General features: G+C 73.1%; 51 protein-coding genes and 3 tRNA genes (1 of these 54 cut by a window edge). 24 read left to right on the forward strand and 30 right to left on the reverse strand.

What is annotated here, in order from left to right:
• Positions 1 to 104: 104 nt before the first annotated feature.
• The 4 genes from KUM39_RS21185 (at position 105) to KUM39_RS21200 (ending at position 5,083) form a co-directional block, all read left to right on the forward strand.
• Positions 105 to 1,391 carry an alkaline phosphatase gene (locus tag KUM39_RS21185; RefSeq protein WP_308288193.1) on the forward strand — a complete coding sequence of 429 codons (1,287 nt, stop codon included), beginning with the start codon at positions 105 to 107 and terminating at the stop codon, positions 1,389 to 1,391.
• 609 nt (positions 1,392 to 2,000) lie between these two features.
• On the forward strand, positions 2,001 to 2,312 hold the full coding sequence (locus KUM39_RS21190) for a hypothetical protein (protein WP_217787318.1): 312 nt from the start codon (positions 2,001 to 2,003) through the stop codon (positions 2,310 to 2,312).
• A 349-nt stretch (positions 2,313 to 2,661) separates the two neighbouring features.
• Positions 2,662 to 3,279: a SigE family RNA polymerase sigma factor gene (locus KUM39_RS21195; protein ID WP_217787319.1), complete on the forward strand. Its 618-nt coding sequence runs from the start codon at positions 2,662 to 2,664 to the stop codon at positions 3,277 to 3,279.
• 148 nt (positions 3,280 to 3,427) lie between these two features.
• The gene (locus KUM39_RS21200; RefSeq protein ID WP_217787320.1) at positions 3,428 to 5,083 is read left to right on the forward strand and encodes a long-chain fatty acid--CoA ligase; all 1,656 of its coding nucleotides are present in this window, start codon (positions 3,428 to 3,430) and stop codon (positions 5,081 to 5,083) included.
• A 167-nt stretch (positions 5,084 to 5,250) separates the two neighbouring features.
• On the opposite strand, the gene KUM39_RS21205 is transcribed toward KUM39_RS21200, so the two are convergent.
• Together KUM39_RS21205 and KUM39_RS21210 are read right to left on the reverse strand one after the other, a co-directional pair.
• A complete protein-coding gene (locus KUM39_RS21205) occupies positions 5,251 to 9,933 on the reverse strand; it encodes a hybrid sensor histidine kinase/response regulator (RefSeq protein WP_217787321.1) in 4,683 nt (1,560 codons plus the stop codon).
• A 428-nt stretch (positions 9,934 to 10,361) separates the two neighbouring features.
• Positions 10,362 to 10,787 carry an SSI family serine proteinase inhibitor gene (locus KUM39_RS21210; protein ID WP_246620513.1) on the reverse strand — a complete coding sequence of 142 codons (426 nt, stop codon included), beginning with the start codon at positions 10,785 to 10,787 and terminating at the stop codon, positions 10,362 to 10,364.
• A gap of 533 nt (positions 10,788 to 11,320) precedes the next feature.
• Between KUM39_RS21210 and KUM39_RS21215 the strand changes: the two genes are divergently transcribed.
• Both KUM39_RS21215 and KUM39_RS21220 read left to right on the forward strand, forming a co-directional pair.
• Positions 11,321 to 11,411: transfer RNA gene (locus KUM39_RS21215), tRNA-Ser, on the forward strand.
• Between the two features lie 190 nt (positions 11,412 to 11,601).
• A tRNA-Arg gene (locus KUM39_RS21220) sits at positions 11,602 to 11,674 on the forward strand.
• 93 nt (positions 11,675 to 11,767) lie between these two features.
• Here KUM39_RS21220 and KUM39_RS21225 read toward each other — a convergent pair.
• From KUM39_RS21225 to KUM39_RS21235, 3 genes are read right to left on the reverse strand one after another with little or no spacing between them, the layout of a single operon-like run.
• Positions 11,768 to 12,052, reverse strand: coding sequence for a hypothetical protein (locus tag KUM39_RS21225; protein WP_217787323.1), 285 nt, complete (start codon positions 12,050 to 12,052; stop codon positions 11,768 to 11,770).
• Positions 12,053 to 12,076: 24 nt separating this feature from the next.
• A complete protein-coding gene (locus tag KUM39_RS21230; protein WP_246620507.1) occupies positions 12,077 to 12,607 on the reverse strand; it encodes a hypothetical protein in 531 nt (176 codons plus the stop codon).
• 41 nt (positions 12,608 to 12,648) lie between these two features.
• On the reverse strand, positions 12,649 to 13,140 hold the full coding sequence (locus KUM39_RS21235; protein ID WP_217787324.1) for a MarR family winged helix-turn-helix transcriptional regulator: 492 nt from the start codon (positions 13,138 to 13,140) through the stop codon (positions 12,649 to 12,651).
• Between the two features lie 123 nt (positions 13,141 to 13,263).
• On the opposite strand from KUM39_RS21235, the gene KUM39_RS21240 reads away from it, so the two are divergent.
• The 7 genes from KUM39_RS21240 (at position 13,264) to KUM39_RS21270 (ending at position 22,093) form a co-directional block, all read left to right on the forward strand.
• A complete protein-coding gene (locus KUM39_RS21240) occupies positions 13,264 to 13,587 on the forward strand; it encodes an HGxxPAAW family protein (protein WP_217787325.1) in 324 nt (107 codons plus the stop codon).
• A gap of 81 nt (positions 13,588 to 13,668) precedes the next feature.
• A complete protein-coding gene (locus KUM39_RS21245) occupies positions 13,669 to 14,568 on the forward strand; it encodes a DUF2797 domain-containing protein (protein ID WP_217787326.1) in 900 nt (299 codons plus the stop codon).
• 236 nt (positions 14,569 to 14,804) lie between these two features.
• The gene (locus tag KUM39_RS21250) at positions 14,805 to 15,542 is read left to right on the forward strand and encodes a response regulator transcription factor (RefSeq protein ID WP_217787327.1); all 738 of its coding nucleotides are present in this window, start codon (positions 14,805 to 14,807) and stop codon (positions 15,540 to 15,542) included.
• A 266-nt stretch (positions 15,543 to 15,808) separates the two neighbouring features.
• The gene (locus tag KUM39_RS21255) at positions 15,809 to 17,341 is read left to right on the forward strand and encodes a sensor histidine kinase (RefSeq protein WP_217787361.1); all 1,533 of its coding nucleotides are present in this window, start codon (positions 15,809 to 15,811) and stop codon (positions 17,339 to 17,341) included.
• A gap of 82 nt (positions 17,342 to 17,423) precedes the next feature.
• Entirely contained in the window at positions 17,424 to 18,893 is a 1,470-nt protein-coding gene (locus tag KUM39_RS21260; protein WP_217787328.1) for a bifunctional glycosyltransferase family 2/GtrA family protein, read from the forward strand.
• Positions 18,890 to 21,112, forward strand: coding sequence for an ArnT family glycosyltransferase (locus KUM39_RS21265; protein ID WP_217787329.1), 2,223 nt, complete (start codon positions 18,890 to 18,892; stop codon positions 21,110 to 21,112). The genes KUM39_RS21260 and KUM39_RS21265 overlap by 4 nt, the downstream gene beginning before the upstream one ends.
• Before the next feature lie 225 nt (positions 21,113 to 21,337).
• Positions 21,338 to 22,093, forward strand: a complete 756-nt coding sequence (locus KUM39_RS21270; protein ID WP_217787330.1) for a TetR/AcrR family transcriptional regulator C-terminal domain-containing protein — start codon at positions 21,338 to 21,340, stop codon at positions 22,091 to 22,093.
• A 67-nt stretch (positions 22,094 to 22,160) separates the two neighbouring features.
• On the opposite strand, the gene KUM39_RS21275 is transcribed toward KUM39_RS21270, so the two are convergent.
• Positions 22,161 to 22,631 (reverse strand): PPOX class F420-dependent oxidoreductase, encoded by a 471-nt coding sequence (locus KUM39_RS21275; RefSeq protein ID WP_217787331.1) that lies wholly within the window; start codon positions 22,629 to 22,631, stop codon positions 22,161 to 22,163.
• Between the two features lie 55 nt (positions 22,632 to 22,686).
• Positions 22,687 to 23,034: an STAS domain-containing protein gene (locus KUM39_RS21280; protein WP_217787332.1), complete on the reverse strand. Its 348-nt coding sequence runs from the start codon at positions 23,032 to 23,034 to the stop codon at positions 22,687 to 22,689.
• 360 nt (positions 23,035 to 23,394) lie between these two features.
• Between KUM39_RS21280 and KUM39_RS21285 the strand changes: the two genes are divergently transcribed.
• Positions 23,395 to 24,057 carry a GAF and ANTAR domain-containing protein gene (locus KUM39_RS21285; protein WP_308288194.1) on the forward strand — a complete coding sequence of 221 codons (663 nt, stop codon included), beginning with the start codon at positions 23,395 to 23,397 and terminating at the stop codon, positions 24,055 to 24,057.
• A gap of 144 nt (positions 24,058 to 24,201) precedes the next feature.
• Positions 24,202 to 24,984, forward strand: a complete 783-nt coding sequence (locus tag KUM39_RS21290; protein ID WP_217787333.1) for a GAF and ANTAR domain-containing protein — start codon at positions 24,202 to 24,204, stop codon at positions 24,982 to 24,984.
• Here the strand turns inward: KUM39_RS21290 and KUM39_RS21295 are convergent.
• From KUM39_RS21295 to KUM39_RS21305, 3 genes are all read right to left on the reverse strand, one after another.
• The gene (locus tag KUM39_RS21295) at positions 24,967 to 25,788 is read right to left on the reverse strand and encodes a YceI family protein (RefSeq protein WP_217787334.1); all 822 of its coding nucleotides are present in this window, start codon (positions 25,786 to 25,788) and stop codon (positions 24,967 to 24,969) included. The two genes, KUM39_RS21290 and KUM39_RS21295, sit on opposite strands and share 18 nt — an antisense overlap.
• Before the next feature lie 124 nt (positions 25,789 to 25,912).
• Positions 25,913 to 28,420 (reverse strand): MFS transporter, encoded by a 2,508-nt coding sequence (locus tag KUM39_RS21300; protein ID WP_504740070.1) that lies wholly within the window; start codon positions 28,418 to 28,420, stop codon positions 25,913 to 25,915.
• An 85-nt stretch (positions 28,421 to 28,505) separates the two neighbouring features.
• A complete protein-coding gene (locus KUM39_RS21305) occupies positions 28,506 to 28,997 on the reverse strand; it encodes a MarR family winged helix-turn-helix transcriptional regulator (RefSeq protein WP_217787336.1) in 492 nt (163 codons plus the stop codon).
• Between the two features lie 224 nt (positions 28,998 to 29,221).
• Here KUM39_RS21305 and KUM39_RS21310 point away from each other — a divergent pair, with 224 nt between their 5' ends.
• Entirely contained in the window at positions 29,222 to 29,422 is a 201-nt protein-coding gene (locus tag KUM39_RS21310) for a hypothetical protein (protein WP_217787337.1), read from the forward strand.
• A 174-nt stretch (positions 29,423 to 29,596) separates the two neighbouring features.
• Here KUM39_RS21310 and KUM39_RS21315 read toward each other — a convergent pair whose 3' ends face one another.
• The 8 genes from KUM39_RS21315 to KUM39_RS21350 all read right to left on the reverse strand — a co-directional run bounded on the left by KUM39_RS21315 (position 29,597) and on the right by KUM39_RS21350 (position 34,287).
• Complete coding sequence (locus tag KUM39_RS21315; protein ID WP_217787338.1) at positions 29,597 to 30,523, reverse strand: RNA polymerase sigma factor SigF; 927 nt, start codon at positions 30,521 to 30,523, stop codon at positions 29,597 to 29,599.
• Positions 30,524 to 30,834: 311 nt separating this feature from the next.
• The gene (locus KUM39_RS21320; protein WP_217787363.1) at positions 30,835 to 31,707 is read right to left on the reverse strand and encodes an RNA polymerase sigma factor SigF; all 873 of its coding nucleotides are present in this window, start codon (positions 31,705 to 31,707) and stop codon (positions 30,835 to 30,837) included.
• A gap of 215 nt (positions 31,708 to 31,922) precedes the next feature.
• A complete protein-coding gene (locus KUM39_RS21325) occupies positions 31,923 to 32,216 on the reverse strand; it encodes a Dabb family protein (protein ID WP_217787339.1) in 294 nt (97 codons plus the stop codon).
• Positions 32,217 to 32,261: 45 nt separating this feature from the next.
• A complete protein-coding gene (locus KUM39_RS21330) occupies positions 32,262 to 32,438 on the reverse strand; it encodes a hypothetical protein (RefSeq protein WP_217787340.1) in 177 nt (58 codons plus the stop codon).
• Positions 32,439 to 32,615: 177 nt separating this feature from the next.
• A tRNA-Ser gene (locus KUM39_RS21335) sits at positions 32,616 to 32,700 on the reverse strand.
• A 56-nt stretch (positions 32,701 to 32,756) separates the two neighbouring features.
• On the reverse strand, positions 32,757 to 33,185 hold the full coding sequence (gene tadA, locus KUM39_RS21340) for a tRNA adenosine(34) deaminase TadA (protein WP_217787341.1): 429 nt from the start codon (positions 33,183 to 33,185) through the stop codon (positions 32,757 to 32,759).
• Positions 33,186 to 33,268: 83 nt separating this feature from the next.
• A complete protein-coding gene (locus KUM39_RS21345; RefSeq protein WP_217787364.1) occupies positions 33,269 to 33,814 on the reverse strand; it encodes a tRNA adenosine deaminase-associated protein in 546 nt (181 codons plus the stop codon).
• 287 nt (positions 33,815 to 34,101) lie between these two features.
• Positions 34,102 to 34,287, reverse strand: a complete 186-nt coding sequence (locus KUM39_RS21350) for a hypothetical protein (RefSeq protein WP_217787365.1) — start codon at positions 34,285 to 34,287, stop codon at positions 34,102 to 34,104.
• 526 nt (positions 34,288 to 34,813) lie between these two features.
• Between KUM39_RS21350 and upp the strand changes: the two genes are divergently transcribed.
• On the forward strand, positions 34,814 to 35,449 hold the full coding sequence (upp, locus tag KUM39_RS21355; RefSeq protein ID WP_217787342.1) for a uracil phosphoribosyltransferase: 636 nt from the start codon (positions 34,814 to 34,816) through the stop codon (positions 35,447 to 35,449).
• A gap of 152 nt (positions 35,450 to 35,601) precedes the next feature.
• Here the strand turns inward: upp and KUM39_RS21360 are convergent, their stop codons facing one another.
• Both KUM39_RS21360 and KUM39_RS21365 read right to left on the reverse strand, forming a co-directional pair.
• A complete protein-coding gene (locus tag KUM39_RS21360) occupies positions 35,602 to 36,237 on the reverse strand; it encodes a LytR C-terminal domain-containing protein (RefSeq protein ID WP_246620509.1) in 636 nt (211 codons plus the stop codon).
• 271 nt (positions 36,238 to 36,508) lie between these two features.
• Positions 36,509 to 36,805, reverse strand: coding sequence for a type II toxin-antitoxin system VapB family antitoxin (locus KUM39_RS21365; protein WP_004943146.1), 297 nt, complete (start codon positions 36,803 to 36,805; stop codon positions 36,509 to 36,511).
• A 115-nt stretch (positions 36,806 to 36,920) separates the two neighbouring features.
• On the opposite strand from KUM39_RS21365, the gene KUM39_RS21370 reads away from it, so the two are divergent.
• A complete protein-coding gene (locus tag KUM39_RS21370; RefSeq protein WP_217787343.1) occupies positions 36,921 to 38,480 on the forward strand; it encodes a helicase HerA-like domain-containing protein in 1,560 nt (519 codons plus the stop codon).
• A 117-nt stretch (positions 38,481 to 38,597) separates the two neighbouring features.
• On the opposite strand, the gene KUM39_RS21375 is transcribed toward KUM39_RS21370, so the two are convergent.
• The 6 genes from KUM39_RS21375 to KUM39_RS21400 all read right to left on the reverse strand — a co-directional run bounded on the left by KUM39_RS21375 (position 38,598) and on the right by KUM39_RS21400 (position 41,823).
• On the reverse strand, positions 38,598 to 38,735 hold the full coding sequence (locus tag KUM39_RS21375) for a hypothetical protein (protein WP_217787344.1): 138 nt from the start codon (positions 38,733 to 38,735) through the stop codon (positions 38,598 to 38,600).
• 56 nt (positions 38,736 to 38,791) lie between these two features.
• Positions 38,792 to 39,115, reverse strand: coding sequence for a hypothetical protein (locus KUM39_RS21380; RefSeq protein WP_217787345.1), 324 nt, complete (start codon positions 39,113 to 39,115; stop codon positions 38,792 to 38,794).
• A 126-nt stretch (positions 39,116 to 39,241) separates the two neighbouring features.
• Positions 39,242 to 40,039, reverse strand: coding sequence for an HdeD family acid-resistance protein (locus KUM39_RS21385; protein ID WP_246620510.1), 798 nt, complete (start codon positions 40,037 to 40,039; stop codon positions 39,242 to 39,244).
• 160 nt (positions 40,040 to 40,199) lie between these two features.
• On the reverse strand, positions 40,200 to 40,793 hold the full coding sequence (locus tag KUM39_RS21390) for an HhH-GPD-type base excision DNA repair protein (protein ID WP_217787346.1): 594 nt from the start codon (positions 40,791 to 40,793) through the stop codon (positions 40,200 to 40,202).
• Positions 40,794 to 40,852: 59 nt separating this feature from the next.
• Positions 40,853 to 41,509 (reverse strand): ATP-binding protein, encoded by a 657-nt coding sequence (locus KUM39_RS21395; protein ID WP_217787347.1) that lies wholly within the window; start codon positions 41,507 to 41,509, stop codon positions 40,853 to 40,855.
• Complete coding sequence (locus KUM39_RS21400; RefSeq protein ID WP_217787348.1) at positions 41,506 to 41,823, reverse strand: recombinase family protein; 318 nt, start codon at positions 41,821 to 41,823, stop codon at positions 41,506 to 41,508. The genes KUM39_RS21395 and KUM39_RS21400 overlap by 4 nt, the downstream gene beginning before the upstream one ends.
• 266 nt (positions 41,824 to 42,089) lie before the next feature.
• On the opposite strand from KUM39_RS21400, the gene KUM39_RS21405 reads away from it, so the two are divergent.
• Genes KUM39_RS21405 through KUM39_RS21415 form a run of 3 tightly spaced genes read left to right on the forward strand, consistent with a single transcriptional unit; the run spans position 42,090 to position 43,898 of the window.
• A complete protein-coding gene (locus tag KUM39_RS21405) occupies positions 42,090 to 42,935 on the forward strand; it encodes a helix-turn-helix domain-containing protein (RefSeq protein ID WP_217787349.1) in 846 nt (281 codons plus the stop codon).
• Between the two features lie 29 nt (positions 42,936 to 42,964).
• On the forward strand, positions 42,965 to 43,177 hold the full coding sequence (locus KUM39_RS21410) for a DUF397 domain-containing protein (RefSeq protein WP_217787350.1): 213 nt from the start codon (positions 42,965 to 42,967) through the stop codon (positions 43,175 to 43,177).
• Positions 43,178 to 43,220: 43 nt separating this feature from the next.
• Positions 43,221 to 43,898: a class I SAM-dependent methyltransferase gene (locus KUM39_RS21415; protein ID WP_217787351.1), complete on the forward strand. Its 678-nt coding sequence runs from the start codon at positions 43,221 to 43,223 to the stop codon at positions 43,896 to 43,898.
• On the opposite strand, the gene KUM39_RS21420 is transcribed toward KUM39_RS21415, so the two are convergent.
• Complete coding sequence (locus KUM39_RS21420; protein WP_217787352.1) at positions 43,880 to 44,602, reverse strand: siderophore-interacting protein; 723 nt, start codon at positions 44,600 to 44,602, stop codon at positions 43,880 to 43,882. The genes KUM39_RS21415 and KUM39_RS21420 overlap by 19 nt on opposite strands.
• Positions 44,603 to 44,678: 76 nt before the next feature.
• On the opposite strand from KUM39_RS21420, the gene KUM39_RS21425 reads away from it, so the two are divergent.
• The 3 genes from KUM39_RS21425 (at position 44,679) to KUM39_RS21435 (ending at position 50,162) form a co-directional block, all read left to right on the forward strand.
• A complete protein-coding gene (locus KUM39_RS21425) occupies positions 44,679 to 47,414 on the forward strand; it encodes a GNAT family N-acetyltransferase (RefSeq protein WP_217787353.1) in 2,736 nt (911 codons plus the stop codon).
• Between the two features lie 98 nt (positions 47,415 to 47,512).
• Positions 47,513 to 49,267 carry a copper resistance CopC/CopD family protein gene (locus KUM39_RS21430; protein WP_217787354.1) on the forward strand — a complete coding sequence of 585 codons (1,755 nt, stop codon included), beginning with the start codon at positions 47,513 to 47,515 and terminating at the stop codon, positions 49,265 to 49,267.
• A 304-nt stretch (positions 49,268 to 49,571) separates the two neighbouring features.
• Positions 49,572 to 50,162, forward strand: coding sequence for a poly-gamma-glutamate hydrolase family protein (locus KUM39_RS21435; protein ID WP_217787355.1), 591 nt, complete (start codon positions 49,572 to 49,574; stop codon positions 50,160 to 50,162).
• Positions 50,163 to 50,249: 87 nt separating this feature from the next.
• Here the strand turns inward: KUM39_RS21435 and KUM39_RS21440 are convergent, their stop codons facing one another.
• The 3 genes from KUM39_RS21440 to KUM39_RS21450 form a co-directional block, all read right to left on the reverse strand.
• Positions 50,250 to 51,230 carry an RICIN domain-containing protein gene (locus KUM39_RS21440; RefSeq protein ID WP_217787356.1) on the reverse strand — a complete coding sequence of 327 codons (981 nt, stop codon included), beginning with the start codon at positions 51,228 to 51,230 and terminating at the stop codon, positions 50,250 to 50,252.
• 34 nt (positions 51,231 to 51,264) lie between these two features.
• Positions 51,265 to 53,991, reverse strand: coding sequence for a right-handed parallel beta-helix repeat-containing protein (locus KUM39_RS21445; RefSeq protein WP_217787357.1), 2,727 nt, complete (start codon positions 53,989 to 53,991; stop codon positions 51,265 to 51,267).
• A 301-nt stretch (positions 53,992 to 54,292) separates the two neighbouring features.
• On the reverse strand, positions 54,293 to 56,302 hold the final stretch of the coding sequence (locus KUM39_RS21450; RefSeq protein WP_217787358.1) for a hypothetical protein. Its footprint extends 4,956 nt past the window's final position; 2,010 of the gene's 6,966 nt are visible here — the last part of the coding sequence; its start codon lies off the right edge, out of view; the stop codon is at positions 54,293 to 54,295.

Here is a 56,302-nt window from a genome sequence, read left to right on the forward strand (position 1 = left end):
CCGAGCGCACTGTTCTCCCATCCGTCATCTCCGGTTCGGCTTGGCCGGATCTTTCCTCTCTAGATTGCAAAGCGCTTGTTTTTGCAGGTTCAAGGGAGGGTTTTGTGAACAGGAACGTGCGGACCGGGCGCTGGGGGGCGGCGGGGGTCGCCGCGGCGGCGGCGGTCGTGGCGACGATGGTGCTGAACCCGACGCTCGGTGCGTCCGCGAGTGCGCCGAAGGCGCCCGCGCAGGCGTCCGCGAAGAACGTCATCTTCATCAACGGCGACGGCATGGGCGCGGCGACGCGTGAGGCGGCGCGGCTTCATCTCGCGGGGCTCCAGGGACAGTTGGGCATGGACCGGCTGCCCGTGTCCGGCCAGCTCACCACCACCCCGGACGACCCGAAGGCCGTCGTCACCGACTCCGCCGCCGCGGCGACCGCGTGGGCCACGGGCGAGAAGACGTACAACGGCGCGATCAGCGTGGACCCGGACGGCAACCCGCTGCCGACGCTCGGCGCGCAGGCCAAGGCCGCCGGGAAGGCGACCGGTCTGGTGACGACCGCGCAGGTCACGGACGCCTCCCCGGCCGCGTTCTTCTCCAACACCGCCGACCGCGGCAAGCAGGACGAGATCGCCCGCCAGTACCTGGACGTCACCAAGCCCGACGTGATTCTGGGCGGCGGCGAGGACTGGTGGCTGCCCGCGGGCACCCCCGGTGCCTTCCCGGACAAGCCCGCCGAGGACCCCAGCGAGGCCAGCAAGGGCACCAAGGGCAACCTGGTCAACAAGGCCAAGCGGGCTGGCTACACCTACGTCACCAGCGCCAAGGCCCTCGACAAGGCCAGGGGCGGCAAGCTGCTCGGTCTCTTCGGCAACGAGGAGATGTTCCAGCAGCGTCCCGAGGGCCAGGGCGACGTCTACAACCCCGTCGTGGACCTCGCCACCATGACCGACAAGGCGCTCAAGACGCTCGACAAGAACAAGAAGGGCTTCTTCCTCATGGTCGAGGAAGAGGGCGTGGACGAGTTCGCGCACCAGAACAACGCCACCCGCGTCCTGCAGTCGATGCAGCAGCTGGAGAAGGCCGTCGCCGTGGCCCGCGCCTACCAGGCCACCCACCCCGACACCCTCCTCGTCATCACCGGCGACCACGAGACCGGCGGCCTCACGGTCGAGGAGAACGACGCGAACGACGAGTCCGGCACCGGTGTCTCCGCCGAGGACGGCCCCTTCACCATCCGCGGCAGCGACCGTACGTTCACCATCGACTGGACGACCTCCGGGCACACCAGCGTCGATGTCCCCGTCACCGCCGCCGGTCCGCTCGCGGGCCGCTTCACCGGCAAGCACGCCAACACCTTCGTCCACGACGTCCTGAGCCAGATCCTGGCCCCCGGCCGTCACTGACACCCGCGCCGCCCGGCGCCCCGCGCCTCGCGCCCCGCGCCCCCGTGCTCCGGTGCCCGGCGCACACGGCCCCGGTACGACCCTCCCGGTCGTACCGGGGCCGTGGTGTTCGGGGGCACCCGTGATCCGTCGGCCACCGCCCCCGGCCGACCCGTTCGCCCGCTGCGACGAGGCAGCCGCCCGCGCCCCCGGCGGAGGGCCGGTGCGGAGGGCCGGTACGGCGGCCCACCGGTCGATGGTGACCGTACGGCCGGTTTCGTATGTGCGTTCGAATACGCCCAACGGGACCGGGTGCGACGCGCCGATGCAGGCGGATCTGGCCGGAAATGTGCCGGAACGATTCGTCCCTTAGGGCGCCTGTGGCGTGGCTACTCGCCTTCGTGCGTGATGCGGTGACACACGCCAAAAAGTGGCGATGGGGGTTTATCGACTTGTCATCACGCTTGCGTGCGAATCGGGGCTTCCGGGGTGGTGGCCGGGGTCCCGTTGGGCAACTCTGAACCAGCGACGTCGTCAACGAAAGCCAGGGCGGTCGGCCAACCACCCTGGGAAATGGATGCACTTCGACCCCCACAAGGCAGTGAAGTGCTCGTTCACGGAGGAAACAACATGGCAAGCATCCGTACCGCCCGCGTCATCGCCGCCGTCTCCGCGCTCCCCCTCGCAGCCGCCCTCTTCACCGGGATCGCTGCCGCGGACAACGGCGCCTTCGCGGACGACGGATCGAACGCCGGTGTGGCGAGCGTCGTCGGCAGCGGCGTCGGCCACGACAACAACGGGAACTCGTCCACCACCCAGCAGAACGCCGTCGGCTCCGGCGCCTCGAACCAGAGCAACACCGCCCAGGTCAACGGCTCGGTCTGGTCCGCCATCCAGCAGGGCAACGAGAACGTCGCCATCCACTTCACCCGCCTCTGGTGACCCTCCGCCGGGACCCCTCCCGCTGAGGGGTCCCGTGGGGTGTGCTCCGGGGCGCGGTGCGCCTGCGCGGCGGTACTTCGGTACCGCCGCGCAGGCGTTTTCCCGTACGGGGTGGGAACCGTGCCGGGTCGGCCGGACCGACCACCCCTTCTCCGCCGTTTTTCCGTAGGGGGCGGGCACCGTGCCGCCGCGCGCCCCCGAGACCGCCCCTACCCCGTCCCCGAGACGCCGTCCGCCTCTCCTCCACCCACAGGAGGTGGAGCCACCCCTACCCCTCCACCCAGAGGTGGAGCCGGTTTCCACTCCTGGGGTCGATCCGCCGGGGCCGCTCCGCTTCTAGCGTTGAGCCATGACCACTCCCGTCCGCATCAGCGCCCCGGCCGCCGCCGTACCGGGCCCCGCCGTCCCGGTGGGTTCCGGGCTGCGCGCACCGGACCGTCCACGGGACCGCCGGGGCGGCGGGAACCTCGCGTACCCCTCCTTCGCGTCGTACGTCCGCGCCCGCCAGCCCGTCCTGCTGCGCGCCGCCCGCTCGCTCACCGCCAACCCCAGCGACGCCGAGGACCTGCTCCAGACCGCGCTGACCAAGACGTACGTCGCCTGGGAGCGCATCGAGGACCACGGCGCGCTGGACGGCTATGTCCGCCGCGCCCTGCTGAACACCCGGACCTCGCAGTGGCGCCGCCGCCGGGTGGACGAGTTCGCCTGCGACGAACTGCCCGAACCCGAGCCGATACCCGGCGGGGACGACCCGGCGGAGCGGCAGGCCCTGCGGGACGCCATGTGGCGCGCGATCACCCGGCTCCCCGACCGCCAGCGCGCGATGGTCGTGCTCCGGTACTACGAGGATCTCAGCGAGGCCCAGACCGCCGAGGTGCTCGGCGTCTCGGTCGGCACGGTCAAGTCGGCGGTCTCCCGCGCCCTCGGCAAGCTGCGGGACGACCCGGAACTGGGCCCGGTCCGCTGAGGGCGGCCCGCACGGAGGGTGCCCCGTCGCTCCGCACCCCGTGATCGATCACCACGACCTAGTGACATACCGCGCGGTATGTGCGCAGAATCAGGCCGGACCGTTCGACTTCACCGCGCAGGGCGACGACGCCCGAGGGAGGGACGCCGTGCTGAGCACGATGCAGGACGTACCGCTGACCGTCACCCGGATTCTCACGCACGGGGTACGGGTGCACGGGCGCTCGCAGATCATCACCTGGACCGGGGAGGCCGAGCCGCGGCGGCGCAGCTTCGCCGAGGCCGGTGAGCGCGCCGTGCGGCTGGCGAACGCCCTGCGGGACGAACTCGGTGTCCGTGAGAACGACCGCGTGGCCACCCTGATGTGGAACAACGCCGAGCACGTCGAGGCGTACTTCGCGGTCCCCTCGATGGGCGCCGTCCTGCACACCCTCAACCTCCGCCTGCCCGCCGAGCAGCTGGTGTGGATCGTCAACCACGCGGCGGACCGGGTCGTCGTGGTGGACGCCTCGCTGATCCCGCTGCTCGCCCCGCTGCTGCCCAAGCTGCCCACCGTGGAGCACGTGGTCGTCTCCGGCCCCGGCGACCGCACCCCGCTGGAGGGCACCGGCGCCCGCGTGCACGCGTACGAGGAACTGATCGACGGCCGCCCCACCACGTACGACTGGCCGGAGCTGGACGAGCGCCGGGCCGCCGCCATGTGCTACACCTCCGGCACCACCGGCGACCCCAAGGGCGTGGTCTACAGCCACCGTTCGATCTACCTGCACTCCATGCAGGTCAACATGACCGAGTCGATGGGCCTGACCGACCAGGACCTCTCGCTGGTCGTCGTCCCGCAGTTCCACGTCAACGCCTGGGGCCTGCCGCACGCCACCTTCATGTCCGGCATCAACATGCTGATGCCGGACCGCTTCCTCCAGCCGGGCCCGCTCGCCGAGATGATCGAGCGCGAGCGCCCCACCCACGCGGCGGCCGTCCCCACCATCTGGCAGGGCCTGCTCGCCGAGCTGACCGCCCGCCCGCGCGACGTGTCCTCGCTGGTCCAGGTCACCATCGGCGGCGCCGCCTGCCCGCCGTCGCTGATGGAGTCCTTCGACCGGCTCGGCATGCGAGTCTGCCACGCCTGGGGCATGACGGAGACCTCCCCCCTCGGCACGGTCGCCCGGCCCCCGGCCCACGCGGTCGGCACCGACGAGGAGTTCGGGTACCGGCTCACCCAGGGCCGGTTCGCGGCCGGTGTCGAGGCCCGGCTCACCGGCCCCGGCGGCGAGCGGCTGCCCTGGGACGGCACCTCGGCGGGTGAGCTGGAGGTGCGCGGCCCCTGGATCGCGGGCGCCTACTACAACGGTCCCGACGCCGAACCCTTCCGCCCCGACGACAAGTTCAGCGCGGACGGCTGGCTGAAGACCGGTGACGTCGGCACCATCTCGCCCGAGGGCTTCCTCACCCTCACCGACCGCGCCAAGGACGTCATCAAGTCCGGCGGCGAGTGGATCTCCTCCGTCGAGCTGGAGAACGCCCTGATGTCCCACCCGGACGTCGCCGAGGCGGCCGTGATCGCCGTCCCCGACGACAAGTGGGGCGAGCGCCCGCTCGCCACCGTCGTCCTCCGCGAGGGCGCCGCCGCCGACTACGCCGCCCTCCGCGCCTTCCTGGAGGAGGAGTGCGGCATCGCCCGCTGGCAGCTCCCCGAGCGCTGGACGATCGTCGAGGCGGTGCCGAAGACGAGCGTCGGCAAGTTCGACAAGAAGGTGCTGCGCAGGTGGTACGCGGACGGCGGCCTGGACGTCACCCGCCTCTGACCCACCGCCCCGCCCGACCGTGACGGCACCGGAGCCACCAACTCCGGTGCCGCACCAGGGCGTGCGACCCCACGAGGGCGTACGGCCAGGCCAGGCCGTACGACCACCCCAGGCCGTACGCCGGTCGGCATGCCGCAGGCCGTACGCCGATCAGCGTGCCGTGCGCCTCAGTTGACGCCGATCCGCGCCAGCAGATCCACGATCCGGGACTGCACCTCGGTGCTGGTGGAGCGCTCGGCGAGGAAGAGGACGGTCTCGCCGGAGGCCAGCCGGGGGAGGTCGGCGGGTTCGACGGCGGCGGTGTAGACGACCAGCGGGGTGCGGTTCAACTGCCCGTTGGCGCGCAGCCAGTCGATGATCCCGGTCGCCCCGGCCTCCCGGCGGTGCACCTGCATCAGGTCCATCACCACGAGGTTGGGCCGCAGTTGCCCGGCGAGCGTCACCGCGTCGGCGTCGTTCCCGGCCCGCGCGACCTGCATGCCCCGCCGCTCCAGCGCGGAGGTCAGCGCGAGCGCGATCTCCGCGTGCTCCTCGATGAGCAGGACGCGCGGCGGATGCTGCTCGCTGTCGCGCGGCGCCAGCGCCTTCAGCAGGACGGCCGGATCGGCGCCGTACGCCGCCTCGCGGGTCGCCTGCCCGAGCCCGGCCGTCACCAGCACCGGGACCTCGGCCGCGACCGCCGCCTGGCGCAGCGACTGGAGCGCGGTCCGGGTGATGGGGCCGGTCAGCGGGTCCACGAACAGCGCGGCGGGGAACGCCGCGATCTGCGCGTCCACCTCGTCGCGGGAGTGCACGACGACGGGCCGGTACCCCCGGTCGCTCAGCGCCTGCTGGGTGGTCGCGTCCGGCGCGGGCCAGACCAGCAGCCGACGCGGGTTGTCCAGCGGCTCCGGGGGCAGCTCGTCGTCGAGCGGCTGCTCGCGCGGGGTGTCCGCGATCTCCACGGCACCACCGGGACCGTCCAGCGGCTCGGGCCCCTCGTCGGCGTCCGCGTCCGGTGCTCCTATGGCGTACGACCGTCCGGCGCCCTCGGTGCCGGGCGCGGTGCGGTTCGGCGCGGGGCGCGGGGGCTGCGCGGCGGCGGGTGCGGCCGGCTGCTCACCGGTGCCGCCCGGCTGCGCACCGGCGGCGGGCGCCGGGTCGGGCTGCTGCGACTCCGGGCGGGCGGCCGGGGTGCCCAGCTTGCGGCGCCGTCCGCCGCCCGCCGTGCCGTGCGGCGGCGGGGTCGCGGTCGGCTGCTGCACCTGCGCGGCCTGCCGGGTGAACGGCACGCCCTGGCCCAGCGTGCGCACGCTGATCGCGCGCCCCTGGGTGGAGTGGGGGTCGGCGGCGGGCGCCGCGTTCTCGGCGGGCAGCGGCTGCGCGCTGCGCGCCGGAGCCGCACCGGCACCGGTACCCGTGTGCTCCGGCGGGAGCGGGGTGCCCGCCGCCGGGGTGCCCGGTCCGGCGGGCCGAGCGGCGCGGGGAGCCTGGACCGCCGGGGCCTGGGCGCCCGCGTCCGTGCCGGGCCACTGCTGCGGAACCGTGGCGGCGGGGGGCTGCGCGGGTACGGGCTGTCCGGGTGCCGCCTCCGCCGGGAGGGGCTGGGCCTGCGGCTGGGGTACGGCGGCCGGAGCCGACGGCGCCGGAACGTGCGCGGACGCACCGGAGTTGCCCTGCGCCGGGATCGGCTGCCCACCGGAGCCGGGGCCGCCCTGACCGGCACTCGTACCGTGGCTCCCCGGCCCCTGACCACCGGCCGCCTGCGCGGGTACGGCGGCCTCGGCCCGCTCGGGAACACCGCCGGGACCGACAGCGCCCGCAGAACCGGTCGCACCGGCATCGGACTCGTCGTCCGGCTCCATCGTCCCGGTCACTGACGCGGCGGCCCGAAGCACCTGCCCCGGCTGGAGAGCCTGCCCCGGCTGAAGCACCTGCCCCGGCTGGAGCAGCTGACCGGGACCACCCGGCACCGGCGCGCCCTGCTGCGGAACCAGCGGTACGGCCGGACCGCCGGGCGCCACCCGCACCCCGGCCGCCTGGGCACCCGGCGCGTGCTGCGCGGCGGCACCCACCCCGGCGGCCTGCGGCGCCTCCTCGGCGTCCGCCCCACCGTCCGGCCGGGCCACGGCACGCCGACGCCGACCGGTCGGCGCGCTGGTCGGATGCGGCTGCGGCGGGGTGTGGTCCCCGCTCTGGTCCACGGGCACGGCGTCGTGCCGGCCCGCTTCCGCGACACCCGTCCCGGCAGCACCGGGCGCGCCCGGGGGCGCGGCGGCGGGTTCCGGGGCGCGGTCGGCGGCGGCCGGGGGGAGCGCGAAGACCGTACGCGCGCCGGTCTCCTGCGCGGCGGCCCGCTCGGCGGCGGCGGCCAGCGCCCGGCGACGTCGCCCGGTGGGCGGCTCACCCGAGCCGCCGTCCGCACCGGAGGCGTCCGCACCCGAACCGTCCGCACCCGAACCGTCCGCCACCGAGCCGCCGGAGCCGGAGGGCAGGGCGGGCGGAAGGGCCGCCGGAGCCTGCGAAGGGGCCTGCTCGGAGCCGTTACGGCCGTGCTGTCCCGCGGGAACGCCCTGCGGCGGTACGGTCCCGCCGGGCGGTACGGCCGCGCCGAGCCCGCTGTTGGCCGCCGGGGTACCGGCCGCGTGCTCGGCGGCCGTCATCACGGCACCCTCGGAGACCCCCGCCAGACCCGCACCACCAGGCACACCGGCCACACCGGCCGCATCGGCCGCATCGGCATCGCCCTCCGCACCCGCACCGGAGTCCACACCCGCACCGGAGTCGGCAGCCCGCCCGCGTCGCCGCCCGGTCCCTCCGGAGGCGCCCGTCGAAGAGGCGCCCTCCCCCTCGTGACCGCTCGGAGCCGCGCCCGTGCCCGTGTCCACGCCCTCGTCCCCGGCCGCCGCGCGCCGACGCCGTCGTCCGGTGGGCGCCGAGGACTCGCCGCCCTCGTCGCCGGACTCGCCGTCCAGGAACGCGTCGGTGGAACCCCGGCGCGCCCGGCGCCGCCCGCCGCCCGCCGCCTGCTCACCGGGCAGGGCGAGTTCGGCACCCGGCGCTTCCCCGGTGACCGCCGTGATCGCCGTGGCCGCCGGGGCCGGGGTGGCCGTCGGGGCCGGGGTGGCCGACGGACCGGCCCCGAGCGCGGGCATCGCGGCGGCCGGGACCGCGCCCGCGCCGCCGCCTAGCGGCACTTCGAGGACGTACGCGCTGCCGCTCATGCCCGGCACCTCGTGCGTCTGGAGCACCCCGCCGTGCGCGCGGACGATCCCGCGCACCATCGGCTCGTGCACCGGGTCGCCGCCGGGGTACGGCCCGCGCACCTCGATCCGCGCGACCTCGCCGCGCTGCGCCGCCGCGACCACGACCGTGTTGTCCAGGTAACCGCCCGCCGACAGCGGGGTGTTGCCGGTGGCGTCCACCCCGGCGACGTCCGCGACCAGATGCGCGAGCGCGGTGGCGAGCCGCTGCGGGTCCACCTCGGCCTCGATCGGCGGGGCGTGCACGGCGAACTGCACCCGGCCCGGCCCGATCAGCTCGACCGCGCCCTCCACCCCGGCCGCGACGACCGCGTCCAGCATGACCTTCGTCCGGGAGATGTCCTCGGTGCCCGCGTCGAGGCGCTGGTAGCCGAGGACGTTGTCGATGAGGGTGGTGATGCGGGAGTAACCGGCCGACAGGTGGTGCAGCACCTGATTGGCCTCGGGCCACAACTGCCCGGCGTCGTCGGCCGCGAGGGCGGACAGATCACGGCGCAGCTCGTCCAGCGGGCCGCGCAGCGAGCGGGCGAGCAGCGTCAGCAACTGCTCGTGCCGGGCGGCGAGCGCCTCGTACCGGTCCTTCTCGCGCTCGGCGAGCGCCGCGTACCGGTCCTCGCCGGACGCGATCTCCTCCTCGTGCTTCTCGCGCAGCCCCCCGACCTCGGCCGCGTGCTTCTCCCGCAGCTCCTCCACCTCGGAGACGTGCTGCTGGCGCAGCGCGGTCAGATCGGAGGCGTGCTCCTCGGAGAGCCGCTCCAACTCCTCGGCGTGCGCCTTCTCCAGCGCGTCCTTCTCGTCCGCGAGCGTGTCGTACGGCCGCCGGTCCGCGAAGGTCATCACGGCGCCGACGAGCTGGTCCCCGTCGCGCACCGGCGCGGTCGTCAGATCGACCGAGACCTGCTCGTCCCCCTTGGACCACAGCACCTGCCCGCGCACCCGGTGCTTGCGCCCGGAGCGCAGGGTGTCCGCGAGCGGCGACTCGCCGTACGGGAACGGGGAGCCGTCGGCGCGCGAGTGCAGGACGAGGTTGTGCAGCTCCTTGCCGCCCAGTTCGCCCGCGCGGTAGCCCAGTATCTGCGCGGCGGCCGGGTTGACGAGGACGATCCGCCCGTCGGTGTCCGTGCCGACCACGCCCTCGGACGCGGCGCGCAGGATCATCTCCGTCTGCCGCTGCGAGCGCGCGAGTTCGGCCTCGGTGTCCACGGTCCCGGACAGGTCCCGTACGACGATCATCAGCAGCTCGTCGCCGGTGTAGCCGTAACCGTCGTACGCCTGCTGGCCGTTCTCCAGGTTCGCGCTGGTGACCTCGACCGGGAACTCGGCGCCGTCGGTGCGGCGGGCGATCATCCGGGTCGGCTTGGCCAGGCCGCGCGGGTCCATGTGGTCGGGGCGGCGCATCGAGCCCGGGATCAGCCGGGAGTCGAACTCCGGCAGCAGATCGAGCAGCCCGCGCCCCACCAGCGCCGTACCCGGCGACTCGAACGCCTCCAGCGCGATGGTGTTCGCGTTCACGACGGTCCCGTTGGCGTTGACCAGGACCAACGCGTCGGGCAGCGCGTCGAGTATGGCTGCGAGGCGAGCAGCGCCTCGGGATGGCCTGCTGCTCACGAGACGCTTCCTCCCTGTCACCGCACTTGCCGACCGCTCGGGCCATCTTGCCAACGGGCCCGCGGGGTGTCACGCGAGGGAGTCTAAAGGCTCGGCCCGGCCGGGGGGCGTCGGATGAGAGCGAGGTCGCACGAGGAAGTGACGCCGAACATCCGACCGAACCCCCGCCCACGGCCCCGTCCGGCGCCACGCCCACCGCCCGCCGGTCGGCCCACCTCCGCGAGTCCTCCGCCCGGTCTTCACGGGGTGGGTGTTCGGAGCGGGGCGCGGTGCGGGGCGTGGCGGGGCGGGCGGGGTGCGGGGCCGGGCGTGGGGTGCGTAGCCGGGCGTGGGGTGGGCGTGGGGTGGGCGGTCGGCCGCCCAGGGTCTTGCCGCCCCGCCGCCCCGGGTCTCGATGCCCGACGTCTTCTCAGATGCTCGTCGGATGCTCAGACGGCGGCGGTGGTGCCGCCGAGGGCGGGCAGGAGCGGTACGAGGTGGTCCCAGCGCGCGATCTCGCACCCGTCACCCCGGTCGTACGAGGCGTCCACGGGCCGTCCCGCCCAGTTGCCGGTGACGTGGGCGGTGGCGGGGCCCCCGTACTGAAGCGTGCAGACGCTGCCCGGATCGACCGCGGCGAACGTGTCCCGCCCCCAAACGGTGTTCGCGTCCAGCACCCGGCACGCCTCCGCGGCCTCCGGGTGGTCGCCGCCCGCCGGATGACAGGACAGCTCGTACCGCCCGTCGCGCCCCGGCCCGGCGTTCCGTACGACCACGGTCAGATGATCGCCGCTCACCGGCTCGTCCTCGGGACGCGCGGGCGGCGGCATGGTGGCGGGCACCGCGCTGGTGCTGGTGGCGGGGCCGAGGGGCAGGGGGGCCGGGCGGTGGGACGGCGCGGTGGGGAGCGGGGTGAGCGTGGCACGGCCGGGATGATCACCGGCACTCCCGACGGCGTGCGCGGCGGGGGTCGCCGGAACGAGGGGGAGGGCGAGGGCGAGCAGCAGCGGGGCGGCGAGGTGGGGGTGCCGGGCGCGGAGCGGGGTCCGGGTCCGGGGGTTCGCGGGTGTGGGGATGCGCATGCCATGCCCAACGCGGGGAGGGGCGGGACGTTGCGGGGTGAGGTGGGGCGGGGTGGGGTGCGAATCCTCGGAGAGTGAGGGAGTTGGTGAGGGAGGGGTGAGGTGGGGAGGGGCGGCGGGAGGCTTCACCGGAGCGGTACGCGGAGCGCGGGGGGCATTGCCGGGGTGCGGGGGTGGCCGTGCCGGGGCGGGAGCCTCGCCGGGGAGGGAAGCCCTTTGCCCTGCGCCCCAGGTCCCTAGTACCGTGGGGACCGATTGGTGACACCGCACTCGCCTGTGTCATCATCTGCACGCACCGATCGCGCGCTCGCGTGAGCGGTTGTGCTGGAGGCGTCGCCTAGTCCGGTCTATGGCGCCGCACTGCTAATGCGGTTTGGGACTTCAATCCCATCGAGGGTTCAAATCCCTCCGCCTCCGCACCTCACCCGAAGCCCCGGTCCCCAGGACCGGGGCTTCGTCGTTCCCACCCCTCACATCCACGTTTCCGCAGCTCACAAGGGGTGCGGGCATCGGATTTCACATGACGGCGGCAGTCATGTAATGTTCTTCCTGTCGCCGCGAACGGGCCGAAAGAACCGGGAAGCGAAGACAAGAACTCAATAAACAAGCACTCGTAGCTTAACGGATAGAGCATCTGACTACGGATCAGAAGGTTGCAGGTTCGAATCCTGCCGAGTGCACATAGTTGAGAGGCCCCGCAGAGATGCGGGGCCTCTTGCGTTTGTCCTGGCGGTGGTCCCGAGGGAGGGTCGGTTCTCTGCTTGAGGTGCGGGTCAGTTCGTTGCCGGTGCTTCCGGGGGGCGGTTCGTTGTGCGGGACTGTCGGTAGGCCATGAGTTCCGCGCACAGGCCCAGGGCGACCAGGCCGGTGCCGAGCCAGAAGAAGGGCTGTCTGTCTCCGCCGAAGCCGCCGGGGAATCCGAGTGCCAGGCCCGTCGGCGGCAGGACGGTGGAAGCCACCCTCCACCATCGTCGTTTGCGGGCCTGTGCGACCGCCGAGGCCAGGGCGAGTGCCAGCAGCGCCGCGTAGATCCATTTCATCGCCGATTCTCCGGGCATGCTCTCCGGTTCCTTCCGGGGGCGTCACATGTGCTCGCAGGTCTTCGCCGCGAACTCCGCTGCGGGGACGGCTGCCAAGTAGTCCGCCGTCTCCGTGGACTTCGTGTAGGGGATCGTGCCGGGGGACAGGCGGGTCAGGTCGGTGCGGGTGAAGGTGACTTCCGCTGCGGACCAGGAGTTGTCCCTGGTCCAGCCGTAGAGGGTGTACGCGGTATGCGGACGCAGGGGAGTCAGCGGAGTTCTCGTCCTCCAGGACGGGGTCGCGGCCGGTTCCTCGGCGTCCAGGGGCCAGAGGGTGAGGCCGTGGTGGAGGGGGTGCTTCGACTCCCAGTCCCCCAGGGTCTTCTCCTGGGCGGAGCCGGGCCCGTCCACGTATGCCGACGCCCCGTCAATGTGGTGGCCGCACACCATGATCGCGCCCGCCACACGGCCGTCCGTCGTCACCGTGATGCCTGCCACCGCGTCGATCGGGACCGTGCAGCCCGTGCACAGCAGCAGTGGGGCGAGGGCCGCGAGTGTGGCGCGGCTCAACCAGGTGCGTCTACGTCCGGGCATCGGCCAACTCCCCCTTTGTGGCAGGGAGATCGTACGGGCGTTCAGGCTCCCTCGGGGCGGTGTTCTCGGGTCAGTTCGCGCAGGGACTCGTGGGCCGCCGCGGTGGCGCGGGTGAACCAGTCGGTGATGGTGGCGAGTTCGGCGGGGGAGTAGTCCGCGAACAGGCTCATCAGACGGGCGTAGTGGGGGGCGTAGGCCGCCTCCACCTTGACTCGTGCGCCCGGTACGGGGGCCACCCGGACCACGCGGCGGTCGGCGGGGTCGGGGCGGCGGGTGACGTAGCCCGCGCGGACCAGGCGGTTGACGATGCCGGTCATCGCACCCGTCGTCACCTGGGCGCGGGCGGCCAGCTCACCGGCGGTCGGCGGGGTCTCGCCCGCGCCGAGGACGTAGCCGTAGCAGGTCAGGTCCGTGACGTTCAGGCCGAGCCGCCGGGCCATCTCCTGCTGGCCGATCAGGTGGGCCGCGATCAGGTCGTCCATTGCGGACAGGGCCTGTGCCGGGTCGGCGGGCGGGCGGGGCATGCCGTCCATCTTTCGTAGTCCCTTAGTCTGTGAGATATTCAGTATCGAATTACTTAGCTCGTGAGGGAACCCACCTCCCTCGCCGCTTCCCTCTTTCGCTTCCTCTGTTCTTCTGCCTCGGGAGGTTCGGCCATGAGTCTGTACGACGAGGGTCACACGGTCGCCGGATGGACCGGCGTCGCCATCGCCACCGTGGGAACGAGCGTCGCCGGGGCCGGTGTCTGTGTCTCCTCCGGGGTGCTGGTGGCCGGGGGGCTGGCCGGCGTCGTGCTGAGCGCCCTGGTCACCTGGGTGCTGCATCTCGCCGGGTGGGGAAAACCCCCTGGTGTCCGGCCACGCGAGGAGTGGGGGATGCGGGTCCGGGACCCGTACGCCGAGGGCGGGCACGCGGGGTGCGTGGGGTGCCGGATGGCCGGTCGGCGGCCTTCCTCCGTGGAGGTGTCCCCACGAACGTGACCGGCCTCCGCCCCCGGCCGGGGTGGTTGGCACCGCTGACCCGACGCCGGGGATGTCGGACCCACCCCCTAACCTCCCCCCATGCCCCGTACCTGGACCTCCGCCGGACTCCGCTGGTCGCCGGACGCCATCCCCGCGCTCACCTGGGGCGGCGGGCGGCGCAGTGTGCTGGTGTGGGGGCAGCGGGTGGGGTTCGGGGTGGCGGACGGCGGTGGACGGCGCTGTGTCGGGGCCAAGGGGAACGTGTGCCCGGTGCGCGCCGGGGTGTCGGGGCGCGGTACCGGCGCGCGGTGCGAGGAGTGCGCCCGGCTGGACCGCGCGCACTCGGTGGCCGCCGACACCCTCGCCGACGACCCCCGCCCGTACCGCGTCTACCTCGCCTGGTTCGGGCCCGGCCTGCTCAAGGTCGGTATCACCGCCCGTGAACGCGGCGCCGTACGGCTGCTGGAGCAGGGCGCCGTCTGTTTCACCTGGCTCGGTACCGGCCCCCTGATGGCCGCCCGGCGCACCGAAGAGCTGCTCCGGGCCGCCCTCGGCATCCCCGACCGCATCCCGTACGCCCAGAAGCGCGCCGTACGGGCCGAGTTGCCCCCGGCCGAGGAGCAACGCGCCCGAGAACTCCGCGAACTCCACGCCCGCGCCGTCCTGCTCGGCAACTGGCCCGAGTCACTGGAACCCGCTCCCTGCCAACCCGTCGATCACGTAAGGGCGTTCGGGCTGCACTCCGCCTCCGCGTCCGCCTCCGCCTCCGACCGGCCCACCGGCGATGTCCTCGAACTCGTCCCCGGCGGCATCGTCACCGGCACCCTCGCCGCAGCGGCCGGACCCGATCTCCACCTCGCCGTGGAAGGACGCGGCGTGCTCGTCCTCGACACCCGGCTCATGGCCGGCTGGGACCTCGTACCCCTCGACGCCGCGAACCGTGAATTCACCGTCCCGGTGAAGGAGTTCGAGCAACAGCAACAGCAGGGGCTCTTCTGAGTGCTCCGGGCGCATCGGCCTCCCACCGCCCCGGCAACTCCCGCCACCTCGGCCGCCCCCGCAACTCCCGCCGCCCCGGCCGCCCCTGTGACTCCCGCAACTCCCGCCGCCCCCCCCAACTCCCGTGGACCCAACCGCCCCCCAACCCCCCTTCTCAGAATCCACTTGCCTGTTTCTCAGACAAATCACAGACTCGCGCAATCCTCCTCTCACAGCGTCTCGACAGGGTTGCCGCCATGACCACGACCTCGCCCCAGGGGCGCACCGAACTTCTGCGGGCGGACGGCAGCCCCGTCCGCGTGCTGGTGGTGGACGATGAGTCGTCCATCACGGAACTCCTGTCCCTGGCGCTGCGGTACGAGGGCTGGCGGATCCAGAGCGCCGGGGACGGGCAGGGCGCGCTCCAGGCGGCACGCGAGTTCCGCCCCGACGTCGTGGTGCTCGACATGATGCTGCCGGACATGGACGGGCTGTCCGTGCTCGGCCGACTGCGCCGTGAACTCCCGGACGTGCCCGTGCTGTTCCTCACCGCGAAGGACGCCGTGGAGGACCGTATCGCCGGGCTCACGGCGGGCGGCGACGACTACGTCACCAAGCCGTTCAGCCTGGAGGAGGTCGTGGCGCGGCTGCGCGGGCTGATCCGGCGGGCCGGTGCCGCCGACCGGCGCTCCGACTCCACCCTCGTCGTCGGGGACCTCAGCCTGGACGAGGACAGCCACGAGGTCTGGCGGTCCGGCGACTCCATCCACCTCACCGCCACCGAGTTCGAACTCCTCCGCTTCCTCATGCGCAACCCGCGCCGGGTGCTGAGCAAGGCGCAGATCCTGGACCGCGTGTGGTCGTACGACTTCGGCGGCCAGGCCAACGTGGTCGAGCTGTACATCTCGTACCTGCGCCGGAAGATCGACGCCGGACGCGAGCCGATGATCCACACCCGCCGGGGCGCCGGATACCTCATCAAGCCCGCCGCGTGAGCACACCGGGGCGGCAGCCGGAGACGGCACGGCAGCAGCCGGGGGCACATCGGTCACAACAGCCACAGCAGCCACAGCGGCCGGAGCGATCGCAGCCCCGGCCGCCCCGGCATCCCTGGCCGCTCCGGCAACTCCCGCCCCCGCGCGACCGTACGCCCCCGAGCAGCACCCGCACCCCCACTGCCCCCGCTGCCCCCACCACCCCCCACGCCCCCCGCCGTCCCCGCCTCACCCCCCGTCCCCGCACCCTCCGCACCCGTCTCGTCATCTCCTCCCTCCTCCTCATCGCCGTCGTCTGCGCGGTGATAGGAGCCGTCACCACCATCGCCCTGCGCTCGCACCTGTACGCGCAGCTCGACGGGCGGCTGGACGAGACCGCGCGGCGGGCGGCCGGGATGTTCGTGCCGCCGGGGCAGGACCACGTCCCGGTGCTCCCCGGTCTGACCACGGGCAGGGGGCGCGGCAAGGGGCTCGACCTGTCGGACTTCGTCACGCGCGGGCCGCAGCCGCAGTTCTCGGTGGCCGCGCGGGTCTCGGGCGGCCGGGTCGTCGCGGGCGAGGTCGGGCACCGGTCCGGCGACACTCTCGGTATCGACGCCCGCGCGCTGAACGCGGCCCAGCTCGCCGCGCTCGGTACGGTCCCGCGCGACCCGCGCCCGCACAGCGTGGACCTGCCCGGCCTCGGCGGCTACCGGGCGCGGTACGTGGACGGCCCGAGCGGCACGTACTACGTCGCCCTGCCGACGAAGGACACCGACGACACCGTCAGTACCCTGGTCCTGGTGGAGATCAGCGTCACCGCCTCCGGTCTCGCCGCCGCCGGGATCGCCGGGTACGTCCTCGTCGGCGTCGCCACCCGCCCGCTGCGCCGGGTCGCCGCCACCGCCACCCGCGTCTCCGAACTCCCCCTGCACACCGGCGAGGTGGACCTCGGCGAGCGCGTACCCGAGGCCGAGTGCGACCCGTACTCCGAGGTCGGCCGGGTCGGCGGCGCGCTGAACCGGATGCTCGACCACGTGCACGACGCGCTGGACGCCCGGCAGCGCAGCGAGACGCGGGTACGGCAGTTCGTCGCGGACGCCAGCCACGAGCTGCGCACCCCGCTCGCCTCCATCCGGGGGTACGCCGAGCTGACCCGGCGCGGCCGGGAGCCCGTGGGACCCGCCACCCGGCACGCGCTCGGGCGTATCGAGTCCGAGGCCGACCGGATGACGCTGCTGGTGGAGGACCTGCTGCTGCTGGCCCGCCTCGACGCCGGGCGCCCGCTGCGGTGCGAGGACACCGACCTCGTCCCGCTGGTCGTGGACACGGTGAGCGACGCCCGCGCCGCCGGTCCCGGTCACACCTGGCGCCTGGACCTGCCCGACGGTCCCGCGCCGGTCCGCGCCGACCCGGCCCGGCTCCAGCAGGTGCTGGTCAACCTGCTGGCCAACGCCCGTACCCACACCCCGGCCGGTACGACGGTCACCGCGCGGGTGCGGCGGGCGGACGGGGTGCTCCGGGTGGACGTCGAGGACGACGGGCCCGGTGTCCCGGCCGAGCTGCTGCCGCACGTCTTCGAGCGGTTCGCGCGCGGCGACTCCGCCCGCACCCGCACGGCCGGTTCCACCGGGCTCGGCCTCGCCATCGTCCGCGCGGTCACGACCGCCCACGACGGCGAGGTCACCGTCTCCAGCGCGCCGGGCCGCACGGTCTTCTCCGTACGGCTCCCGGAACGGACCGGCGACGCGGCCCCGGCCGCCGACGAGCGGCCGAACCCCGGCCCCGCTCCCCGGTCCCCCGCCGCCTGGCCCTCCTGAACCACCCGTACGCCACCCGACTCACAGCCCCACCACAGTGTCACCACACGCTCACGACAGGGCACTTGGCGAGAGTCGGGCCATGCGAACCGACACCTCCCCCGGCGCCCTCCCGGCGCGGGAACACCTCCCGGTGAGGGAGCACCTGCCCGCGCGGGAACACCTTCCGGCGGCGGGCGCCGGTGCGCCCGTGCTGGACGTGGTGATCCCCGTCCACAACGAGGAGAAGGATCTCGAACGGTCCGTACGCGGACTGCACGCGCACCTGAGCGAGAACTTCCCGTACGCCTTCCGGATCACCGTCGCCGACAACGCCTCCACGGACGCCACCCCGCGCCTCGCCGTGCGTCTCGCGGCCGAGCTGCCCGGGGTGAGCAGCGTGCGGCTGGAGGAGAAGGGACGCGGGCGGGCGCTGCGCGCGGTGTGGGCCGCGTCCGACGCACCGGTGCTCGCGTACATGGACGTCGATCTGTCCACCGGGCTGAACGCGCTGCTGCCGCTGGTCGCGCCGCTGATCTCGGGCCACTCGGACCTGGCGATCGGCTCCCGGCTGGTGCGTTCCTCGCGGGTGGTGCGCGGTCCGAAGCGCGAACTCATCAGCCGCGCCTACAACTTGATACTGCGCGGCTCGCTGCACGCCCGCTTCTCCGACGCCCAGTGCGGGTTCAAGGCGATCCGGCGTGACGTGGCGCGGGCGCTGCTGCCGCTGGTGGAGGACACCGGCTGGTTCTTCGACACCGAGCTGCTGGTGCTGGCCGAGCGGGCGGGGCTGCGCATCCACGAGGTGCCGGTGGACTGGGTGGACGACCCGAATTCCACCGTGCACCTGGTGAGCACCGCGACCGACGACCTCAAGGGCGTGTGGCGGATCGGGCGCGCGCTGGCCACCGGTTCGCTCCCGCTGGACCGGCTCGCCCGCCCGTTCGGCGACGACCCGCGCGACCGGGAGATCGCGGACGTGCCGCGCGGCCTGGCCCGTCAACTGGTCGGCTTCTGCGTGGTCGGTGGCCTGTCCACCCTCTTCTACCTGCTGCTCTACAGCGGCTTCCGGCACTTCGGCGGCGCCCAGACCGCCAACGCGCTCGCCCTGCTCGCCTCGGCGGTCGTCAACACGGCCGCCAACCGGAGGCTCACCTTCGGGGTGCGCGGCCGGGGCGGCGCCGTACGCCACCAGGCGCAGGGTCTGGTGGTGTTCGGCATCGGACTCGCCCTGACCAGCGGCTCGCTGGCCGCGCTGCACACCGCGACCGCCGCCCCGGCCCACTCCACCGAGCTGGCGGTGCTCATCGCCGCCAACCTCGCCGCGACCGTCCTGCGCTTCCTGCTGTTCCGCGCCTGGCTGTTCCCGGAGGGCGCGGGGAGAGCCACGGCGCGTACGGCGGCGTACGGACCCGTGCCCACCTCCCGCACCACCCCGTCCGCGTCCCGCACCACCCCGTCCGTGTCCCGCACCACCCCGTCCGTGTCCCGCACTTCCCCGCTCACCTCTTCGCCCACCTCCCGCACCACCCCACCGACCACCCGCACCACCGAACCGGGGGATCTCCGATGACCACCCACCCCGTGCTTCCGGCGGCCGAGGCCGCCCCGCGTGTCCGGCCCTCGGCCGGGCCCGCCGTGCCCCGCCTCGCGCGGCGGCTGTGGCGGGGCCGCACCGAGGACCCGGCCTGGGCGCGCCCGGCGCTGCTCGGCCTGCTGGCCCTCACGCTCGCCACCTACCTGTACGGCCTGAGCGCCTCCGGATACGCCAACTCGTTCTACGCCGCCGCCGTCCAGGCGGGCGGCACCTCCTGGAAGGCGTTCTTCTTCGGCTCGCTCGACGGCGGCAACGCCATCACCGTGGACAAGCCCTCGGCGTTCCTGTGGCCGATGGAGCTGGCGGTACGGATCTTCGGGCTGGGCTCCTGGTCGGTGCTGGTCCCGCAGGTGCTGATGGGCGTCGGCACGGTCGCCGTCGTGTACGCGGGGGTGCGGCGCAGGTCGTCCCCGGCGGCCGGGCTGATCGCGGGCGCCGTGCTGGCGCTGACGCCGGTCGCCGCGCTGATGTTCCGGTTCGACAACCCGGACGCGATGCTGGCCCTGCTGATGGCGCTGGCCTGCTACTTCACCGTACGCGCGGTGGAGGACGGCCGGACCCGCTGGCTGGTCGGGGCGGGCGTGGCGGTCGGTCTGGCCTTCCTCGCCAAGACCCTCCAGGCGTTCGTGATCCTGCCGCCGCTGGCCATCGTCTACGCGGTGTGCGGTCCCGTACGGCCGCTCAGGCGGCTCGCGCAGCTCGGCTGGGCCACCCTCGCGCTGCTCGTCTCCGGCGGCTGGTGGGTGGCGATCGTCGAGCTGTGGCCCGCCGACTCCCGTCCCTATGTGGGTGGTTCGCAGCACAACAGCTTCCTTGAGCTGACCTTCGGCTACAACGGGCTCGGCCGGATCAGCGGCGACGAGACCGGCAGCGTCGGCGGCGGAGGTGGTCCGGGCGGCCGTTCCGGCGGCGGGGGCGGCATGTGGGGCTCGACCGGCTGGGACCGGATGTTCACCTCCGAGGTCGGCGGCCAGGTCTCCTGGCTGCTCCCGGCCGCGCTGATCCTGCTGGTCGCCGCGCTCTGGGCGACCCGCAAGGCCCGCCGGGCGTCGGTCACCCGCGCCTCGTTCCTGGTGTGGGGCGGCTCGCTGCTGATCACGATGGTGGTCTTCAGCTACATGGCGGGCATCTTCCACTCGTACTACACGATCGCCCTCGCCCCCTACCTCGCCGCCGTCACCGGCATGGGTGCCGGACTGCTCTGGGAGCGGCGGCGCGAACTGTGGGCCGCGCTCACGCTGGCCGCCGCCGTGGTGGCGGGCGGTGCGTGGGGGTACGTCCTGCTGAACCGCACGCCGTCCTATCTGCCGTGGCTGCGCTGGCTGGTGCTGATCGGCGCCCTGCTCGCGGCGTTCGGGCTGGTCTTCGCGGGCCGCCTGCCGCGCCGGGCCGCGCTGGCCGCGGCGCTGGTCGGGCTGCTGGCGGGGCTCGGCGGTCCGACGGCGTACACGCTGTCCACCGTGAACTCCGGGCACACCGGCTCACTGCCGACGGCGGGTCCGGCGGGCGCGGGCATGAGGGGCTTCGGCGCCCGTGCGGGCGGGTTCCGCGCGGGCGGCGGGTTCGGCGGGGGCGGGTTCCGCTTCCCCGGCGGTGCGCCGGGCGGGGCGCAGGGGCCCGGCCAGGGCTCCGGTACGGGGGGTGCGCCCGGTGCTCCCGGTGCGCCGGGGCAGGGGTCCGGCGGGGGCTTCCCCGGTTTCCCCGGTGGCACCGGCACCGGCTCCCGGGGTGAGGACCCCCGGACGGGTGGCGGTGTGCGCGGTGGCGGCATGGGCGGCCTGCTGAACGGTGCCAAGGTGAGCGCGGACGCGAAGAAGCTGCTCGCGCGGGACGCCGCGAAGTACACCTGGGTGGCCGCCTCCATCGGCTCCCAGAACGCCGCGAGCTACCAACTCGCCACCGGAAGGCCCGTGATGGCCATCGGCGGCTTCAACGGCACCGACCCCTCCCCGACCCTGGCCCAGTTCAAGACGTACGTGGCGGAAGGACGGGTCCACTACTTCATCGCCGGGGGCGGCATGGGCATGGGCAGGGGTACGGGTCGTACCGGCGGCTCCGCCGAGGGCGCGGGCGGGATGCCCGGCGCGGGCCGCGCCTCCGGGACCTCGTCGAGCATCAGCACCTGGGTGGAGGCGACGTTCCGGAAGGTGACGGTCGGCTCGGCCACCTTCTACGACCTGACGCGGAAGGTCTGACGCCCAGAGGGAAGGGCTGACGCCCACGAGCCCCACGCCCAGCAGCCCCACGCCCGGGAACCGCACGCCCGGGAGCCGTACTCGCCGGGCGCCGTACGCCCGGAGGCCGGCCCGCGCTCCTCCCCGTGCGTCCGTCAACGGCCCGGAACGTCGCGTGACGTTCCGGGCCGCTGGGTATGCGCCCGGCATCGTGGGAAGCGGCCGAGTGCGGGGAAGGGTGCGTCGATGGCCAATACGGATGCGCGGCCGGTACGGACGAGCGTCTGGCTGGAGGGCAGGACCCGGCGGGCGGCGCGGGGCGGCCAGCCGTCCGGGCTCGACCGTGAGCGGATCACCGCGGCGAGCGTCCGGCTGCTCGACGCCGGGGGACTCGCCGGGTTCTCCATGCGCCGTCTGGCCGCCGACCTGAACGTGACCGCGATGTCCCTGTACTGGTACGTGGACACCAAGGACCACCTGCTGGAACTCGCCCTGGACGCGGCGTACGGCGAACTCCCGGACCCCGCCGCGGAAGAGGGCGCCGACTGGCGCGGCAGACTGCGCCGACTGGCCGGGGAGTACCGGGCGATGCTGCTCCGGCACCCCTGGCTGTCACCGCTGGCCGGGCGGTATCTGAACATCGGCCCGCACGCGCTCGCCTTCTCGCGCGGGGTCCGCCGGGCGGTCCGCGACACCGGGCTGCCCGCCGACCGGGTGCCCGGCGCCATCGCCGCCGTCCTGCAGTTCGTCTACGGCTACGGCACCCTGGAGGGCCGTTTCCTCACCCGGAGCGCGGACTCGGGCCAGACCCCGGACGAGTACGTCGAGCAGGCGCTCGCCTCGGCCCGGCAGGACCCCCGTGTCGCCGCCCACCTCCAGGAGTCGCGGGAGATCATCGAGGCGCGGGGCAGCGCGACCGTCGCCGAGAACCGCGACCGGGACTTCACCGTCGCCCTCGACCTGCTGCTGGCGGGCATCGAGGCGATGGCGGACCGGGGTTGACGGGACCCCGGCGCCCGGTCCCCGGCACGGGACGCGGCGCCCCCTCCGATGCCCGCCCTCCCGGTGCTCAGTCCTTCGGCGCCAGGTGCGCCGGGAAGCCGCCGGTGGCCACCGGGCCCCAGCGCTCGGGGGTGATCCGGATGATGGACTTGCCCTGACGGACCATCGCGGCCCGGTACTCGTCCCAGTCCGGGTGCTCACCGGCGATGTTGCGGAAGTACTCGACGAGCGGCTCGACCGAGTCGGGGCTGTCGAGGACCTCGGCGGTGCCGTCGATCTGCACCCACGCGTCGTTCCAGTCGTCGCTCAGCACGATCAGGCTGACGCGGGAGTCCCGCTTGGCGTTGGTGGTCTTGGCCCGCTCGGGGTAGGTGGAGACGACGATCCGGCCGGAGTCGTCCACCCCGCAGGTCAGCGGGGAGCCCTGCGGGGAGCCGTCCGCACGGCGGGTGAGCAGGATCGCCCGGTGCCGGGGCCGTACGAACTCCAGCAGTTCGTCCAGGGAGACACGGGTGTTGGTAGCGATGTGGGAAGCCATGCGGGCCAGCCTATGCGCCGGGCGGCGCGTACACGCACGGCCGGGCGGGTGCCGCTCAGCTCGTCAGCGCTTCCCGCGCGTCGTCGTACAGCGGCACGTCACGGCGTACGCCGGTCAGGGTGAGGACGCGGCCGGGGAGGCCGTCGGGGAGCGCGGCGACCCGGACCTCGGTGTCCGGGCGGAGGGCGCGGCTTATGCCCTCGACGAGGTGGGCGCCCTGGGAGTCCATGAAGTGGGTGCCGGTCAGGTCCAGCACCAGCAGCCGGGGGCGTTGCGCGAGGGCGAGGGCGAGGATGTGGTCGTACAGCTCGGGTGCCGTGCCCATGTCCAGTTCCGCGGGCAGCCGGAGCAGCGTGCGGCCGGGCAGCCCGCTGGGCGTGCACGGGGTCGGGACGAAGGTCACGGGACACTCACCTGACGGGCGGGGGCGGTCTGGGGTCCGCGCCCGCTTCCGGGCACGGCGGAGCCAGAGGGCCACTGCCTGACCGACCCGCCCATTGGAACACGCGCCGCCCGGACGGCGGAAGCGGCGGTGACCGGACGGCGGGCGCCCGGGCCGGGGGCCCCGGAGCGCGGACGCCGGGGCCCCGGAACGCGGACCTGAGGTCAGAGCGCCGACCGAACGTCACTTCGCCGCAAGGGAGCAGCTAGAGTGCTGTTGTCGTTTGCTCGCAGTCGGGAATGTGCTGCGGAGCTCTCCAAGCACGGCCTAGAGGCCGTGTCATCCGAGAGGTTCGTGGTGGCTTCGTCTGACTTTTCCGATGTGGCACGTATCGCAGCTGAGCTGGGCCTGGCCGAGGCACTGACCGTGGCGGCCCGGGAGCTGCACGAGACCGCCACCCCCGACGCCACGCTGCGCGCCGCCGCCGAACTGGCCGTCAAGCTGCTGCCGGGTGCCGAGCACGCCGGAGTCCTGGAGATGGAGCGGGGCGAACACCTGCGTGCGGTCGCCTGGAGCGACGAGCTGGTCCGGGACGCGGGCGCCCCCAGCCTCACGCACTGGGAGGAGCTGTGGACCTCACCGGTGGTGCGTACGGCGCACGGCACGGAGGACGACGGACGGGGACCGCTCTCCGGCCTGGGGCTGCGCTCGGTGCTGTCGCTGCGGCTGCGGGCCGACAAACGAAGACTCACCGTCCTCACCGCGTACTCCCGTGATCCGCACGCCTTCGACGAGTCGGCGACCCGGCTCGGCCGTCTGTTCACCACCCATGTCAGCCTGGCGCTGAAGTCGGTGACCGTGCGCGAGCAGCTCACCGAGGCCATGCAGACCCGCGACCTGATCGGCCAGGCCACCGGGGTGCTGATGGAGCGTCTGGACATCGACGCGGGCGCCGCCTTCGAGAGCCTGGTCCGCGCCTCCCAGCGCGAGAACGTCAAACTCCGCGACCTGGCCCGCCGCATCGTGGGCGCGAGCGACAACTAGTCCCACCCGCAGGCGCGTACGGCAGTGTGCGCGCCCCCGGCCTGCCCGTTCGCGCCCCCGGACCGCCTCCGCCCGTGCCCCGGTCCGCCCCCCGGCCGCGTCCCCGTCTGCTTCACGTACGCCGTTCGGGATACCCGTAGCCGTATGAGACCTGACACTTCGGAGACCCTGGACCGGGTCATGGCGCGGGGCGGCGGACTCGATACGCTGCTGCGCGACCTGACCGACCGTGCTGTGCGCGAGGTGCCCGGCGTCGCCGCGTGCAGCGTCACCGTGCGCCGCGCCGACCGGCTGATGACCCTCGCGGGCAGCGCGGGCCTGCCGAGCGGGCTCGACCAGCGGCAGTACGAGAACGAGTCGGGCCCGTGCGTGGACGCGTCCGAGACCGGTGAGGTGCAGTACGCGCCGGACCTGGCACGCGAGTCGCGGTGGCCGGGCTACACCCCGCAGGCGCTGGCCGCCGGGGTGCACTCGGTGCTGGCGCTGCCGCTGGTGGTCGAGGGCGAGGCGGGGGCCGCCCTGAACCTCTACGCGACCGGGCCGGGCGCCCTGGAGGCGGGCCGGGAGGCGGCCGAGAGCCTCGCGGCCCGCGCGGCGGACATGATCGACACCGCGCTGCGGATCGAGGCGGAGAGCGCCTCGGCCGCCGATGTGCGGCTCGCGCTGCTCTCGCGCAGCGTCATCGACCAGGCGGTCGGCATCCTGATGGCGCGGGAGCGGCTGGACGCGGCGGCGGCCCTGGGACGGCTGCGCCGGGTCTCCCAGGACCGCAATGTGAAGCTCCGCGACCTGGCCGCGGACCTGGTGGCGGGCGCGTCCGGACCGTCCCGGCCCGCCGGGACCGCGCGGGTCCCGCAGCCGCCCGGGCCCGGAGTGCCCGGGCGGCCCGCGCAGGTGCCCCGCCGCTCGTCAGGCCGTCGGCAGTGAGTCGCCCTGGACGGTCTGGATGTCCAGCTCCACCCTGAGCGTGGTGCCGATGGCGGCGATCCCGGCCTGGAGGACCTGGTTGTAGTTCATGGCGAAGTCCTCGCGCCGCAGCTCGGTGGTGGCCCGGAACGCGGCACGGGTGCCGCCCCACGGGTCGGCGCCGGTGCCGAGGTAGGACAGCTCCAGGTCCACCGGGCGCAGCACGCCCCGCATGCCCAGCTCGCCGTGGACGGTCCAGCGGTCCCGGCCGGCCTGGGAGAGGCCGGTGGACCGGAACGTGATCTCCGGGTACCGCTCCACGTCCAGGAAGTCCGCCGAGCGCAGATGCGTGTCCCGTGTCCCGTTGCCGGTGTCGATGGACGCGGCCCGGATGACCGCCTCCACCCGGGACTTGGCCGTGTCGTCCGGCGCGATCTCGACCGTGCCGCCGAACTCGGTGAACCGGCCGTGCACGCTGGAGATCCCCAGGTGCTGGGCGACGGCCGCGACCGAGGAGTGCACGGGGTCGATGGTCCACGGGCCGGGCGGCGGCAGTTCGGTGCCGCCCTGCCGGGCCAGGGTGACCGTGCCCGCCTCGGCCCGGCCGCTCGCGGTGACGATCGCGCTGGACGCGGCGGGCGCGTACCCGACCGCCGTCACGATCACCGTGTACGCGCCGGGCGCCAGCGGGGTGGTGTCCCGTACGGCGCCCTCGGCGTCGGCCTCGGCGCGCAGCACCTGCGTGCCCGTCATGTCCGTCACCGTGACGACCGCGTGCGACACGGCCCAGCCGTCGCGGGTGCGGATTCTCGCGGTCAGTCCCATCCCGTTTCTCCCTGCAAGCCGTGCGAAGTTCTCATCTGGTACCGGCCCGCGGCACGCGCCGCCGGTGGTCGGCGCGGTCGTACGCCGCCCGGTGGTCGGCGCGTGCCGCGGGCCGTGGTCCCGGCTACTCGCCGGGGTGGGCCAGCTCGATGTCGTGGTCATCGACACCGGCGCCCGTGACGGTCAACGCGGTGGCCGCCGGGGGGTAACCCGTGGCGATGACCGTGTAGTCGCCGCCGTCCAGGTCGGTGAAGGCGTACGCGCCGTCCGCGCCGGTGGTGGAGGTGCCGACCACGTTGCCCGCCGCGTCCACGAGCGTCACCCGCGCGTCGGCCAGCGGGCCGTGCGGCGCCCGGACCACGCCCTGGAGCTGAGCACCGGAGTCGAGGTCCACCTCGATCCGGGTGACCCCGGCGGCGCCGATCTCCACGGGCAGCGCGCGGGGGCGGAACCCGGCCGCGTTCACGGCCATCGTCACCACGCCGGGCACCAGCTCGGTCAGCGCGAACTCGCCCTGCTCCCCGGTGGACGCGGTGGCCAGCAGGTCCCCGCGCACATCGGTGACGATCACCATCGCGTCCTTCACCGGCAGCGCGCTCCCGGCGGCCCGCACCACACCGGTCAGCCCGCTGGTCCCGCTGAGCAGGATGTCGTACGACAGCGCCTCGGTGCCCACCACGATCGTGGACGCCTGCGGCTGGTGGCCGTCGGCGGAGGCGATCAGGACGTACGACCCGGTGCCGGGCGCGGCCAGGGTGTAGGCGCCGTCGGGACGCGCGACCGACCGGCCGAGCTGCCGTCCGGCGAGCGAGATCAGCGTGACGGCGGCCTGCGGTACGGCCGTTCCCTCGGCCCCGCGCACGAAGCCGTGCACCGGGACGCCCGGACCGGAGCCGCCGGGGTCACCGGCGGAGGCGGTCGCGGCGAGCGGCGCGGTCGCCGTCACGGGCGCGGGGGCCGTCTCCATGAAGGTGTCCGAGTGGCCGGGGGCGGCGGCTCCGACGGCGGCCGGGACCGGCTCGGGCTCGGCTGCCTGCGCCGGAACCTGCGCCTCGGCCACGACGGGGGTGGCGGCCGGGTCAACCGTCGTACCGGCTCCGGCCGCTTCGCCCTCGGCGGCCTGGGCGAGTCCGCCCTTGGTGCGCAACGGGACCTCCTTGATGAACAGGGTGATGAGGAAGGCGAGGACGGCGAGGCACCCGGCGATGAAGAAGACGTCCGCGATGCCGTGGCCGTAGGCGCTCTCCAGGAGCGCGCGCAGCGGGGCGGGGAGCTTGTTCATGTCCGGGATGGAGTCGGTGGAGCTGGAACCGGCCAGCGCCGCCTGGTACTTGGCGGGCAGGCCGCCGATGCCGTCCTTGACGTAGTCGGTGATCCGGTGCGCCATGACCGCGCCGAGCGCGGAGACGCCCATCGCACCGCCGAGGGAGCGGAAGAAGGTGACGGTGGAGCTGGCCGAGCCGAGGTCGGAGGGCGCCACCTGGTTCTGCGTGGCGAGCACGAGGTTCTGCATCATCATGCCGATGCCGAGCCCCAGGGCGGCCATGTAGACGGCCATCTTCCAGTACTCGGTGTCGTACCGGATGCCGCCGAGCAGCAGCAGCCCCGCCGACACCAGCACACCACCGCTGACCAGCCACGCCTTCCAGCGCCCCGTCCGGGTGATGAACTGCCCCGAGACGGTGGAGGAGACGAACAGACCGCCGATCATCGGGATGGTCATCACCCCGGACATCGTGGGCGACTTGTCGCGGGCGAGCTGGAAGTACTGGCTGAAGAAGACGGTTCCGGCGAACATCGCCACACCGACGAACAGGGACGCCATCGAGGCGAGCGTGATGGTGCGGTTGCGGAACAGCCGCAGCGGGATGATCGGCTCGCTGGCCTTCGCCTCGACCAGTACGAACAGCGCGCCCAGCAGCACCGAGCCGCCGACCATCGCGTACGTCTGCCAGGACACCCAGTCGTACTTGTCACCGGCGAAGGTGACCCAGACCAGCAGCAGCGACACGGCCGCCGAGATCAGGAACGCGCCGCCCCAGTCCACCTTGACCTCGCGCTTGACCACGGGCAGGTGCAGCGTCTTCTGCAGCACGATCAGCGCGATGACGGCGAACGGGACACCGACGTAGAAGCACCAGCGCCAGCCCAGCCACGAGGTGTCGGTGATGACACCGCCGAGCAGCGGGCCGCCGACGGTGGCGACGGCGAAGGTCGCGCCGAGGTAGCCGGAGTACCGGCCGCGCTCGCGCGGGGAGATCATGGCCGCCATGACGATCTGCGCCAGGGCGGACAGACCGCCGACGCCGATGCCCTGCACCACACGGCACGCGATCAGCATGCCGGGGTTCTGCGAGAGCCCGGCCGCCATCGACGCGACGACGTAGAGGATCAGGGCTATCTGGACGAGCGCCTTCTTGCTGTACAGGTCGGCGAGCTTGCCCCACAGGGGAGTGGCGGCGGTCATCGACAGCAGCGCGGCGGTGACGACCCAGGTGTACGCGGACTGGCCGCCGCCGAGGTCGCCGATGATGTGCGGCAGGGCGTTGGAGACGATCGTGGACGACAGGATCGCCACGAACATGCCGAGCAGCAGCCCGGACAGGGCCTCCATGATCTGCCGGTGCGTCATCGGCTCCGTGCCGCCCGAGCCTCCCCCGTGCTTGGCGTGAGCCCGCACACCGGCCGGTGTGGTGGTTGCCATGAGCTTCCTTTTCTTACGTGTTCGCGGGTGTACGGGTGGTCTCTTCGAGTACGGGGGCTCCCGCCCGGGCCGTGGACCGGCAGTCGCCGAACGACTCGCGCAGGCGGGTCATCAGCGCGATCAGCCGGCCCACCTCCTCGTCCGTCCAGTCGCTCAGCCGGTCGGCCAGCAGGCGGGTGGTCCGCCGGGACAGCTCGTCGAGCTGGTCGAGACCGGCGGGGGTCAGCCGCAGGATGCGCGAGCGCCGGTCCGCCGGGTCGGGCGACCGCTCGATCCAGCCGCGCGCGGCCACGTGCGCCACATGGCGGCTGGTCACCGACATGTCCACGGCCAGCAGCTCCGCGAGACGGCTCATCCGCATGGCGCCGTGGCGGCCGAGCAGGGTCAGCACGGTGGCCGACCCGGCCGGGCAGTCCGGCGGCAGGATGCGTCCCATGTCCCGTTTGACGGCTCCGACGGCGCTGAGCTGACGTGCCAGCTCCTCGAACTGCGTCCGCTCGGCCATCACACCTCCCGTATCGTTGCTTGGGGCAACCATAAGTGCGGTTGGTTGCTACAGGCAAACAAATGTGGGTCCGCTGTGACCAAAACTTGGTAAAGACACGTATCGCGTCCGCCGGTCCCCCCGCCGGCGCCGGGCGGACCGCCCCGTACGCCCCGATGGCTCCGCACGGCCTCTTTACGGCCCGCACTTGGGCCCGACACCTGGATTCGCTAGGGTCTCGGGACATGGCGAACACCCAGGGCCCGCAGGGCAATTACGACCCGGCCGGCAGCACGCAGATGTTCCGCGCCTTCGTGGACGAGGCCCCCCAGGGCCAACAGCAGCAGCAGGCGGCCGGTTCCTCCGGTCCGCGCGTCGGCGTGATCGTCGGCGTCGTCGTCGCCGTGATCGTGGTCGCGGTGGTGGCCTGGCTCGCGATGAAGTAGGCGTACGCGCCTCGGTGCGCGGAGGTGATCCGCGCACCGTTCGCCGCCCCGGCTCGTGGAGCGGGGGCGGCGAACGCGTTTCCGCGGCGACGCGCGCGGCCGGGACGGCCCGGGCGCCGTCGGACGCCCCTCCCGTGCCACTGCCGGGGCCGGTCGTCCCGGCCGGGGCGGTCGTCAGTCGGAGATGAGGCCCTCGCGGAGCTGGGCCAGGGTGCGGGTGAGCAGCCGGGAGACGTGCATCTGGGAGATGCCGACCTCCTCGCCGATCTGCGACTGGGTCATGTTGGCGAAGAACCGGAGCATGATGATCCGGCGCTCGCGCGGCGGCAGCTTGGCCAGCAGCGGCTTCAGCGACTCCCGGTACTCCACGCCCTCCAGCGCCGTGTCCTCGTAGCCGAGCCGGTCGGCGAGCGAGCCCTCGCCGCCGTCGTCCTCGGGGGCCGGGGAGTCGAGCGAGGAGGCGGTGTAGGCGTTGCCCACCGCGAGCCCGTCCACCACGTCCTCCTCGGACACCCCGAGGGCGGTGGCGAGTTCGGGCACGGTCGGGGAGCGGTCCAGCTTCTGCGACAGCTCGTCGCTGGCCTTGGTGAGCGCGAGGCGCAGCTCCTGGAGCCGGCGCGGCACCCGCACCGACCACGAGGTGTCCCGGAAGAACCGCTTGATCTCGCCCACGACCGTCGGCATGGCGAACGTCGGGAACTCCACGCCCCGTTCGCAGTCGAAGCGGTCGATCGCCTTGATCAGCCCGATGGTGCCGACCTGGACGATGTCCTCCATCGGCTCGTTGCGGCTGCGGAAACGGGCCGCCGCGTACCGCACGAGCGGGAGGTTCAGCTCGATCAGGGTGTCGCGGACATAGGCCCGCTCCGGGCTCTCCTGGCCGAGCGCGGCCAGGCGCAGGAACAGGGAGCGGGACAGCGTACGGGTGTCGATGTCCCCCGTCTCCGGGATCGCCGGGACGGCGTCGGCCGTCGGTCCGGGCTGGGCCGGTACGACGTCGAGTGCCGTGACGTCATGGAGCACGACGACAGCGTCGATCTGCTCGGGCGCTGCCTCGCTCGTGGGCGTGAGCACCTTCGAGCTGCCCTGGTCTGCGGACATGCCACCCCCTTTGGGTCGCGGGTCGGACTGGCTGCGCCGCTTCACGAGCGACGCGGCCTCCACCTGAATACCGGAGCGACGGCCCCGGCAAACGCGCTTCCCGCAGAATGTCACATGTCGGCAACGCTCTGAAGTGACATATCGACACGCCGGAGCCGGATCGGCCCTGGAAACAAGGGGTCTGACGGCTTTTCGGAGCACAACGGCGAGGAACCGCCCCGGTGAGCGATTCGCTCGCGGCGGTTACCCGTCGAGCACGCTTTCGAGCGGCTCCCACCTGCGATGTTCCGGGCCGTGCGCCTGTGCGCCGGTCATGCTTCGATCCGGTTGGCGGACCGCAGCCGCTGGAAGCTCCGGGCGAGCAGCCGGGAGACGTGCATCTGGGACACACCCAGTTCGGCGCTGATCTGGGACTGGGTGAGGTTGCTGTAGTAGCGGAGCAGGAGGATGCGCTGCTCGCGCTCGGGGAGCTGGACCAGGAGGTGCCGTACGAGGTCGCGGTGCTCCACGCCGTCCAGGGCCGGGTCCTCGAAGCCGATGCGGTCCAGCAGGCCGGGCAGCCCGTCGCCCTCCTGGGCCGCCTCCAGCGAGGTGGCGTGGTACGACCGGCCCGCCTCGATGCAGGACAGCACCTCCTCCTCGCTGATCCGCAGCCGCTCCGCGATCTCGGCGGTGGAGGGGGAGCGGCCGAAGGCGGTGGTGAGGTCCTCGGTGGCGCTGTTCACCTGCACCCACAGCTCGTGCAGCCGACGCGGTACGTGGACGGTGCGGACGTTGTCCCGGAAGTACCGCTTGATCTCGCCGACGACGGTCGGCATGGCGAAGGTCGGGAACTGCACCCCGCGCTCCGGGTCGAACCGGTCGATGGCGTTGATCAGGCCGATGGTGCCGACCTGGACCACGTCCTCCATCGGCTCGTTGCGGGAGCGGAACCGGGCGGCCGCGTAGCGCACGAGCGGGAGGTTCGCCTCGATGAGCGCCCCTCGCACGCGGTTGTGCTCCGGCGTGCCCGGCAGGAGGTTCTTGAGCTGGCCGAACAGCACTTGGGTGAGGGCGCGGGTGTCGGCGCCGCGGCGCTTCTCGGGGGCCGGGGGCTCGGCCTGGGCGGGGGGTTCGGTCTGCGTGGCTTGCGCGGGTGCGGTCGCCTCGTCCTGGGGTGGCGCAGTACTGGCCGACACGGTCAACGCCACCTCTTCATCGGTCAATCATCCGTCAAAAGCGGTCATAGCATCACAAGACATGTGCACTGTGTGCAAGCACCGCATACTGCCGTGTTGTGGTTCAAACCCCTCTCCGTGGTGGATTGGACCGGTTGCCGGGACGCACGAGAGCCCCCCGCCGTCACGGCGGGGGGCTCTCGGGCCTGTAGTACGAGGGGGTCCTGCGGGTGCGGGCCGGGTCAGAAGGCGTAGTCCGCGACGACCCAGGTGGCGAACTCGCGCCAGAGCGCGACGCCCGCCTGGTGCGCGGGGTGCTCCAGGTACCGGCGGAGCGCGTCGGCGTCCTCGACGGCCGAGTTGATGGCGAAGTCGTACGCGATGGGCCGCTCGCTCAGGTTCCAGCCGCACTCCCAGAAGCGCAGCTCGTCGATCTGCCCGCCGAGCGCCCGGAACGCGGCCTCACCCGCGATCACCCGCGGATCGTCGCGCGAGACGCCCTCGTCGAGCTTGAACAGGACCAGGTGACGGATCATGGACGCCTCGCCTCCGACTCGCTTGTCTGCCCTCTGCCGGACCGGCTACCTGGCCCCGTCGGCGACCCACGTCATGAAGTCCCCGACGGCCTTGGCCGCGTCCGATATGCCCTCGAAGGCTATCTGCACGTAGTCCGCCGCCTTCGCCGGGTCCGTGATGATCACGTACAGCGCGAAGACCACCAGGACGTACACGGCGATCTTCTTGGCATTCATCGTCACCACGGCCTCCCCACTCACCCGCACCCCAGCCGCCCCGAGGGCCCCGGCCACCGGCCGCGAGTGTAACCGCCACCCCTCCGTACGCACCCCAACACCCCGTCCGGAGGCGGGTCTTGGGGCGCCGGTATGTCCGGGAACGCACGAAGGGCCCCGCCTTGCGACGGGGCCCTTCAAGAGCGGTAGCGGAGGGATTTGAACCCTCGGTGACTTGCGCCACACTCGCTTTCGAGGCGAGCTCCTTCGGCCGCTCGGACACGCTACCGAGGGAGACCCTACAGCACCGTGGCGAGTGGTCGGAAATCGGTATCGGGGCCCTGGTCAGCGGGTGCGGAAGAAGGCGGTGAGGAGGTGGGCGCAGTCGTCGGCGAGGACGCCGCCGATCACCTCGGGGCGGTGGTTGAGGCGCCGGTCGCGGACCAGGTCCCAGAGGGAACCGGCGGCGCCGGCCTTGTCGTCGCGGGCACCGTAGACCACCCGGTCCACGCGCGACTGGACCAGGGCGCCCGCGCACATCGTGCAGGGCTCCAGGGTCACCACCAGCGTGCAGCCGGTGAGCCGCCAGGCACCGAGCCGCTCGGCGGCCCGCCGGACGGCCAGCACCTCGGCGTGCGCGGTGGGATCGCCGGTGGCCTCCCGCTCGTTGTGCGCGGTGGCCAGCACGGTGCCGTCCGGCGACAGCAGGACGGCACCGACCGGTACGTCCCCGCCCGCGCGGGCGGCCCCGGCCTCGGCCAGCGCGGTGCGCATGGCCGGGACCCAGGGGTCGCGTACGGGATCGGGGGTGTGGTCGGGACGGTTCTCGTCGGGGTGGGGCGGTATGCCGGGCGCGGTCAGCGGACGGTCTCCAGGACGTCCGAGGCGCCGAGGGCCGCGGCGATGTCCGCCAGCGCCTCGTTGGGGTCCATGTTCCGCAGTTCCTTCTCGGTGACGCCCAGGTCGTCGAGGAGGCGGCCGTCGCCGACCGGGCCGTGCGGCACGGAGCCCGCCGCCGTGTCACCGCCCTCCTCGTCGTCGTCCCCGTCCTCCTCGGACTCCCCGTCCTCGGTGCCGTCGAGATCGAGGGCGTCCAGGTCGGGGCCGTCGTCGGCGCCGGGTTCCCGGCCGAGCAGTTCGTCCGTGAGCAGCAGCTCCCCGTAGGCGCTGCGAGCGGCGGCGGAGGCGTCGGAGACGAAGATGCGCGGGTCCTCCTCGCCGTCCACCCGGACGAGGCCGAACCAGGAGTCCTCCTGCTCGATGAGGACGAACACCGTGTCCTCCTCGGGGGAGGCTTCCCGTGCCAGGTCGGCGAGATCCGACAGGGTCTCCACATCGTCCAGCTCTGTGTCGCTCGCTTCCCACCCGTCTTCGGTGCGCGCGAGCAGTGCGGCGAAGTACACCGTGACTCTCCCACTGGTCATAGGCGTGCCGGTTGGAGGTCCTCCCGGCGGAGGCTGTGGGCGGCGGGAGCTGTGCTCCGGGGCCCGCCCACTCGGCATCGTGGCAGAAACAAGGCGCTCAGGGGACGTCTTCCGCTCCCTGTGTCCGGCTCTTTTGATCGTGTATCCGTAAACAGTCCGGGCGGTGCGCCCGTTGCCGCCACCTGCGGATCGTACGCGGCCGGGCACGGCCGTCCGGCACCCCGGACGCTCCCCGGCGCGGTCCGAGGGGGATTCCTACCCGCTTCCTACCAGCGGAATGTCCGCATCCGCATGGCGTGGCGCAGCCGCGCGGCCTTGGCGCGCCGCGGCTGGATACGGTCCCGCAGCGCCCGCGCCTCCGCGAGATCCCGCAGGAACTGCGCCCGGCGCCGCCGCCGCTCGTCCTCCGTCTCGGGGTGGTCGGGGTCGGGCGTGGGGGTGAGCGTGAGCATCTCCGGCCGGTCCGGCTCGGGCTGCGGCGCGGGAGCCCGCTCCGGCCGCGTGGCGGCCGGTCCGGCCGCCGGAGCCGGGCGTACGGCACTGTCCCCGCGTACGGCGTCGTCCCGGCGTCCGGCGCGGTCGGCCCGGGTGGTGCGCTTCGGGCGTACGGCGCCGCCGGACCCGGCGGGCGCGCCCCCGCGCTCCGTACGCCGGTCGCGCCGATCGGTCCGGTCGGGCCGGTCGGGTCGCTCCGTACGGTCCGCCGGGGCGGCTGACCGGGCCCCGGTCGCGGCGCGTCGGCCGCCCGCGCCGTTCTGGCCGCCGGTGCCGCTCTGGCCACCCGTGGTGCCCGCGCCACCCGGACCGCCCGTGCGGCGGGTCCGGCGGGTCCTGCCCTGCTGCGGGCTGTTCTCGGTCTTCGGCCTCTGCTGGTCGGGCACGGTCTCACCACCCCGGAACGCGTGCCTCCCGCCTTCCCCCGTACGGGCGGTTTGATGCCTGCGCACGGGGTCGCGCGGCGCGGCTAGTGTTAGAGGCATGCGTCTCCACGTCGTTGATCACCCCCTGGTCGCCCACAAGCTCACCACGCTGCGCGACCGCCGTACCGACTCCGCCACCTTCCGGCGGCTCGCCGACGAACTCGTCACCCTGCTCGCCTACGAGGCGACACGGGACGTACGGACCGAGGCCGTGGACATCGACACCCCGGTCGAGCGGACCACCGGCGTCAAGCTCGCCCGCCCGCGCCCGCTGGTCGTGCCGATCCTGCGGGCCGGTCTCGGCATGCTGGACGGCATGGTCCGGCTGCTGCCGACCGCCGAGGTGGGCTTCCTCGGCATGATCCGCGACGAGGAGACGCTCCAGGCGTCCACCTACGCGTCCCGGATGCCGGAGGACCTCTCCGGCCGTCAGGTCTACGTCCTCGACCCGATGCTCGCCACCGGCGGCACCCTGGTCGCCGCGATCCAGGAGCTGATCGGACGCGGCGCCGACGACGTGACCGCGGTCGTCCTGCTCGCCGCGCCCGAGGGCGTCGAGCTGATGGAGCGCGAGCTGGCCGGTACCCCGGTGACCGTCGTGACGGCCGCCGTGGACGAGCGCCTCAACGAGAACGGCTACATCGTGCCGGGCCTGGGAGACGCGGGCGACCGGCTGTACGGCGCGGCGGAATAGCCGAGCGCCCCAGGGCGGCCAGGGCGGTCCGGGGCCGGTCCGGGGTGACCCGGGCGGTCGGGGCGGCCCGCGCGTACGGCGAAGGGCGCGGCCGGGGAAACGGCCGCGCCCTTTTCGTATGCCCGCGTGTCGTCGCCCGCGTACGCCCCCCCTCAGCACCCCTTCTTCGGCGTGGCCGTCGGGTGCGGGGCGGACAGGGCGGTCAGGGCCTGGTCGGCGGAGACGCGCTGGGTGAGGTTCTTGAAGCCGTCCCCGATGATCAGGTCGAGCGTGGTGTTCTTGCGGGTGGCGTCGGTGCGCCGGTCCGCGTCGGTCAGTTGGGTGGCGAGCACCGGGAGCGCGGAGTCGCGGGCGGCCGTGGGACCGAGGAGCAGTCCGCTGCCCTTGACCTTCTTGTCGTACTCCTTGGCCGCGTTGCCCACGTCACCGATCTTGAAGCCGCGCTTCTTCAGTTCGTCGGCGGTGGTCTTGGCCAGTCCGCTGCGGGTGGTGGCGTTGTAGACGTTGACGGTGATCTGGGCGGGCTTCGGGACCGCCTTGGCCTGGATCGCGGCGGGACTCGCCTTGACCTCGCAGGCGGCCGGGGTACGGGTCGCGGAGGTGTGGTGGCCGTCGGTGAAGACGTCGATGAGCTGTAGCGTGCCCCAGCCGATCAGGCCGAGCGCCCCCACCGACGCCACGACGGCCACCGCGATTCGGCCACGCCTGCGGGGCGGGCGCATCCGCGGGTATTTGTCCCCCGTGATCCGGTACTGGCCACCCATGCCGGGAGGAGTCAGCATGCTCATGTGCGCAGCGTAGTGTGCCTGCGCGGCGATTCCTATTAGATGATCGGCAGGCGTTGCCCAAGGGAACCCGAAAGGGTCAACGGGTCTCCCGCCGGGGGTTTCTGACGGGCCTGAACCGGACGTTCCGGCGCGGAATCCCAGGTTCCGGCGCGTCGCTTCAGATCGGCCGAGACCCCGTTCGCCCCTTCGGGTCCGCCGCGACCCGGCCCGCCCCTTCAGGTCCGCCGAGACACGGCACGTAGGACCAGATCCGCCGGGGACCGGAGCGCGCTCAGTCCAGTTCGAGGACGCGCGCGTGCAGTACCTGGCGCTGCTGGAGGGCGGCGCGGACGGCGCGGTGGAGGCCGTCCTCCAGGTACAGATCGCCCTGCCACTTCACGACGTGGGCGAAGAGGTCGCCGTAGAAGGTGGAGTCCTCGGCGAGGAGGGTCTCCAGATCGAGTTGCTGCTTGGTGGTCACGAGCTGATCGAGGCGGACCGGGCGCGGCGCGACGTCCGCCCACTGCCGGGTGCTCTCCCGGCCGTGGTCGGGGTACGGCCGGCCGTTTCCGATGCGCTTGAAGATCACACGGAAAGCCTACCGGCCCAGACGTTCCGGGCGCAGCCACGGCGGCGGAGTGCGACGCTGGAAAAACCGCTGTGAAGCAGGGCATTCGGGGGGCTATCGGGAACAGGGGTCCGAGATGAGTGACAGCGAGACGCTTGCCGACGGGGCGCGGGAGATCGCCGCCGGGTACGGCTTCACGGGCCCCGCCCTCGATCTGGGCGCCCTGCTCTGGGACGGCGCCTGTCTCCCGGCCGGGCGGATCGGGGTCCCGCTGGCGGTGCTGAACCGGCACGGGCTGGTCGCGGGCGCCACCGGCACCGGCAAGACGAAGACGCTCCAGCTGATGGCCGAGCAGCTCTCCGCGCAGGGCGTGCCGGTGTTCCTCGCGGACGTGAAGGGCGACCTGTCCGGGGTGGCGCGGCCGGGCCGGGACGACGCGCGGGCGCGGGGGCGTGCCGACGAGGTGGGCCAGAGCTGGACCCCGGCCGGGTGCCCGGCGGAGTTCCTGGCGCTGGGCGGGATCGGGCACGGCGTGCCGGTGCGGGCCACGGTGACGAGTTTCGGGCCGGTGCTGCTGTCCAAGGTGCTCGGGCTGAACCCGACGCAGGAGCAGTCCCTCGGCCTGATCTTCCACTACGCCGACACCAAGGGCCTGGAGCTGACCGACCTCAAGGACCTGCGGGCGGTGGTCGCGTTCCTGACCTCCGACGAGGGCAGGCCCGAGCTGAAGGGCATCGGCGGCCTGTCCTCCGCCACGGCCGGGGTGATCCTGCGGGCGCTGACCTCCTTCGAGGCGCAGGGCATGTCCGACTTCTTCGGTGAGCCGGAGTTCGACACCGCCGACCTGCTGCGTACGGCGCCGGACGGGCGGGGTGTCGTCTCCGTGCTGGAACTGGCCGCCGTGCAGGACCGGCCCAGACTGTTCTCCACGTTCCTGATGTGGCTGCTGGCCGACCTCTTCCACGATCTGCCCGAGGTGGGCGACCTGGACCGGCCCAAGCTGGTGTTCTTCTTCGACGAGGCGCATCTGCTGTTCAGCGACGCGTCGAAGGCGTTCCTGGAGTCGATCACGCAGACGGTACGGCTGATCCGGTCCAAGGGCGTCGGCATCTTCTTCGTCACCCAGACCCCCAAGGACGTCCCCTCCGACGTGCTCGCCCAGCTCGGCAACCGTGTCCAGCACGCCGTGCGCGCGTTCACACCGGACGACCGGAAGGCGCTCGGGGCGACCGTCCGTACCTTCCCCGACTCCGCCTACGACCTGGAGCAACTCCTCACGAGCCTCGGTACCGGCGAGGCCGTCGTCACCGTCCTCGGCGAACGCGGCGCCCCCACCCCGGTCGCCGCGACCCGGCTGCGCGCACCGGAGTCCCTGATGGGCCCGCTGGACGCGGCCGAACTCGACACCGCCGTACGCGCGTCCGCGCTCCACGGACGTTATGCACAGGCTGTGGACCGGGAGTCGGCGTACGAGAGGCTGGCGGCCCGGCAGGCCGCCGCGCCGGTGGCGCCCGGTAAGTCCGGCACGTCCGGCACGTCCGGCAAGGGGGCGCCGAAGGAGCGGGCGGAGGACCCCTCGCTGGTCGAGCAGGTCGTGGGCAGCGGGATGTTCCGGTCGCTGGCGCGGTCGGTGGGGACGCAGTTGGGGCGCGAGATCACGCGGTCGCTGTTCGGGACGGCGCGGCGGCGCGGGTAGGCGGGCGGTTCCCGGCCGGTACCGGACGGTACCGGAGGGGGCGGGGGCGATGGCGGCCAGCGGGGGCGACGGCCTCCGCTGCCCCTCCACCCCGCCCCGCCCCCGCCGGATGGACGGTCAGTGGGTCTTCTGCTGCGTCGTCCGGTGCTCGTGCGGGGGCGTGCGCGGGGGCGTGCGGTCCGGGCGGGAGGGGGCGTTGCGTCGGGCTTCCGCGCGCAGGAGGGCACGCAGGACGGCGTACGGGTCGGTGGGCATGGGTGTTCCCTGTCTGTCGCTGCTGAGGGGGGAGGGCCGCTGGGGGAGCGGCACGGTCAGCAGCGCAGGACCACCGTGCGGGTGGCGGGCGCGGTGGACACCGGCGGACGGGGGTGGGCGGTGGCCGGTGCGGTGGTGGCGGGGGCCGGGGGAGGTGCGGGGGTGGTGGCCCGTACCGGGGCGTCGGCCTGGTGGAGCGTACGGGCCGGGGGGCGCAGCAGCGTGTCGAACACGTCCTGCTCGGCGGTCTCGGCCGCCGCCGCCGCGACGGCGGGCGCCGCCTGCGCCTGCGCGTGCGCCACCGGCACCCACAGCGCGAGAAGCAGCACGAACACCCGCAGCCAGCTGTGGCGACTGGGGTGCATCGGCGTCCCGCTCATACCTGCTGTGTGCCACGGGGGCGGGCCCCGGCATCGTGCGGCGCGGGAGTTACGCCCGCACGGAGCAAGGGGTACGGAGTACGGGGTTCCGGTGCGGCCCCCGTACGGGGTACGGGGGCCGCAGTGTCACGAGGTGCGCGGGACCTGCTGGGCGCGGGTGCGGACGCCGAGGGAGGTGACGATCTCGATGACGCCGACGATGAGCAGCCACCAGCCGCCGACCAGGGTGAGGACGGCGACCGAGGTGAAGGGGGAGGCGATCAGGACGATGCCCGCGATGAACGTGATGACGCCGAGGACGACCTGCCAGCCACGGGCGGGCATCCGGTCGTCGGAGACGGCGGCCAGCGTGTGCGTGATGCCCCTGATCAGCCAGCCGATGCCGATCCACAGGGCCAGCAGCAGGATCGACTGCATCGGCCCCCGGAAGCAGAACAGCCCCAGCAGGATCGATACGGCACCGCTGACGAACGCGAGGACGCGGACCCCGGGGGTGCGGTGCGTGCCGAACGCGGCGACCAGTTGGAAGACGCCGCTGATCACGAGGTAGACGCCGAACAGCACGGCTGCCGCGAGCAGGGACGCGCCGGGCCAGATCAGCACCAGTACGCCCAGGATCACCGACGCGATGCCGGTCAGGAGGACGACCTGCCAGGCCGCCCGGGACAGCGCGTGCAGCGGGCCCTCGAACTCGGGCGCGTCCGTCGGCGCTGCCTGCGGTACGGCCGCGGGGGTCGCCGTGTGCGCGTCCGGCGGGCCGGGTCTCGTACCGGTGCCGCCGGGTGGCCCCGCCGCCGGGGTGCCGGTGTGTGCCTCGGGCGGCCCGGCCGGGGTGCTCTCCGGGTGCGGGTCGCGGGCCTCGTGGATCTTGCGGTCGTCGTATTCGCGGTTCCAGGGGGAGCCGCCGCCGGGTGCCTCGGTCATGTTCCATGCTGGGGACGCGACGGGCGCGCCCGCCACCGGAGAGGTCCGGGCGGGCGCGGTGGGGGTCTTTGCGGTGGCGGGCGGGGTGCGGGCCTGCCCGGTGGGGGGCGGGGTCGCGGACCTGCCGGTGGGGGGTTCGGCCCGGCGGGGGTTCGGCCCGCTACTTCCCGGCCGCCTTCGCCGCCTTGGCCGCCGCCTTCATCTCCTGCTTGTGGGCGCGCACCTTGGTCAGCGACTCCGGGCCGGTGATGTCCGCGACGGAGCGGAAGGAGTCGGCCTCGCCGTACGCGCCCGCCGCCTCGCGCCAGCCCTCGGGGCGGACGCCGAGCTGCTTGCCGAGCAGGGCGAGGAAGATCTGCGCCTTCTGCTTGCCGAAGCCGGGCAGTTCCTGGAGTCGCTTGAGGAGCGCGGCGCCGCTGGGGGCGTCCTGCCAGACGCGCTCGGCGTCACCGTCGTAGTGCTCCACGAGGTACTGGCAGAGCTGCTGCACCCGTCCCGCCATCGACCCCGGATACCGGTGCACCGCCGGTTTCTCCGACAGCACCCCCGCGAACTCCTCCGGGTCCATCGCCGCGATCCGCCCCGCGTCCAGGTCGTCGGCCCTGAGCCGGTCCGCGATGGTCGCCGGGCCCTTGAACGCCCACTCCATCGGGATCTGCTGGTCCAGCAGCATCCCGATCAGCGCGGCCAGCGGGCTACGGCCCAGCAGCGCGTCGGCGTGCGGGTCCTGGGCGAGGTGCAGTGTGACGTCCATGCCTCGATGATCGCCCGCCGGGGGGCCTTGTGCAGCCGGGCCCGCCCGTCGGCCGGGGTTCATCCGGCCCGGAGGCCGGTGAGCAGGCGGCCCAGGGCGCGGGGGTTCAGAGTGCGGGGGTTCAGGGCGCGGGGGTCCGTGATGCGGGGGTCCGCCCGCATCGTCGGTCGCCGGACGGCGTTCTCCGGCTCCGGCCCACGGCGATGGGGCAGCGGCGGCCGGACGGCTTCGGGGGCGGCTTCGGGGACGGCTTCGGGGACGGGGAGGTGGGCCCAGACGAGTTTGCCGTGCGGGGTGGGGTGGGCGCCCCAGGTGTGCGCCAGCTCCTGGACGAGTACGAGGCCGCGTCCGCCCTCGGTGTCGTCGTCCGGGCTGCGGAGTACGGGCAACTCCCTTGTGGTGTCCCACACTTCGATGACGATCCCGGCGTCCAGGCCGACCAGGCGCAGGGTCACCGGACGTGTGGTCTCCAACTCCGCCCAGTTCGGTGGGCTGTTGAGCACCCCGGTCGCCTTCACCGCGTTCGTCACCAACTCCGAGACGATCAGTGCCGCGTCCCCCTCGATCGACCTCGCGTGCCACTTGGTGAGGGCGAGCCGTACGAAGTGCCGGGCCACGCTCACCGCCGAGCTGAGCGCCACCAGGCTCAACTGGTCGGTGAAACGGATGCGTTGGGAGAAGTAGAAGGGTTCTCCGCCGGTCCGGTGCCGGTTCACGCGCGCTCGTCCAGGCTGACGATCCGCGCGCCCGCCTTCTGCTCCAGGTGTAAGGCCATCGCGTCCTGGAGCGGGCGGGTCAGGGCAAGGTCCCGGTACGTCGGCACGAGCACGTGCCGGGCTTCGGCGCGGCGGACGGCTCCGACCATCTCCTCGAAGGCGTTGATCTGGCCGTCCATGAACTCGTGGAACACGGTGGCCAGCGTGAAGCCCTCGACTTCCGCGTACGTGGCCATGTCGTCCTGCTTCTTCTTGGCGTCCTCGTCGCTCATGTCGTCGGGGACGCGCATGTAGCCGAAGATCAGCGGTTTCATGTCGGGCCTCTCTGCCTACGTGGGCAAGCGGGCTGGGCTTCTCGTCGCCCGCAGCTCGTCTGGGCTGGTCGGGAGCCCCACTCGTGGCCGGTGGCGGAAGTGAGGGTCGATTTTGGACTTCCAGAATAGGTTCTCGGTGGGATGAAAACTAGACTCCTATTTCAGGAAACCACTCGTTTGGGGGTTACCGAGGAGTCACTGAGAAGTCACCGAGGGCGTGGGCATAATGAGCACCCGGCCGACTGGGTAGGTGGAGGATCATCAACGTGGCAACTCCAACGATCCAGCGGCGTCGGCTCGGCAACGCGTTGAAGCGCGCTCGTGAGCAGGCTGCCAAGACTCAGGACGAGGCTGCCGAGCAGATCGATGCGGCAGCAAGCAAGATCAGTCGGCTGGAACTCGGCCAGAGCGGCATCAAGTTGACCGACCTGACGCTGTTGCTCAACTTCTATGGCGTGAGCGGTGAAGAAGCCGAGTGGATGAAGGACCTGGCCCGTGCCGGTCGGCAGCGCGGCCGTTGGTCCGGTTTCCTCGGTGCCATCCCCGACTGGTTTCGTACGTACGTGGATCTTGAGGCTGACGCTTCAGAACTCCGCTGGTACCAGCCGGAGGTGGTTCCAGGCATCCTCCAGATCGAGAGCTACATCCGTGCGATGAACGTCAACGCGCAACCTGGCGTCTCGCAAGAAGCGATGGATCAGCAACTCAAGGTGCGACTGGAGCGCCAGGCGATCCTCGACCAGCCGAACGCTCCGATACTCAACTTCATCCTGAGTGAGTCAGCGATCCGCCGGAACATCGGGGACGCGGATGTCATGCGTGAGCAACTGCTTCACCTGGCCGAAGTGGCCGAGCGGACGAACGTTGAACTGCAAGTGTTCCCGTTCGATGCTCAGACTTTCGGCGCCGCGTGGGTGGGCTTCACGATCATGCGCTTTGATCACGATGCGTCGTCCGATGTGGTCTACCTGGAGGACTACACCGACGCCACCTATCTCGACCGGCCGGACGGGGTGCAGGCATACACTGCACTGTGGAATCGGCTGCAATCTGCGGCCTTGGGCCAAGTAGAGTCGCGCCGCATGATCCTTCGCTTGGCCGGCGCGGATTAGTCCGCCCCCGATACAGGAGAGTACCCAGCATGAACACCCCAGACTTCACCGGCGCCGCATGGCGCAAGAGCAGCTACAGCGGTGACAACGGCGGCCAGTGTGTTGAAGTGGCCGTGCAGCACGGGTGTGTTGGCATGCGGGACTCGAAGGCGGGCGGGACGGGGTCGGTGTTGGCGTTCACTCCTGAGGGGTGGGACGCCTTCGTGGGCGGAGTTGTGGACGGTGCGTTCGAGCAGTCGTAGCGTGGTCTGGATCTCTTGGCCCCGGGGCTGATGGACTCACGTGGTGACGACATTGCTGCCCCGCGTACTGCGAGCCCTTGAGCGGTTTCATGCCGCTCGCCCCTGGGACCACAACGCCCACTACCACCGGTGGATTCTGCGCCGGTTCCCCGGACGTGTGGGCAGGGCTCTGGACGTCGGGTCGGGCAGTGGTGACCTGGCCCGGCGCCTGGCCTCGCGGGCCGGGGCGGTGTGCGGGATCGATGTCGATGCCGCGATCGTCGATCGCGCGCGGGAGTTGACGGACCCCGCCGCCCCGGTGAGCTTCATCGTCGGAGACGCGCTGAGGGAGGCGCCGCCCGGCCCCTACGACGCTCTCACGTGTGTCGCCACCATCCACCACATGCCGTTCACCGACGCCCTCACCTGTTTCCGCCAGCACTTGGCACCGGGCGGAACGCTGGTCGTCGTCGGCGTCTACCGCCCGCGGTCCCGGAGCGACTACCTGATCGACGCCGTGGCCATTCCGGCGAACGTCGTCATGGCCTGGATCAAGAACAGGGGCCGCCGGGCGCCGCGACCAGCCGCCATGACCGCCCCGACCCGACCGGCGACCATGACCTTCGCGGCCATCGTCCGGGAGGCCCGCCACGTGCTGCCCGGCGCCCGCACGCGCCGACGACTGTTCTGGCGCTACACGCTGGTCTGGCACGCGGAGGCGGCCTACTCCGCCCGCCAGTAACCCAGCGCGTACAACCGCTGCTTGGGCACTGCCAGTTCCTTGCGGACGTATGACGACAACGTGCGGGTCGTGGTCGTGTCGCAGGCGATCCAGATGTACGGGTTCGGGGTGGCGGACAGTACGGCGGGGAGGTCGGTGCGGACGCGGGACACCAGGGCTGCGCCGGAGTTCTCGCGGGGGATCTCGTGGAGCTGGTGGTGGGTCGGGTGGCCCTGCCAGGGGAGGTTCTTGAGGGTGCCCTCGAACCAGATCGTGGCCGGGGTGGAACTCAGCTCACGCAGCAGGGAGTTGATCGCCGGGAGGGAGGCCGGGTCACCGATCGCCGCCAGGTGGGACGGGGGCGGGGTGGGGTGCTCGAAGCCCGTGCCCTGGACCGTCGCCTCGATGGTGTCGCCGGGGCGTGCCGTACGGGCCCAGTCGGAGGCGGCGCCCTCGTGCAGCGCGAACTCCAGGCTGAAGGTGCCCGCCGCCGGGTCGGGGTTGACCAGGGTGTAGGCGCGCTGGTGGGGGCGGCCGTGGTCGGTGAACCAGAGGCGGACCCACAGGGTGGGGTGGACACCGGTCGCCGCGAGGAGGCCCCCGTCGGTGAGGTGGAGGCGGCGGTAGTCGGGCCTCACGTCCTCCGCTCCGGTGACGGTGCACACGAAATCCTTCGCGCGCAGCAGCTTCAGTACCGCGCCCTCCCAGCCCCGCCCCTGGCCCATTGCCGCTCCGTCCTCACGTACGATGATGTTTAGTTAGGCAAGGCTAACCTAAAACTAGTTCAAGGGGTGCCCCAGGGTGACTACCGAGATCCGCCGCGACGCCTGGGGCATCCCCCACCTGCGGGCCGACTCCGCACTCCAACTGGCCCGGCTCCAGGGGCGGGTGACCGCGCACGACCGTGCCTGGCAGATCGAGACCGAACGGCACCGCGCGCGGGGCACCTCCGCCGCGTTCCTTGGCGCGGGCGAACTCTCCTGGGACGTGCTGGTCCGCCGGGCCCGTCTCGACGACACCGCGAGACGCTGCTACGTCGAGCTGGAGCGACGGGACCCGGAGACCGCCGCGTGGGTGCGGGCGTACACCGACGGGGTCAATGACGGACTCGCCGAAGGAGCCCGCCGCGCCCCTGAGTTCGCGCGGGTGGGGCTGGCCCCCGGCCGGTGGGAGCCGTGGACGCCGCTCGGGGTCTGGCTCTCCACGCATCTGCTGTTCGCCGGGTTCCCCGCCAAGCTGTGGCGCGAGCGCGCGCTGCGGCACCTCGGGCCGGACGCGGTCGCGCTGTTCGCCACCGACGGGCCCGGTACGGCGGGCAGCAACGGCTGGCTGCTCTCCGGCGCCCGCACCGACACCGGGCTGCCCCTCCTCGCCGGTGACCCGCACCGCTACATCGAGGACCCCGGCGTCTACCAGCAAATCCGCCTCGCCTGCCCCGAGTTCGACGTCGTCGGCCTCGCCGTCCCCGGCGTCCCCGGCATCGCCCACTTCGGCCACACCGGCACCGTCGCCTGGTCCATCACCAACGCGATGGCCGACTACCAGGACCTCTACCGCGAACACCTCCGCCGCACCGGCGCCGGTATCGAGGCCCTGGGTCCGGACGGCCACTGGGAGCGGGCGGAGCGGTACGTCGAGACGATTCACGTCGCCGGGGAGGCGCCCGTCGAGATCGAGGTCGTGGAGACCGCGCGGGGGCCCGTGATCGCCGGTGGGCCGGAGGGGCTGGACGGGGTCGTGTCCCACGGCGCCCCTCCCGCACCGCCCACCGCCCTCGCCCTCCGGCACCCGCCCCGCGTCACCGACGACCTCGGGTTCGGCTCGCTGCTCCCGCTGCTCCGGGCCCGGCGGGTCGAGGACGTGGACAAGGCGTTCGACAGGTGGGCCGAGCCGGTCAACGTCGTCCAGGCCGCCGACACCGAGGGGGGCCTGCTGCACCGGGTCGCCGGTCGGGTACCGGTGCGCTCCGAGGCCAACCGGCTGCGCCCGGTGGCCGCTTGGGAGCCGGGGCACGAGTGGCGGGGCTGGCACACCATGCCGTACGGCACCGTCGAGGACGGCGCCGCCGTCATGGCCAACCAGCGGGGGCCCGCCGCGCCACTCGGCGTCGAGTTCTCCCCGCCGCACCGGGCCCGGCGCATAAGGGAGTTGCTCGACGCCCGGACCACATGGTCCGGCGCCGGGCTCGCCACCCTCCACACCGATACGCGACTGGCCTCCGCCGCACCCCTGTTGGACCGGATCGGCCCACTCGACGGGCTGTCGCCCGCCGCCGCCCGCCTCCGCGCCCAACTCCTCGCCTGGGACCGGCACATGGACGCCGACAGCTCCGACGCCGCCGCCTACGCCGCCGTACGCTCCGCCGTCGTACGGCGTCTCGCCGCGCACCCGGCGTTCGCCGCGCTCACCGAACCGTCCGGGTTGCCCGAGGTGCTGCTGCCCTGGCTGGCGCTCACCCCGCGTGTCGGGTTCGCGCTCGAACACCTGCTGCGCGCCGAGGAGTTGTACGGCATCGACCGGGACGGCGTCGTACGGGAGGCGGTGGAGGAGGTCGCCGCCGCGCCTCCGGGCGGGGTCTGGGGGGACACGCATCGGCTGGCCGCCTGGCGGGCGCTGCCGCCCGCGTCCGAGGAGTCCTCCGACGAACCGGGGCTCGGCGGGGACCACGACTGCGTGCTGTGCGCCTCGGCCGTGCCCGGAGTGACCGACCGGGCCGCGCGGGGGCCCGCCGCCCGGTTCGTGTGGGACCTCGCGCGCCGCGAGGACAGCCTCTGGGTGGTGCCGTTCGGTGCCGACGGGGTGCCCGGCGCCGCACATCACCGCGATCAACTGCCCTTGTGGGTCAGGGGAGATCTCGTACCCGTCGGCACCGACCGGGATCTCCTCGTACCCGATGTCACCCTGCCCGCCGAGACCGAACCGGAGATCCCCGTGACCACCACCCCCGTCCACGAGCAGCACATCGAGGGGTTCGGGGTCGTCCGGGTCCGGCCGGTCGAGCCCGAGCGGGACGCCGACACGCTGTACGGCTGGGTCAGGGACGAACGCGCCGCCTTCTGGGGGATGAACGGGCTCGACCGCGACCAAGTGGCGGAGATCTACGCCCACATGGCGGCCCTCGACACCCATCACGCGCACCTCGTCAGCCTCGACGGTGTCCCCGTCGCCCTGCTCCAGACCTACGACCCCGCCGCCGACCGGGTCGGGGAGTGCTACCCGGTGCGGGACGGGGACATCGGCGTACACCTCCTCGTCGCCCCCGCCGGAGCGGCCGGTGCGGCGTCCGGCTGGACCGGGACGCTGCTGCGGGCGCTCACGGTGTACGTGCTGCGGGTGCTGGACGGGCGGCGGGTCGTGGTCGATCCGGACGTGCGCAACACGAAGGCGCTGGCCCGGTTCGAGCGGCAGGGGTTCGAGCAGGGGCCCGCCGTGGTACTGCCGGAGGTCGATCTGCCGGACGTGTACCTTCCCGAGAAGCACGCCCGACTCGCCTTCCTGGCGCGGGAGACGGTGTTCCCGGAGGAGCGCGCGGGGTGATCCGGCGGGGTGCCCGCCCGGAGCCGGGATGAGCGCGGGGCGTCCCGCGTGCGTACACAGGGGGAGATCGCGGAGATCCCTGGGGACGGAGACGACAAGTGGGCCACCAACACCGGCGCCGACGGCGGCTCTGCACGCTCGGGGTGGTGCTGCTGCTCCTGCTGCTGGGTACGGCCGCCCCCGCCTCCGCGCACGCGGCGCTGCGCGCCACCAGCCCCGCCGACGGCAGCGTCGTGCGCACCGCTCCCCGTCAACTCACGCTCGCCTACTCGGAGTCGGTGGGACTGCTCACCGACTCCCTGCGGGTCTACGACCCCCGCAACCACCGGGTCCGTACCCCCGAGCCCGACCATGTGCCCGGCCACCCCGACACCCTGCGGCTCGCGCTGCCGCGCGGGCTCGGCAAGGGGACGTACACCGTGGCCTGGCGCGTGGTCTCCGCCGACAGCCACCCCGTGTCCGGCGCGCTGACCTTCTCCGTCGGGGAGCGCACCGCCACGGCGGCCGTGCTGCCCGACCGCTCCGGGAACGCGGTCACCACCGGGCTGTACAACGTCGCCCGCTACCTCGCGTATCTCGCCGTCGCGCTGCTGATCGGCGCGGCCGTCCTCGTCGCGTACTGCCGCCCGCCGGGGGCCGCACGCCTGCGGGGGGCCGTGCTCGGGGCCTGGTGGGTACTGGCCGCCGCCACCGGCGCGCTGTTCCTGCTGCGCGCGCCCTACGAGGAGGGCACCTCGCCGGTGTCCCTCACGGGCGGCGCGCTCGCGCGGGCCGCCGCCTCCCGGCCCGGTGAACTCCTGCTGGTACGGCTGGCGTTGCTCGTCGTGATCGCGGTCTGTGCGCTTGCTGTACGGCGGTGGAGCGTGCCGCGCGCCGCCGTGGGGGTGGTGGGGGTGGTGCTCGCGTCGGCGCTCGCTCTCACCTGGGCCGCTGCCGAGCACGCTTCCGCGGGGATTCAGGTGCCGGTCGCCGTTGCCTCGGCCACGCTGCATCTGCTGGCGGTGGGGGTGTGGCTGGGCGGGCTGGGGTCCCTGCTGGTCCTTCTCCGGGCGGGGGACGAGGGGGCTGCCGGGGGCATGGGTCCGGTGGTCGGGCGCTTCTCGCGGCTGGCGTTCGGGGCGGTGGTGGTCCTCGTCGTCACCGGCGTCTATCAGTCGTGGCGGGGGCTCGGGTCCTGGGCGGCGCTCCTCGACACCGAGTACGGGCGGATTCTGCTGGCCAAGGTGGTGGGGGTCGCGCTGCTGCTGGTCGTGGCGTCCGGGGCTCGGCGGCTGGTTCGGGCGGGGGCCGGGGCGGGGTTCGATGCGGGGGCGGGTGTGGGGTTCGATGCGGGGTCCGGGGGTGAGGAAACGCTTTTCGCAGTACGGCGGTTGAGGCGGCTGGTGCTGGGAGAGGCCGCCCTCGGTGTCGTCGTCCTGCTGCTCAGCACGCTGCTGGCCGGGACGTTGCCGAGCCGGGCGGAGGCGGAGGCGCGGGGGGCCGCGCCCGTCGCCGGGATTCCGGCTGCCCTGGTGACCACCGTGCCGTTCTCCGTCGAGGGGGCCTCCGGGGGGCGGGCGCGGGGGAAGGTGCAGGTCACGCTTGATTCCGGGCGGGTGGGGGTGAACTCCGTTCAGGCGGTGGTCTACGGGGCGAACGGGGGGCTGGCCTCCGTGCCGGAGCTGCGGATCACCATGACGCTCGGGGAGCGGGGGGTGGGGCCGCTCGATACGAAGGTGGTGGACCGGGGTGGGTATTGGGGGGCGGATGCTTTCAGTCTGCCTATGGAGGGGGTATGGACCATGCGGGTCAGTGTGCGGGTGTCCGAGACGGATCAGGTGACGGTGGTTCGGGGGGTTCGGGTGCGGCGGTAGGTGGCGGGCGGGTGCTTCTTGGGTGCGGGTGCGGGTGCGTTGTGTGGTGCGGGTCCGGTGGGGGGGTTCGCGCAGTTCCCCGCGCCCCTTGTGGGGGTTGGGGTCGGGTGTGTGGTGCGGGTTGGGTGTGGCTGGTCGCGCAGTTCCCCGCGCCCCTGGGGGGTGGGGGTTCGGGTGTGTTGTGTGGTGCGGGTCCGTGGGGGTTCTCGCGCAGTTCCCCGCGCCCCTGGGGGGCGGGGTACCTTGGCGGGATCTTGGTGCCCGGGTTGGGGGTGCTGTTCTTTGGTTCGGTGGTGGTCCCGTAGTGAGCTCTCGTATCGAGGCGTCGGCGTTGTGGGAGCGGGTGTGGATGGGGGGCGTGGAGTTTCTGGTCTCGTTCGTTCCGGGCTCTGATGTGGGGGTGCTGGCGCTGCACGGGAGCCGGGAGGGGGGTACAGGCGAACTCGTGGGGGAGGTCGCCGCGCGTACCGGGGCCAGCGCGCTGGTGTTCACCCAGCCGGAGGGGCGGCCGGTGCACATCTCCTCGCACCGGATCGGCGGGGCGGGCGGTGCGCTGCTCGGGCGCTTCCTCGGGCACGTGCGGCTGACCGTGTCCCTGCACGGGCACGGCCGCGACGACCGCAGTCTGTTCCTGGGCGGCGGCAACCGGTGGGCCGCCGGAGTGCTGGGCGCCTCGCTCGGCGTCCTGGCGCCCGAGTTCGTCGCCGTCACCGATCTCGACGGCATTCCGGCCGGGCTGCGCGGGCTGCACTCCCGCAACCCGGTCAATCTCGCGGTCCAGGGCGGCGTACAGGTCGAACTCCCCGTCGCCGCGCGGACGGACGGCGCGGCCGACGTGCCGCCCGCGCGGGTGGTCCGGGCGCTCACGGACGGGGTCCGGCAGCTGGCGCGGTAGCGCGGCAACCGGGGTGTGCGCACGGGTGGTTGTGCGGAGGGCGCCCCTCCGGGAGGAGGGGCGCCCTCTGGGGGTGTGCGGGATGCGTCAGGGCATGTGCCACTTCTGGTTCGACGTGCCGACGCAGGTCCACAGCTGGAGTGCCGTACCGGCGGACTTGCCGTGGTCCTTGGCGTCCACGCACAGGTCGGGGCGGCGCTGGACGAGGTCGTACGACGGCTTCAGCACGAAGCCCTGGCTGCTGCGGGACGGGGCGCAGGTGCCGAGGACCAGGGTGGCGCCGTTGCCGGAGCCGGAGGTGTCCAGGCAGCGGGTCCCGGCGAAGTTCCGTACGGTGCCGTCGGAGCGGAACGACCAGCCCTGCGAGGCGTCGGAGCTGTTGCAGTCGGCCAGGATCATCGTGGTGCCCGGCGTGCGCGAGCGGCCCCGGCTGGCCAGGCAGCGGTTGGAGTCGTAGTTCTGCAGGAACGAACCGCTGAAGACGATCGGCTTCTGCGCCGGGGGCGCCGCCACGTGTTTGGTGGGGGCCTTGGGTGCCTCGGGGATCCGCGCGGGGGGCGCGGCGGGCGGCGGCGCGGCTGGTGCCCAGGCGGGCGGGTCGGCGTGGTCGGCCGGGGACTCCGCGCGGTGGCCGGACTTCCTGCCGTGCTCCTCGGGTTTCTTGGTGTGTCCCTTCGACGACGGCGAACCGCTCGGCGCGCCCGAGGGCGTGGCCGTGGCCGAGGCCGAGGGTGAGGCGGAGGCGGCCAGCGGGCGGCCCGTTGCCACCCGCTGGGCGTCCACGGTGTCGCCGCCGAAGTGTGCGACGGCGGCGGTGGCGCCGGTGCCGATCAGCGCGACGGCGGCCACCGAGGCGACCGCCACGGCGGCCCGGCGGCCGGGCTTGAGGAAGCGGGCGCCCGCGAAGAAGTGCTGCCGCGAGAAGGTGCTCGCGTAGTCCGGTGCGCCGTCCGGAACGCCGTACGCGCCGGTGTCCGGTGCGCCGTCCGGGCGGGTGGCCGGGGGCGTGGCCCGGTCGGGGGTGCCGTGGTGTCCGGGGCCGCTGGGCCCCTCTGGGGTCTTGGGCATGCGGTCTCTCTCTGCGGTAGTGCCGCCTCCGCCGTCACGACGGCTCGGGCAGGTCCTCCGGTTGCAGGGTGATCAGGTCGGCCTCGACGGGCGCGGAGAGTTCCGCGATCCGGTAGGCCTGTCGTTCCGTCATGGCCTGGAACGTCTGCCGGGCGGAGCGGCCGTTGCCGAACCGGTCCCCGCGCGGCAGGAGTTCGAAGTAGCCGGTGAGCGCCCGGCGGGCGTCCTTCGTCAGCCGGTACTGGTGGCGTTCGGCGTGGTGCTCGACGATCTCCACCAGCTCGGGGGTGGCGTAGTCCTCGAACAGCAGCGTGCGGCTGAACCGGGACGCCAGGCCGGGGTTGGAGTCGATGAAGTGCTCCATCTCGTCCGGGTAACCGGCCACGATGACCACCACGGAGTCGCGGTGGTCCTCCATCAGCTTCACCAGGGTGGCGATGGCCTCGTGCCCGAAGTCGTTGGAACCGGCCGCCGGGGTCAGCGAGTACGCCTCGTCGATGAACAGCACCCCGCCCATCGCCTCCTCGAACACCCGCTGGGTCTTCGGGCCGGTGTGGCCGACGTACTCACCGACCAGCGAGGAACGGTCCGCCTCGACGAGGTGGCCGCGCGAGAGCAGGCCGACGGCGGCCAGGATGCGGCCGTAGAGCCGGGCCACCGTGGTCTTGCCGGTGCCGGGGTTGCCCGCGAACACCAGATGGCGGCTGAGCGGCGGCGCGGCGAGGCCCGCCTCCTCGCGGCGGCGGACCATCTGCATCAGCTTCACCAGCGAGGCCACATCGTGCTTGACCCGCTCCAGGCCGACCAACTCACCCAGTTCGGCGATGAGTTCATCGAGGTTCTCCTCGATCACGGCCGTCTCGCCGTCGCCGTCGCCCTCGCCGGACGGGGCGGTCGCGCCGGTCCCGGACTGCTGCGGGCGGCCGGTGACCGCCACGGCGGTGCCCGCCGCGACGGGCGCGGTCTCCTCCGGCCACACCGCCGTCTTCACCCGGCGCGAGACACACCCCTCGACGAGCGGTGCGGCGCCGGTGTCCTGGCTGAGGTCCTCGGCGGTGTCCTCCACCAGCAGCCGCCGCAGCTCCGGGCGGGCGCCCTCGCAGAGGTGCACCGCCGGGTAGCCGGTCGCGGCCAGTACGCAGTCCTCGTAGACACCGGACGCGCCCTCACCGACGTACAGCCCGTTCTTGCCGGTGTCCCGGACGGTGGTGCGCCGTACGGCCGGTGCGGCGTCCTCGGCCACCACCAGGCCGGAGCCTTCGGTGCCGGTCACCGCGCAGTCCTCGATCAGCGGGGTCGCCCCGGCGCCGACCACGAACCCGGCGGTCCCGGCGCCGGTGACCCGGCAGTCGGTGAACTCCGGTGCCGTGCCCGCGCCGCAGGTCACGCCCGCGCGTTCGACGCCGTGGACGCGGGCGCCGCGCACCCGGACCGTGCCCTTGGTGTGTACGGCGACGCCCGCCCGGCCGCGCCGGACGGTGAGGCCGTCCACGTTCGCCTCCGCGGACCCGTCCAGGTGCAGGCCGGACATCGCGCAGTCGGCGACCCGCGCGTCCTCCACCGTCAGCCGCGCCCGTTCCACGGCGGCCACCGCGTGCTCCGGGGTGCCCTCGACGCGCAGCGCGGTCAGCTCGGCCACCGCGTCGCCGCCCGCGTGCACCGCGCTGAACGCCGACCCGCGCACCGTGCTCAGCGCGACGGTCAGCCGCGCGTGCTCGCCCGCGAGGAAACCGTTGCCCGCCGCGTCGTGCACGCCGGTCCCGGAGACGGTCACCCGCGAGGAGCCGCGCGCGATCACACCGGAGGCGCGGGGCGCGGTGATCCGGCAGTCGGTCACCTCGACCCGTGCCCCGCCGTCGGCGGCCACGGCCGCGCCGCAGTCCCGTACGGCGGTCTCCGCGATCAGCACGTCACCGTCGCCGATGGCCAGCACCCCGGCGGCACCGGCGCCGGTCAGTTCGCAGCGGGTGACGCGGATGCCGCCGGTCCGATCGGCGGTACCGGTCTGCCCGTCGGTGCCGGTCCGCTCGTCCTCCCGCACCTCCGTACGGGCCGAACTGCCCAGCACGCGGACGGCTTCGGCGCCCGCGTCGCGCAGGCGGCAGTCGGTCAGGACGGCTGTCGCGGAGTCCTCGGTGAGCAGCGCGTTGCGGCCCGGCGCGACGACCTCCACGCGGGTCATGTCCAGCCGGGCCCCGCCGCGCACCCGCAGCCCGGAGCCCTCGACGCCGCGCAGCAGCATGTCGGTGAGGCGGGCGGTGACGGTGCCCGCGAGCACCACGCCGGTCCCGGCGACGTTCTCCACGACGCCCTCGCTCAGGGTGACCGTGCCGCCGGTGTCGGCGTGCACGCCCGCGAGGGCGGACTCCCGCACCAGGCAGCGGGTCATCTCCAGCGAGGCGGCGCGGACCACCTCGACGCGTCCGCCCGCCACGTCGCAGTCCGCCAGCGCGGTGGTGCCCGCGGTGATCAGCACGGCCGGGCGGGACGGGTCGGCGCCCAGCACGGTCAGGCCGTCCAGCGTGGTCGTCGTGGTGATCTCCAGCACCGGTATGCCGGGGTTGACGGCGAGCAGCCGGACCGTGCCGGGGCCCTCGTCCGCGACCAGGGTCACCTGGCGGTCGATCAGCACCCGCTCCTGGTAGTCGCCGGGCGCGATCCGCACCTCGTCGCCGTTGGACGCGGCACGGACCGCCTCCCCGATGGTGTGCGGGGTACCGCGCCGGGCACCCGGCTGGACCCTGATGACCGTGGCGGTCATGTCGTCGCTCCTTCCGACGCCGGGCGCCCGCGGGGCGCGGACGGTACGGGTACGGGGGGTGCCGCCCGGTACGCGGGACCGGTTCCCCCTGACGGAGACACGAGGCACAGGGGAAATACGTTCAACGGCCAGGGAACCCGACCGCCGCGACCGGGGTGAACGTCCGCCGCCGACACGGGAAACGGGACCTCCGTGTCCCTTCCCCGCACCGGAGAAGGGCCGCCGAAGAGGGGACCTCCGGCCCCCTCCGTGGTCAGCGGCGGCGGCCGGCCGGGGAGACCGGCCGCCGTGTTCAGAGCGCTCAGAACCTCTGCAACGGGCAGTGTCCGCATCCTTGGCGCGAGCGGGTGAGCGGGTTCGACTCGGGCGCGTCCACCAGGCTGAGGTCCACCATGCGGCGCTCGGCGGCGTCGAAGCGCTCCTCGGCCTCGGCCAGCCGCCGCTCACTCGTCTCCAGCCGCTGCGCGTCCAGCGGGGAATCGGCGCCCGTCAGCTCGGCGCGCAGGCCGACCGTCACCCGGAAGGCATCGGCCAGTTCGGTGGCGGCCCGCGTGTACGCCGCCTTCGCCTCCCGGAGGTCGGCGGCGTGTTCCGCCGTCCCGGCTTCGTCCGTCCGGTACGTGGACGGCCCGGCCGACGACTCCTCGCCGAGGGGGCCGACGTAGCCCTGCTCCGGCGCGGTGTGCTGGGCCGATCCGCCGAGTAGGCCGAGGTGCTTGCCGCCGGTCATGATGCGGCCGGCGATTTCCTGGGCGATGGCTGGGGTGTCGAGTCGGGTGATGTGGGTGTCGAGGGTGTCGTAGTGGGTGTCGATGGTGCGGTTGTCGGTGGGGTGGGGCCAGTTGGCCTTGTGGAGTGCGGTGGTGATGTGGGCGTGGAGGTCGCTGAGTTTGTGGTCGTCGCGGGTGTGGGTCTGGGCGTGTGCGACGTGTTGGACGAGGGTGTTTCCGCCGGTCTGGTGGGCGAGGGCGAGGGCGCCGAGGTAGTGGGGGTCTTCGGTGTGTTCGGTGGTGAGGGTGGTGGCGTGGGTCTGTTGTTCGGGGGTGAGGGTGTGCCAGTGGTGGGTGAAGGGGTCGATGCCGGCTTGGCGGAGGGTGTGTGCGGTGTTGAGGAGGTGGTGGGCGTCGTGGGGCTGGGTGGTGAGGGCCCGGTGGTAGGCGCGGATCGCGTCGGCGAGGTGGGTGGCTTGGGTGGCGTGGGCGAGGGCTGCTGAATCGACCGCGCTGGTGTGGGTGGTGGGGGGTGTGGTGTGGGTGGGGAGGTTGGTGAGGAGGGTGTGGGAGGTGGTGAGGGTGGGGTGGTTGGCGATGTTGTCGGTGGCGGGGGGGCCGGAGATGTACTGGTTGCTTCCGGTCCAGCGGTAGCGGTTGTTGGAGCGGGTGGTGCTGAGGGCGTGGACGAGGAGGTCAACGCGGCCGTCGGGGGCGAGGGTGTAGATGAAGGCGGCTCCGGCGCTGCCGTTGTCGAGGTGGGCGTGGAGGGGGTGGTGGAGGCGAAGTTCGCTGCGCTCTTCGCGGATGGCTTGGGCCCATTGGGCGACGCGTTGGAGGGTCTGGTGTTGGGCGGGGGTGAAGTCCTTGGCGGTGAGGCGGTCGGTGTGGTGGATGCGGCCGGAGAGTTCCCAGGTGGTGGAGTCGTGGGGGCGGAGGCGGGTGAAGCGTTCGGCGCGCTGGGTGCGGAGTTGGTTGAGGGTGGTGCGGTGGGTGGTGGTGAGGTGGTGCCAGGTGTGGGCGGCGGCGGTGCGGACGGTGGTGTAGTGGGTGCCGGGGGCGAGGTCGTGTGATTCGAGGTAGGCGGCGAAGTGTCGTTCGAAGGCTTGGGGGGTGTAGGCGTCCTCGATGGCTGGGTCGTTGAGGGTGGTTTCGTCGGGGGTGGGGAGGTGGGTTTCGAGGTAGGTGCGGATGGTGTAGTCGGTGAGGCGTTCGGGGTGGGCGTCGATTTCTTCGGCGAGGAGGGGGAGGGCGGTGAGGAGGGGGAGGAGTTCGGGTGCGGTGGCGAGGTGGTCGGCGACGGCGGTGCCGTGGGGGCCGGTGAGTAGTGCGACGACTTCGGCGGGCAGTTCCGGCCACTGCGTCTGTGCCTGAACCTGTGTCGTGGCGGGGGTGGTGATCGGGGTGCGGCGGGAGGGTACTCCGGCCAGTTCCAGGTCCGTTTCCCGGGCCTGGCGTTGGATCTCGCGGGTCTTGCCCTTGGTGGGCAGGCCGGTGTCGGCTGCCTGGGTGGTGAGTGTGGTCCACAGGGTGGTGTCGTCGGTGAGCAGGGTGGTGCGTTGTTCGGTGGGCAGGCCGGCGAGGCGGCGCAGTGTTTCGGC

Origin of the sequence: Streptomyces corallincola (assembly GCF_019104725.1) — a bacterium.
Taxonomy (GTDB): domain Bacteria; phylum Actinomycetota; class Actinomycetes; order Streptomycetales; family Streptomycetaceae; genus Streptomyces; species Streptomyces corallincola.

Bases quoted from the DNA above. Each gene is read 5' to 3' on its own strand.
- KUM39_RS21410 (WP_217787350.1), top strand. From the start codon at position 42,965: ATGAACACCCCAGACTTCACCGGCGCCGCATGGCGCAAGAGCAGCTAC.
- KUM39_RS21440 (WP_217787356.1), bottom strand. From the start codon at position 51,230: ATGCCCAAGACCCCAGAGGGGCCCAGCGGCCCCGGACACCACGGCACC.
- KUM39_RS21250 (WP_217787327.1), top strand. From the start codon at position 14,805: ATGACCACGACCTCGCCCCAGGGGCGCACCGAACTTCTGCGGGCGGAC.
- KUM39_RS21420 (WP_217787352.1), bottom strand. From the start codon at position 44,602: ATGGGCCAGGGGCGGGGCTGGGAGGGCGCGGTACTGAAGCTGCTGCGC.
- KUM39_RS21445 (WP_217787357.1), bottom strand. From the start codon at position 53,991: ATGACCGCCACGGTCATCAGGGTCCAGCCGGGTGCCCGGCGCGGTACC.
- KUM39_RS21370 (WP_217787343.1), top strand. From the start codon at position 36,921: ATGAGTGACAGCGAGACGCTTGCCGACGGGGCGCGGGAGATCGCCGCC.
- KUM39_RS21310 (WP_217787337.1), top strand. From the start codon at position 29,222: ATGGCGAACACCCAGGGCCCGCAGGGCAATTACGACCCGGCCGGCAGC.
- KUM39_RS21390 (WP_217787346.1), bottom strand. From the start codon at position 40,793: ATGGACGTCACACTGCACCTCGCCCAGGACCCGCACGCCGACGCGCTG.
- KUM39_RS21315 (WP_217787338.1), bottom strand. From the start codon at position 30,523: ATGTCCGCAGACCAGGGCAGCTCGAAGGTGCTCACGCCCACGAGCGAG.
- KUM39_RS21400 (WP_217787348.1), bottom strand. From the start codon at position 41,823: ATGAAACCGCTGATCTTCGGCTACATGCGCGTCCCCGACGACATGAGC.
- upp (WP_217787342.1), top strand. From the start codon at position 34,814: ATGCGTCTCCACGTCGTTGATCACCCCCTGGTCGCCCACAAGCTCACC.
- KUM39_RS21190 (WP_217787318.1), top strand. From the start codon at position 2,001: ATGGCAAGCATCCGTACCGCCCGCGTCATCGCCGCCGTCTCCGCGCTC.
- KUM39_RS21295 (WP_217787334.1), bottom strand. From the start codon at position 25,788: ATGGGACTGACCGCGAGAATCCGCACCCGCGACGGCTGGGCCGTGTCG.
- KUM39_RS21325 (WP_217787339.1), bottom strand. From the start codon at position 32,216: ATGATCCGTCACCTGGTCCTGTTCAAGCTCGACGAGGGCGTCTCGCGC.
- KUM39_RS21305 (WP_217787336.1), bottom strand. From the start codon at position 28,997: ATGGCCGAGCGGACGCAGTTCGAGGAGCTGGCACGTCAGCTCAGCGCC.
- KUM39_RS21350 (WP_217787365.1), bottom strand. From the start codon at position 34,287: ATGCTCACGCTCACCCCCACGCCCGACCCCGACCACCCCGAGACGGAG.
- KUM39_RS21225 (WP_217787323.1), bottom strand. From the start codon at position 12,052: ATGCCCGGAGAATCGGCGATGAAATGGATCTACGCGGCGCTGCTGGCA.
- KUM39_RS21245 (WP_217787326.1), top strand. From the start codon at position 13,669: ATGCCCCGTACCTGGACCTCCGCCGGACTCCGCTGGTCGCCGGACGCC.
- KUM39_RS21275 (WP_217787331.1), bottom strand. From the start codon at position 22,631: ATGGCTTCCCACATCGCTACCAACACCCGTGTCTCCCTGGACGAACTG.
- KUM39_RS21265 (WP_217787329.1), top strand. From the start codon at position 18,890: ATGACCACCCACCCCGTGCTTCCGGCGGCCGAGGCCGCCCCGCGTGTC.
- KUM39_RS21235 (WP_217787324.1), bottom strand. From the start codon at position 13,140: ATGGACGGCATGCCCCGCCCGCCCGCCGACCCGGCACAGGCCCTGTCC.
- KUM39_RS21380 (WP_217787345.1), bottom strand. From the start codon at position 39,115: ATGAGCGGGACGCCGATGCACCCCAGTCGCCACAGCTGGCTGCGGGTG.
- KUM39_RS21385 (WP_246620510.1), bottom strand. From the start codon at position 40,039: ATGACCGAGGCACCCGGCGGCGGCTCCCCCTGGAACCGCGAATACGAC.
- KUM39_RS21300 (WP_504740070.1), bottom strand. From the start codon at position 28,420: ATGACGCACCGGCAGATCATGGAGGCCCTGTCCGGGCTGCTGCTCGGC.
- tadA (WP_217787341.1), bottom strand. From the start codon at position 33,185: ATGCGCACCGCGCTGGCCGAGGCCGGGGCCGCCCGCGCGGGCGGGGAC.
- KUM39_RS21260 (WP_217787328.1), top strand. From the start codon at position 17,424: ATGCGAACCGACACCTCCCCCGGCGCCCTCCCGGCGCGGGAACACCTC.
- KUM39_RS21195 (WP_217787319.1), top strand. From the start codon at position 2,662: ATGACCACTCCCGTCCGCATCAGCGCCCCGGCCGCCGCCGTACCGGGC.
- KUM39_RS21360 (WP_246620509.1), bottom strand. From the start codon at position 36,237: ATGAGCATGCTGACTCCTCCCGGCATGGGTGGCCAGTACCGGATCACG.
- KUM39_RS21270 (WP_217787330.1), top strand. From the start codon at position 21,338: ATGGCCAATACGGATGCGCGGCCGGTACGGACGAGCGTCTGGCTGGAG.
- KUM39_RS21375 (WP_217787344.1), bottom strand. From the start codon at position 38,735: ATGCCCACCGACCCGTACGCCGTCCTGCGTGCCCTCCTGCGCGCGGAA.
- KUM39_RS21290 (WP_217787333.1), top strand. From the start codon at position 24,202: ATGAGACCTGACACTTCGGAGACCCTGGACCGGGTCATGGCGCGGGGC.
- KUM39_RS21240 (WP_217787325.1), top strand. From the start codon at position 13,264: ATGAGTCTGTACGACGAGGGTCACACGGTCGCCGGATGGACCGGCGTC.
- KUM39_RS21230 (WP_246620507.1), bottom strand. From the start codon at position 12,607: ATGCCCGGACGTAGACGCACCTGGTTGAGCCGCGCCACACTCGCGGCC.